This window comes from Kordia aestuariivivens, assembly GCF_014397005.1.
Classification (GTDB): Bacteria; Bacteroidota; Bacteroidia; order Flavobacteriales; family Flavobacteriaceae; genus Kordia; species Kordia aestuariivivens.
Map to the genome: position 1 here is coordinate 173,014 of NZ_JACGWS010000007.1, position 57,506 is coordinate 230,519.

Sequence of the window (57,506 nt, forward strand, 5' to 3'; positions counted from 1 at the left end):
TTTGAATAATTATTATATCGTAACTGATTCGTTTATACTGCATATAATTTTATTGTAATTACGCACACAACGTGAGAAAATATTTTTTTTAACATTTTAATATCTTGAAAATCAGTATTTTTAATAGATAACCAAAAAACTTTTTACTCATGAAAAAACAAAATTTTCAAAAAAAACTAGTATTTAGAACAACTACAATTTCGAATGTAACTAACCTCAACAGAATCCGTGGAGGCGTTGGTGGTGTTGCTGTTCGATTTACAGACAATCCATGTATTATTTCGGATGTTGAAACTTGTAAAACAGTTACCCAAGAACCAATTAAGCTTACTGAAGCTCTTTATTGTACACATACTATTGGAAATGGTCAAGATGGAAATGGAAATCCGTGTACGTATTAAGCTGTTTTTCTAGCAAAATCATCGCTTTGAGTAATGATCTTGAAATTGCCTTGAAAAGGCTTTAACTAGCTTATTATCAGGGCAATTTTACTTTTTTACAAGGCTATAATATGTAGCAAATTCTTCCTTTAATTATCGAATTACGGTTTGTAAGTCTTTTGTAAACGACTGAAATGTAGTTCATTTACACTTTAACAATTAAAATCATTTATTATGAAAAAGCAAAATTTAGACAGTAAATTGTCACTTAAGACTTCAAAGGTTTCAAAATTAGGAAACGCATCAGAAATTATTGGTGGTGCAACAACTTTTTGCCCATCTGCTAATTTATGTGAAATTACGGCATATCACCGTTGTGGACATACAATCGGAAATGGACAAAACCCAGATGGAACTCCGTGTACGTATTAATTTGTTAAAGTGAAATAGTACTTCGGCAAACTTAGTAGAATTATCGGGAACAATTTCTTATGACTAGAATTGTTCTCGATATTTTTTTGTTTTTAATTAAAGGATTGAGAATTATTATGTCATAGCATCTCTATAGCTTCGCTAGGTATTTTCAATTAAAATATATTTTGATTTCAATAATGCTCGATGTGACAAAAGAAAATTAAAAGTAGGTCTCGATACAAATTTGCTTCACAAATTCACTCGACCTGACGATACTAAAATCTAGTATTACTTTACTTGATGCGTAGGTTTTAGTAAATCATTGATGGTTTTTACAGGATTGAAAGTTACCAATGGAACTTCTATAAAAATAGTATTCCAAAATGCCATCGCTCCATTCCATAAGCCCGGTAATTCTAAAGCTTTTATTTTTTTGCCACTTTTTGATTTGGACGTAATGAAGTACGATTTTCGGTCTACAAATTGTGAAAGATCGTATTTGTTTCCTTGATAATCTTTTACGCCGCAAACTATATCTACAGGATTAAAGTGTGTTGCTAGTTTTTGAATGCTTTGATGATATTCGTTACGTCTGTCAATCTGCGCCGATTCTACGATTTGTAACGAAACCGAACCGTTTTCGTGTTTTACCCAAAATGGACCGCCGCCAGGTTCACCTTCATTTTTTACCATTCCGCATACGCGAATTGGTCTGTTTAGTTTTTCAATGAGGTATTCTATTTGATATTTTTGCGAATATTTTTCAAATTCTTCACTGATTTGTATGTTGAGTTCTTGATATAGAAAGCTTAAAATTGTGGTTAATTCGTCATTAGAAACACCTTGATGCAACATTTCCATAAACTTGAACGCCTTTTGTTGCAACTCAATAAGTTTTCCTGCAAGAATTTTTTTGTAACGTGAAATTTCTTCTGCGTATGTGTTTACAACAACATTGTCTATGTTTTTGATGAAGATTAAATCTGCATCAATTGCATTTAGATTTTTTATCAAAGCGCCGTGTCCGCCAGGTCTAAATTCTAGATCTCCATCTGTTCCTATGATTGGTCTATTTTTTAAATCGACTGCAATAGTATCTGTTTGTTCCGATTGATAGGAATATGAGATTTCAAATGTACATCCAGTTTTTTGCTCAATGTGCGGTAAGATTTCTGCTTCAGTGGCTTTAAATTTATCGTAATGTTGTTTGGAAATGGTAAAGTGCAATTTTGCTTTTCCTGTCTGACATGCATAGCTTGCAGCTTCAAATAAATGCTCTTGAAAAGGTGTTGCTAAGTGGCTTTTGTATTTGTGAAAAGGCAATAATCCTTTCGGATAGTTTCCATAGTTTAATCCTTCTTCAGCAAGTAGTGCATGTACAAAATCACGATTGAATTCATCTGGCTTTTTAATTCGGTCAAGCTCTGTTTTGTCCATCTTTTTTAATACATCATCGTAAAAAGGGAATTTTTCCAATCCGATAAAGAATAGTCGAATTTCAGGTTCTTTTTCTTTGTTGATGTATGAGTTGATCGATTCTTTTTTAGGATTGTAGGTTTCTAAAAATTTGTATAGAAATTTAAACATTCGTGTCGCTGCACCTGAAGCTGGCGTAAATTTTACAACTTCTAATTTGCGATGTTCTTCTCTATATATTTGTTCGTAGGTTTCTTCCGTTTCGGAAGTGAGTTTTAAGATTCCGTGAGCAACACTTGCATGTGCAGTGATATCTGTAAATGGAATTTTTTTCTCAAACTTCGCAAGTTGCTCTTTCACTTGAGGCAATGTAATTCCTTTTAATTCTATTTGTGCTATCTGTTTTTCTGAAAAGTTCAATGTATTGCTCGTAGTTTATCTATCTCCGTAATTGCTTTTTGAAGTCGTACTTCTGCACTTCCTTTGAGCAATATATGAGGTTGGTTATAGGTTTTTAAGGTCTGCTGAAATTCTTGAAATGCTTCTGCTCGTTTGTGAGGGATATCACGAATTCCGTCTGCTTTCCAAGGTGTATCAATATAAGTTAAAAAATAGAGATTTGCTGTATTTTTTGTTGCATATTTTTGAAGTGTTTCACTTTTGAATTCAGGATAATATAAACGTGCATACGTGATGGTTTCCAGAATGTCTGTATCACAAATTAATAGCTCGCTTCCCGAAGCTTTACATTCCAAACGCAATTGTCCTTTTGCAATAGGCAGTACATCTTCTGAAGTTAGTTTTTCTCCTTTTTGCTGTTTTGCTTCCGCATAGATTCGCGCAAATTCGGGTACAATCGTAGTCTTGTAATGTGCTGCTAATTGGGTTGCCAATGTCGTTTTCCCTGTAGATTCAGGTCCAAATACAACTATTTTCAAGCAGTTTCCACTTCGTTTTTTAAGGTTTTCTTCCATGCGATGTATCCAAAGATGGCTAAAATTAAGAAAATTGTGAATTGTATTGCGGTAAATCCGAGTCCTTTTACAAAATACAATGGAACTGAGATGATGTTTCCAAAAATCCAAAATAGCCAGTTTTCTATTTTTTTCTTTGCCATTAACCACATTCCTGAAAAGAAAATTCCCGTAGTAATCGTATCTAAATAAGGTGTAATTCTCTTGATTTCAGCAATGGAACCAAAGTTTGAAAATACAAAATCGATGGTTTCATTAACATCTAAGTGAATATCTATAATGTCGTATTGCACATATACTACATACGTAAAAGCTGCCGTAAATAAGAAGATTGCAATGGCTTTTAGCTTGTCTAAAAAGTTGGTTGTTGATATTTTTAGTTTTGTATCATTATTTACGCGTGTCCACAAATACCAACCATATATACTCATGATAGAATAATACATATTGATAATCATGTCGCCATACAATATAAATTTGTAACAGAGATATATGTATATAATGGTACTGATGATTCCTGTTGGAAATACCCAAATTTTTTCTTTTTTGGCAAACCAAACACTTGCAATTCCGAATGCTGCTGCGGAAAATTCTAAGATAATATCTAACCAGATCGCATCTTTATACGGTTCTAGGAAAAAATCAAAAAGTTGGCTCATAGTTACTTCGCTTGTTTGTTGATTTGTTGTTTGTTGTTTGGTCGCTTCGCTTTTTTGTTGGTTTGTTCTTTGTTTGTAACGAACTTATTATTTTTTTAGTTCTTCTAGAAAGGCTTCATTTTCTTCAAAAGCAGTTCCGATTACGACCAAATCTGCGCCAGCACTGAATGCTGCATTTAGTTGTGTTTTTGATCTGATTCCGCCACCGACAATTAATGGAATTTGCAATTGTGAAGCAACTTTTTGTATGATTTCTGGCTTGACCATTTTTTTTGCGCCACTTCCCGCTTCTAGATAGATGAGTTTTTTTCCAGAGAACTGTCCCGCCAAAGCGGTATGCAAGATTGCGGTTTCATCTTCTTGCGAAATAGGTTGCGTTTCACTCACGCGCTGTACAGCAGTTTCCACGCCGCCATCTATTAGAATATATCCTGTTGGAATGATTTCTAAACTAGAGTTGACCAATTTTGAAACCGACTGTATTTGTTGTTCGATTAAGTATTTTGGATTTCGTCCAGAGAGTAATGACAAAAATAAGATTCCGTCTGCAGTTTCTGTGATTTGCTCGTGACTTCCAGGGAAAATTAATACAGGTAAATTTGTATGTTGTTTGATCGTTTTCACAACCGTTTCTAGCTGATTTCCTTCGTCTGTACTTCCGCCAACAAATACATGCGTGATGATAGATTCGTGTACTTTCTGAAAGAATTCAGGAATGCGAGACGTGTCAATCTTATCAGGATCAATCAAAACCGCCAATAGTTTTTTGCTGTCTTTTTTAGCTTGAATGATATCTTCGTACATCGTTTTCAATAGTATCATTAGCGATTTTCTTCTAAAGCGTATACACACGTAAATCCTTCAAATTCTAAAAAATCTAGTGAATATGTTGCCGTTTCTTCTCCAAAATACACAGTTCCTTTTGTTTTAGATGTTTCCAAAGAAAAATCGTTAATGTCAATGTGTTTTAGAAAGCTTAATCCTTTTTCTGAGTATACTTTGTAAATGGATTCTTTTCCGCCCCAAACAATCGTTACTTTTCGAACTAATGCTTCATGATTTGCAATCGTTTTGTATTCTTCTAATGGTGTGAATTTGTGCGCGATGCGTAAAATTTTATCGCGTTGCATTTCAATATCAATTCCCACAGGAATAGAATCGCTCACAATGATTGCCGAAAAGTTGAAAGAATGTGTAATGGAAATGTGTTTTCCGTCTTGTAAATGCGGTTTTCCTTTGTCATCATAATACAAATCAAAATCTGTGTATCCGAACTCCGCTAGTAAATGGCGAACACTTAGAAATCCACGCTGATGAATTTCAGAACGCATTCCGTCAAGTCGCTGTTGGCAATGATTTGTTAATTTTACATTACGATTTAATTCTTCAAAAGACTCTTCTATCTTCCAAATCAGCACTTTAGTATGTTTATTAACTGTTATAGTTTTGTAAAGAGCCATTATATTAAAAAGTTATTTAGTACCTTTGCACTCGCAAACTTTCAGCATGCGAATAGCGTTGTAAAGTTACAAAGCGAATTTAAAAATATTTTGGGTCACAACCCATAATTATTCAAATTATAAAAAAAGAAAAAGTATGAGTACAAAATCAGTTCCTTACGTAGCCTATAAAGTTAAAGATATTTCTTTAGCAGCATGGGGAAGAAAAGAGATCGAATTAGCTGAAGCTGAAATGCCAGGACTAATGAGTCTTCGTGAAGAATATAAAGATGAGCAACCGTTAAAAGGCGCAAGAATTGCAGGTTGTTTACACATGACAATTCAGACTGCGGTTTTAATTGAGACTTTGAAAGCTCTTGGTGCAGATGTTACTTGGAGTTCATGTAATATTTTCTCAACACAAGATCAGGCTGCTGCTGCGATTGCTGAAGCTGGAATTCCTGTCTATGCATGGAAAGGAATGAACGAAGAAGAATTTGAATGGTGTATTGAACAAACATTATTTTTCGGAGAAGACAGAAAGCCATTGAACATGATTTTAGATGATGGTGGTGATTTAACAAATATGGTTTTAGATCAGTATCCTGAATTGGTTGATGGAATCAACGGATTGTCTGAAGAAACTACCACTGGAGTACATAGATTGTACGAAAGAGTAAAGAATGGTACATTACCAATGCCAGCTATCAACATTAACGATTCTGTTACTAAGTCTAAGTTTGATAACAAATACGGATGTAGAGAAAGTGCTGTTGATGCGGTAAGAAGAGCTACAGATATTATGCTTGCTGGAAAGCGTGTTGTTGTTTGTGGATATGGAGATGTTGGAAAAGGAACTGCAGCTTCTTTTAAAGGTGCTGGAAGTATTGTAACAGTTACTGAGATTGACCCAATTTGTGCTTTACAAGCTGCAATGGACGGTTTTGAAGTAAAGAAATTTAAGAATGTTGTTGCAAACGCGGATATCGTAATTACAACTACAGGAAATAAAGATATCGTTGTTGGAGAGCATTTCGAAGCAATGAAAGATAAAACAATCGTTTGTAATATTGGACACTTCGATAATGAAATCGATGTTACTTGGTTAAACGAGAAGCATGGAAATACGAAAGTTGAAATCAAACCTCAAGTTGATAAGTACACAATTGACGGAAAAGATATCATCTTGTTAGCTGAAGGTCGTTTAGTAAACTTAGGTTGTGCAACAGGTCACCCAAGTTTTGTAATGAGTAATTCATTTACAAACCAAACATTGGCACAAATCGAGCTTTGGAAAAACATTGACAAGTACGAGAATGACGTATATATGTTACCAAAACATTTAGATGAGAAAGTAGCACGTTTACACTTAGCTAAAATTGGAGTTGAATTGGAAGAACTTTCTACAGATCAGGCTGAGTATATCGGTGTTACTGTTGAAGGACCATTCAAGCCAGAATACTACAGATACTAAGAAATTAGATTTTTCTATATTTTTAAAAACCCTTTATCTAACGATAAAGGGTTTTCTTTTTTGTGTGCTATACTAGAACGGAATCTTTTCTCTAATCCATAAGTACTGTTGCTAGATTTTGTCCGCATTTGAAACTTTTCTCTACAGCAACAGCAAAAATATAAACGCCACTTTTCCAAGTTTCTCTTTTTATAGGTAATACATTGATATGATAAAACCCTGGTAATCTTCCCGGATTTACACTTACAATATTTACAAGCGCTCCTCCTGCTCCTACAATCATAGGATCTACCTTAAAGTTTTTTACGGTAAGTCCAGTTTCTGGAGCACCATTTGATCCTGTTACAGATACAATTATATAGTTAGCTCTTCTATTTCCAGGAGCAGCAATTGAATCTTCAGACATTGCCTCTACAATTAATCTTGATTTTCTGATAAGTTTAGCCATAATTTTTAATTTAAAAACATCTGATAAGATGTACGTTACTAATTATTTTTAATCAAAATTATGTTATAAATCTTACTTAAAATAGAGTGTTTTTCCTTATTCATTTCAGGTAATCGACTGTTTTTTAAATAGTTTGCCCTATTTTAAATTATTTACTAATTATTAAAAAGGAATCATTATAGCTTCAATTCACTTTTTTCTTATATTGGGTAGCAACTTTAGGTTATGGTAGTCTAGTTTAATAAAGACCTTTCTTCTTAAATAATTTAGCTTAATGAACCTTTATAAATTCCTTTCCTTCGTTTTTTTATTCTTTTACCTCGGCGTGATGCATTCGCAAGAGCGCGATTCATTAATTCACAACTCCTACGCAGCATTAAAAAATCAATATAAAAGTTTAGAATACACAAATCCTAAATCAGCTATAATTTACGCGGAAGCGCTACTATTGAAAGCAAAAAAAGAAAGAAATACACTTGAAGAACATGTCGCTTTTCTGTTGAAAGCATCTTCTGAGAATTATTTTGGCAATATGGATGTTTCTTTACAGTATATAGATTCAAGTATTTTGTATGCTACAGCGCAAAAAAACGACTCGCTACTGATTAAAGCATTGAGTCAAAAGGGAAAAACATATTTTACGTATGGAAAGTATACCAATGCAATTACCTATTATCTTCAATTAGATTCTCTGGCAAAAGTCACAAAAAACATTCGCTATCAAATTTATTCTAATCACAGTATTGGATCTATTAAAAACTTAACCGGAAACCATAAAGAAGCAACCGAATTGTTTTTAAAGAATAAAGATATTATCACACCATTACTAGAAGAAAAAAAATATCATACTGTATATCTAAATACATTGATTGGCCTGTGTTCAGCATATACGTATCATGATATAGATGCAGCTTCTAGTTATTTACCTGAGCTTAAAAATTTTAGTATAGCAGCAAATGACACAGATGCGTTGAGTTATTATTTTACCTTGAAAGGAATTGTTGATTATAAAAGAAAAAAGTATGATGATGCTTTGGCAGTTTTAGACCAGGCTGACAGTTTGATTACCTTATTGGGAACGAAACGAAATTTGTTTCCTGTGTATCGCTTTCGCGGGAAAGTATATTTTGACAAGAAACAATATTCCAATGCAATTGTTGCTTTTGAAGCGATAAAATCATTGCAGAGTGAAGTGAAGTTTGATCATTTTGAATTTAAAGAAATTCTCTCGCTTTTAGCCATTAGTTACGAACAGCTTGAAGATAATGAGAAAGCTTTGGAAAATTATCGGTTAGCGCATAACTTATCGTATGTAGATACGCTTCAAGAAAGCATTAGATATACAATTTTAAAGAAGTACGATAAGAAAACATTGGAAGATAAAATCTTGTCGTTGAAAACCAAATCTGATCAGAAAGAGAAACAAAACACTTCCTTAGTATTTGTCTGTATTGGTTTGTTTACGGCGCTTACCATTTTATTTTTCGTGTATAGAAAACAGCAGCAGCATAACAAGAGAAAGTTTGATCAATTAGTACAACAATTAGCGTCAAATAGAACAACTACAGAACCAACGCACAAATTTCAAATTTCAGATGAGAAAGTTTCTAAGATTCTCACCGGTCTTGAAAAGTTTGAAAAAGCGAATTTATTTCTGAATAAAAATACGAGTTTAGCTTCCGTAGCAAAAAAATTGAACACAAACACTTCTTATTTATCAGAAATAGTGAATACACACAAAGGAGTTACATTTAAAAATCATATCACACAATTGCGCATCAGCTATGCATTAAATGAATTAAAGAATGATAAGGTTTTACGTTCGTATAGTATTAAAGCAATTGCGAAAGAATTAGGTTTTAAGAGTGAAGGTGCATTTTCTAGGGCATTTAAAAAACAAACGGGCATATACCCATCATTTTTCATAAAAAACTTAGCCGCTATTTCATAAAACAAAGGTATTTTCCTTTCCTACAAGCCTTTGTATTATCTATATTCGAAGTGAAAATTATTAACATATCTAATATTATGAAAAAACAAAAATTGACATCAAATTCTCCTAAATTAAAAAAAGTACTGATCTCTAATTTGAATACTATTTATGGCGGAACGAAAAATTCAAAGGACGAAACAGATAGTCATACTTACGAAGACACGTGCAATACAATAACCACAAGACCTGACAGCTTAATGAATAATCCAGGAGGTAATTGATTCTCCTTTGGAAATACTACCGCTATTTTATAAAATGAATTTTAAGGTAATTGTCTTTATACGAAATGCATGCTAATTTCAGCTCATTAATTAAACTTAAAAACCTCATCATTATGAAAAAAGCAAGTATTAAACTTAGTTTAAACAAAAAGAAAATTTCTAATTTAGAAGTAACCACAATCACAGGAGGCGTACTCACTAATGTTGGCAACAACGTTACGTGCTTCAAGTGTAAATACACAAAACCTGGAATGGGTTCATGTTATTATCAATGCAATCCTACACTACCCAGTGAATAAGAATTGCTAATTTTTATGTATTAGTTTAACGATTCAGAATTATAAAAAGCCATTATTAAGATAGTCATATTTTGGTTATGGTTTTTTATTTTGGCCTGAATTTACAGCTCCAACCATTTTTAAAATTGATCGTGCGCTAACGCGAAACAATGATTTTTTCTTCTTGTGAAGGATGTCGCTTGAATTGCAATCGGCTATTAAAATAACTGTGAATTTCTTGCACTTCATTTACTGCAACCTTATATTTTCGGTTGATGCGGAAGAAAAGTAAATCGCCACACACTCTTTGTTTTTTTTATAAAAATCACACAGCTATTTCATAAAATGAACGCAGCTATTTTTCACACAAACCTAGGCAATGTCTATATTTAGCCTGAAAACTACAAAACACTTTTTATTATGAAAAAACAAATATTAACTTCAGTCCTCTTGAAATTAAAGAAAACAAATATTGCAAACTTAAATTATATAAAAGGAGGACACGCAAATGTGAATAGCCAATCTAATTGCTGTTCAAACCCTGATGACACCTGCCAAACAATAACCACAAGACCTGACAGCTTGGTAAAGAGAAAAACAACCACTGATTAATTAAAGAAATCTACACCGCTATTTTATAAAACGAACCTAGCTTTAATTGTTTACGCTTCAGATTCATTCTAATTTCATGTTCTTAATTCATTTAAAAACTAACAATTATGAAGAAATCAAAAATCAAACTTGGCTTAAACAAAAAAAACATTTCTAGCTTAAAATCTAACTCGATTATAGGTGGAGCTACTGGACAAGCTTGTGAACCAACGCGTGCGCATCATAAAACATGTTTCATGTCGTGTAATGATTCACATTACAATCAATGCCCAAATAGATAGTATGTGATTATTACAATCTCACAATATTAATCAAACCTAAAAACTATCCAATTATGAAAAAAAAGAATCTTAAATCGTTAAAGATTAGCAAAGTTTTAATTTCTAATTTTACTCCAAATTCCTTGAAAGGTGGCGCCGAAAGTAGATATTATAGCTGTCAACCTTATACTTGTTATGGCAATACTTGCCCTATTAACTGTCCAATAGGTGATCCAAAATAAACTCGTCTTCTTTTAAATGAAGCAAAAGCGAATTTCTGTTCAGCCACGGTTGAATTAGAAGAGCTTTTTACAAATACTATATAATCAAAATCTCGCGCAGCAATGTTCGGGATTTTTTTGTTTTTTGAATGTTCGTTTTTTAATTCATCCCTGAGTAACGAAAAATAATTTCAATACTAATTACCTACACATATTTAACGTGCATAAATTAAGGGATTTGCTGGAATGGGTAACAAAAAAAGGCGTTTTGAACTTGATCATATATAACCCATAAAACTTAATATTATGAAAAAAAAGAATGGGAATGGATTAACATTTAAAAAAAATGTTATTTCTAACTTGGAAACTAGCACGGTCATAGGTGGTGTAACTGGGAGAACATGCAACTTAACAAATAAGTACTATAACACCTGTTACGATACAAATTGTGAAGCAACTTGGTGGGATTGCACTTCGGACAATACTGTTCGTGTATGTGATCATTAAGAACACTTAGTAGTTTTAATTTTATAAAATCCTGAGCAGTAATGTTCGGGGGTTTTTTATTTTTTTTGTCCAAAAGTCCATTTTTCATGGTTTGAGACTGTAAGATTATACTTTATACGCATCGCATTCGTTATAAGAAAAATCATTTTCTTATATTGATGCATTAGGGTAACAAAAACTGGTAATAGCGTCTTGTTTATATATACTTTTCTAATCTCCCATTTTATGAATTTTCGTCATTGCATTGTATTTCTTAGTTGTTTATTTTATTTCGGAACTGTTTTTTCTCAAGAGAAAGATTCGTTATTGACATCTTCTTATCAAGATTTAAAACAGAACTATTTCAAGTTTCAACGTTCAGCTCCAAAAATTGCAAAGTTGTATTCTGATGCTTTAGTTACAAAAGCTATTCAAGAAAATAATACTTTAGAGAAGCATAGCGCGTATATAAAACAAGCGTATATAGAAGGTTATTTTGGCGATTTATCAAAAGCAATTTCACTTTTAAACGAAAGCATTGCATACGCCATTGCTGAAGAAAATGAAAAGATGCTTTTGAGTGCTATTAGCCGAAAAGGAACAATTTATTACGACTTTGGAAAGTACAACGACGCTATTACATATTACTTAAAAATAGATTCTTTAGCGCGCATTAGAAAAAATATAGACTATCAAGTGTATTCCAATCAAAATATTGGCGCTGTTAAAACTGCTTTGGGAGACCATGAAGAAGCTGCAAAATTATTCTTAAAGAATGAAGCAATTTTATTTCCATTAATTGATCAAAAAAAATATTCCTTTAAATATCTAAATACGCTTATCGGACTTTGTTCTGCATATACTTATTTTGATGAACAAGCTGCAGAAAAATATGCCACAAAAATAAAAGAGCATAGTGAAGCTACTAATGATCAAGATGCGTTGAGTTATTATTATGTACTAAAAGGAATCCTATTATATCAACAAAAAGAATATTCAAAAGGATTAGAAGCATTGCAAAAAGCTGAAAAACTCATCGTTTCCTTGGGGAAAAAAAATAGTCTATTTACGGTATATCAATTTCAAGGAAAAATACATTTTGACACTGAGAAATATGATAAAGCCATTGCCGTTTTTGAAAAAATAAAAACATTAAAAGATGAAATTAGACTCGATCATTTTGAGTACAAAGAAGTCATTCACAAACTCGCATTAAGCTATAGTAAAATAGCAAACGAGAAAAAGGCTATTGAAAATTTTAAGCTTTCCATGCAATTAAATAATGCGAACGACACTATAAGACGTACGGTAAACACTAAGATTAAAGATTTATATGACAATAAAACCATCCAAGAAAAAATTGAAGCACTACAAAAGCAAGCGAATGAAAAAGAATGGCAACGTACATCATTAATATATGTGAGTTTTGGTTTGCTACTTATCATTATTATCTTAATTATTCTTTATAGAAAGTACAAGATAAATAACAAGCAAAAGTTTGATATTATTCTTAAAAAACTACAACAAGTAGAAACTGAAAAAGCTACAAAATCAATCGTAAAAACAACGGAAGAAAAACAGCTTCCAGATGAAAAAGTCCTGAAAATTTTAACTGCTTTACAAAAATTTGAGGACAAAAAATTATTCTTACATAACAATACGAGTTTGGTTAATGTTGCAAAAAAATTGAACACCAACACTTCCTATTTATCCAAAATTATTAATACGCATAAAGGGCAAACATTTATAAATTACATTACACAACTCCGAATTGATTATGTATTGCACCAATTGAAAAATGATAAACTATTACGTTCGTATAGTATCAAAGCAATTGCAGAAGAATTAGGCTTTAAAAGTGAAGGTGTATTCTCAAGAGCATTTAAAAAACAAACTGGAATTTACCCTTCCTTTTTTATCAAAAACCTAACCTCTGATTCATAAATCTTAGGTGCCTTTTTTAGTGTCAACTCTATGCGTTTCCTATCTTCAACTCATTATTAACTTTAAAATTGAATTGTATGAAAAACAAAAAATCAATATCATTAAACTTAAGAAAAGCACGTATTGCCAACTTGAGTATGCTAAAAGCTGGAGCTCCTCCAGTTACGCAGAAAGACTGTGAATCTACTCCTAAAGACTGTCCAACTACCATAACGCCCAGAACAGATAGTTTAGATAATTCAAGCGGATAAAATAGTAAAAATGTAAACCCTGAGATTCATAAACTGAAGGTTGTCTTCTTTGTTTTGCAGGAAAAATCAAAATAATTTCATGCTATTATTAATCACAAAAATTATAGTAATGAAAAAATCAAATGTAAAATTAAGTTTAAACAAAAAACGCATTTCATTTCTGGAAACAACAGAAATTAGTGGAGGAATCACTGGAAAAGTATGTCTTTATACGAACAGACACTATCCAACGTGCTATGGAGTAAATTGCGTTACAGAAAATGATTGTACATCAGCGGTGATCGATTGTAGTTAATCACTGAATTTTGATACTAAATTATTACAAAAACGCCTCATTCAAATAAAAATGAGGCGTTTTAATATATTAGATAAAGTACAAACCATTCAAATTTCAGAAATTTACGCCAAGTAGTATTTAAAATTATAGCTACTATTTTAGTCGAATAGTATGTTTAAAAATTCCATTCTTCATGATTTGAGACTCCTAAATTATACTTTATGCATGTCACATTCGTTATAAGAAAAACCATTTTCTTATATTGATATATCAGAAGTAGAAGCGTCTTGTTTATAGTACGTAACCCTTTTTAACTTAATCGTCACATGAATTTTCGTAACTGCATTGTATTTCTTAGTTGTTTGTTTTATTTCGGAACCATTTTTTCTCAAGATAAAGATTCGCTACAGAAATTATCTTACACTGAATTGAAAACACAGTACTTTTCCACAAAAAGCAACAATCCTGAATTAGCTATAAAATACGCTTCTGCAAGCCTGCAAAAAGCGATTCAAGAAAAGAATGAAAAAGAAGAAAATATTGCGCGTTTACTGCTAGGCGATGCCGAAAATAATTTTGGAAACTATGAGGTTGCTTTGCAAGAAATTAACCAAACAATTGCCTATTCTAAAAAAGCAAAAAATAAAAATACACTTATATACGGCTATAAAGTAAAAGGTAGTATTTATCGCAATTTAGGAAAATACCAAAAAGCACTTGAATACTATTTAAAAGTAGATTCTTTTGCAAAAGCGGAACAAAATTTATTACAGCAAATTAAATCGAACCACGATATAGGTTTAATTAAAGACGAAATGGGTTTGCATGCAGATGCCGCTGATATATTTCTGGATAATTTAGAAAAAATTAAAACGCTTCCTTCTGAAAACAAAACGACCTATCTCAATATATATATTGCACTTGTAGCAACACACATCAACTTAGATGTAAACAAAGCAACTGAATATAATGAAATTTTAAGAAAAACTTCCGAAGCTGAAAATAACAAAACAGGAATCAGTTATTACTATTTGTTTAAAGGTAAAATTGCTTGCGCTGAAAAGAACTATTTGGGCGCGCTTGAATCTTTTGAGAAAGCAGAAAAGTTGCTATCTGAATTGAAAAATGATCGCAATTTATTCATTGTATATCGCTTTCAAGGAAAGTGTTTTTATGAATTACAATACTATCAAAAAGCAATACAAGTATTAGAAAAAGCTAAAACGCTTGAAGTTCAATATCAATTCAACCACTTAGAGCGTTTTGAAATAGTTTTACTATTAGCCCAAAGTTATGAAGCCATAAAAGCAGATCATACTGCGCGTGAAAATTATAAAATGGCGCAGACAATCATGCAAGAAAACAATGTAGTATTGAATGCCGTGACAACAAGGCTTGAAACAAAATTTGATCTAGATTATTTAAAAAGAAAAATTATTGAGCTCGAAGAACTATCAAAAAAGAGACAATTTTACAATCAAATATTAATCTACTTAGGAATCCTATTAACAATCATTTTAGTACTATTTCTATTTAGGTATCGTAGGCTTAAAACAAAAAACAAAGAAAAATTCAATAAGCTCCTGAATTATATTGAAGAACTTGAAGCGAATAGTCAGCAAAAAAAATCAACTACAAAACAGCAAACTGAGAGAAAAATATCTGACGAAAAAGCAGCCAGTATATTAAAAGCTTTAAAGAAATTTGAAACAAAACACGGATATCTTGACTCGAAAACTAGTTTGACATCTGTTGCAAAAAAGTTAAATACCAATACATCGTATTTATCAAAAATAATCAACACCTATAAAGAGCAATCTTTCAAGAGTTACATTACGACTCTCAGAATTAATTATGCGTTACAGAAATTGAAAAACGACAAGATTTTTTGTTCATACAGCATCAAAGCAATTGCTTTAGAATTGGGCTTTAAGAGTGAAGGATCATTCTCAAGAGCTTTCAAAGAACACACCGGAATTTACCCTTCATATTTTATTAAAAACATAACCCTTGGTTTATAAACTGAAGGTTCAAATTTTATGATATTCAATCATTATTAAATATGTTGCAATCTAACATTAAAATTATAATATGAAAAAAAGATCGATTACCTTAGGTCTAAAAAAAGTACGTGTTGCAGATTTATCCAATATTTTCGGAAGCGGAGACGTTACAAACATTGAAAGTCAATGTGCAAATATGCCCTGCGCTAACCATAATACGGAAGCAAACACATGTGATCCTGACAAGTCTTGCGACGGTTGTAGTACCTCACAATCAGATTCATTATCGGAAGGCGGAACTCTCATTAGTTGTTAAGCACCTTCAGTTTATAAACCGACGATGGGAACATTTGTACAGAGAAAAATTCCACTCTAATTTCATGTCATTATTAATTTTAAAAATCATAACATGAAAAAATCAAATGTAAAATTGAACTTAAACAAAAGAAGTGTTTCTAACTTAAAAACAGATGCGCTTAAAGGTGGAGTTACTGGTACTACTTGTGAATTTACAAATAAGTACTACAGAACATGTTACGCAACTTGCGATACTTTTGCAATAGACTGTATTGGATCTGTTTTTATTTGTCCACCAACAGTGGTAACATGTTAAAAAACAATTAGTAACTCAATTACTATTATGTAGAGCGAAGCATTTTTTATGAAAGTGCTTCGCTTTTAAAATCCTGTCACCAACAAACCACGTGCGCCGCGCATCCCACATTTTTGATAGGTATGATAAGCTTTTGCGGCACGTTCTCTAATTTCCGCATCCGATTCGTTTAAAATCCAGCCATCAATTGCCCATTTTAAGGTGTATGCTTCTGGCGACATTAATCCTGTAGACCAAACCAACGGATTTGCGCCTGTTCTCTTTAAATACGATTTAAAATAATCTTTACTAATGCAGGCCAATATAATTGCGTCACGTTTCTTTTTATCTTTTGGAGAAAGTTTGATATCTAAACTAAACTCCATCAAACCATCATGACCAATATATGCGACTAAATCAGAAGCGCCACCAAAACTCAACTTTTGATCGTTCACGGTAATTTCTGTTGGATTTGCGCCGCTGCTAGCTTGTAAAAAATCGATGGTGGTTTGTTCAATATACTTTCCATCGTACGCATCAGCGAGCAAATATGTATTCGTTGTTTTATGTTTGAAGACAATACGTTCTAAAATTTTCGGATTGTTTGAAGGAATCGTTTTAATAAATGTCCAATCTTTACTTCGCTTAAAATAGGTTTTCATACCATACAACGCGCCCCAATATAAATTTGTTCGCGCATTTTGACCGTTCCCTAATGTTTTCGGCACAGGAACAATTCCTTGATTCACGTTATCACACAACGCGACGAATACGTGAATTTTTTTCTGACTAAAAACGGAAAAGCTGATACTTATAAACAACACAAATAGAAGATATCTCATAGTTCACAATAGAATGAATAGTTATAACGCAATAAAAGAGTTTGGTAGTATCGAACGTTAAAGTTTTAAACGAAATTTAAAAAAACAGTATCTTGTTGTTCTAATTAATCACATCATGAAATGAGCATAGTTAAAAATTTCAATACTAACTGATATTATTAATATGCGAATTCCATCTGACCAATTAACAAAATAAAAACAACAGATGAAACGTACCTCAATAGCCATTATGTGTAGTATTTTGCTCTTTGCTTCCTGTAAAGAGGCTACACCCGAAAAAAAATCAGACACATCTATGACCGACAATCCATTATTGACGGAATGGGATACACCTTTTGGAGTACCGCCATTCGATAAAATAAAAAGCACTGATTACTTACCCGCTTTTAAAGTTGCACTTGAAGAAAATCAAAAAGAAATCAAGGAAATTACCGAAAATACAGCGGCAGCAACATTCCAAAACACTATTGAAGCTTTGGAGTTTAGTGGAAAAAATCTAAACAGATTGCAACGTGTATTTTATGCTGTAAATGGTGCAAACACCGACAGTATTCTAAAAATAGCGGCAAAAGAAATCACGCCGGCTATTGCAACGCACAATGACAATATCAACTTAAATCCAGCATTATTCAAACGTATCAAAGCTGTATACGATCAAAAAGACAAACTAAATCTTTCTCCTGAAGAACTACGTTTATTAGAAGAAACACACAAACGTTTTGTCCGTTCAGGAATCAATTTACAAGGAAAAGCACAAGATCGCTTGCGCGAAATCAATACGCGATTGGCAAAACTAGGTGGCGATTTTGGTGAAAACCTACTCGATGAAACCAATGCATTTGAATATCACACAAAAGACAAAAAAGACTTAGGAAACCTTCCTGAAAGTTTAGTGGCTCTGGCTGCTGCCGAAGCAAAAAATAGAGGTCACAAAGATGGTTGGTCATTTACATTACAACGCCCAAGCATCAATCCGTTTTTGCAATCGTCTCCAAACCGAGAAGCGCGTAAAATATTATTTGACGGTTATGCAATGCGCGCCAATAATGACAATGAAAGCGATAACAAAGCTATTTTAAGTGAAATGGCAGCATTGCGTTTAGAAAAAGCAAAGCTCTTAGGATACGATTCGCATGCAGCATATATTCTTTCAAATAATATGGCAGAAACGCCAGAAGCTGTATTTGGCTTTATGGAAAAATTATGGCCTTCTGCATTAGCAATGGCTAAATCAGAACGTGATGCATTGGCTAAAAAGATGAAAAGTGAAGGTGTAACGGGAACTTTTGCTGGAAGCGATTGGAGACATTACGTTGAAAAAGTTAGAAAAGAACGTTACAACTTCGATGAAGAACAAACACGTCCATATTTTGAATTCACTGCCGTAAGAGACGGTGTTTTTGTATTAGCTGGAGAATTATTCGGGTTAACATTTAAAGAACTAACAAACGTTCCAAAGTGGCATGAAGATCAACAAGTATTTGAAGTATTAGAAAAAGACGGAACGCACTTAGGAATTATTTACATGGATTTCTTTGCGCGCGAAAGCAAACGTGGTGGCGCTTGGATGAATGCCTTGCGTAGTCAAATGAACGTAAACGGAATGGTAACTCCAATTGTAACGAATAATTTTAATTATCCTGCTCCTTCCGGAGATTCGCCATCGCTATTATCCTTTACAGAAGCAGAAACTTTATTTCACGAGTTTGGACATGCACTACACGGATTATTCTCTAATGTAAAATACGAATCGTTATCGGGAACGAATGTACCAAGGGACTTTGTAGAATTTCCTTCACAAGTAATGGAAAACTGGATGAGTGAACCACAAGTATTGCGTTTGTTCGCGAAGCATTACAAAACTGGTGAAGTAATTCCAGATAGTATGATTAAAAAAATGAAAGATGCAAATTCTTTCAATGGCGGATTTGCTACGGTAGAATATATGGCGGCAGCGTATTTAGATATGGCTTGGCATGCAAAAACAGAAAACATTCCAACGGACGCAAATGCTTTTGAAAAAGAAGCAATGGAAAAATTAGGCTTAATTGACGAAATTATTCCTCGTTATAGAAACACCTATTTTGGACATATCTTCTCAGGTGCTACAGGATATTCTTCTGGATATTATAGTTACTTATGGTCAGAAGTATTGGATGCAGATGCTTTTCAAGCGTTCAAAGACACAGGCAACATATTTGATCCAGAAACTGCAAAACGATACCGCAAAATGTTGAGTATGGGCGGTTCGCAACCAGGCATGGAATTGTACAAAGGATTCCGTGGTTCGGAACCTGAAATTGGTCCATTATTAAAGAAAAAAGGGTTTGTTGAATAACAAATTCGTTCCACAAAAAAAGCCTGAACAATTAAATGTTCAGGCTTTTTTTATACTATTAAATCTTAAATTATGCTTCGAAAGGTTCGATTGAAATATAAGATCTGTTGTTAGCTTTCTTTGTGAATTTCACAAGACCGTCTACTTTTGCATGTAATGTATGGTCTTTCCCCATATATACATTTTCTCCTGGATTGTGAGTAGTACCTCTTTGTCTAACGATGATATTACCAGCAATAGCTGCTTGTCCACCAAAAATCTTAACACCTAAGCGTTTTGATTCTGATTCTCTACCGTTTTTCGAACTACCAACTCCTTTTTTGTGAGCCATATTAGTAAGGTTTTATTTTGTTATACTTAAGTAATAATGCAATTACGCTTTACCACCATCTAATTCATCTTGCCATTTCTTTAATTCATCCCACTTACCATCAGCAGCTAATTGTGCTTGTGCTGGCCAAGTATCAGTAACGTGCTTTCCACGTACACCTGAAATGATTTCAGAAATTTTTGCTGGTTCTGCTTTTGCTAATTCTGCAAAAGTTGAAATTCCTGCTTCAACTAAAGTTGATGCGATTTTAGGACCAATACCTTCAATCTTTTTTAAGTCATCTCCTTTAGAAGCTGTTACTTCTTTTTTAGCTGCAGGTTTTGCAACTTCTTTTTTAGCTTCTTCTTTCTTTGGAGCTGCTTTTTTAGTTCCAGAAGCTAGAATGTTTTCAACAACAATTTCTGTTAAAGACTGACGGTGACCATTTTTAACACGGTAACCTTTACGTCTTTTCTTCTTGAAAACAATTACTTTATCACCTTTAAGGTGCTTTAAAACTTTGGCTTCTACTGAAGCTCCAGTTATAGCTGGGGCGCCTACAGTAACTTGTCCGTTGTCGTCTAATAAAAGAACATTGTCGAAAGTAACTTTCTCTCCTTCTTCTACTGCCAAACGATGAACAAATACTTTTTGGTCTTTCGCAACTTTAAATTGCTGCCCTGCCATCTCTACAATTGCATACATAGCGTATTCGTTTAATTAATTAATTTATCCAAAATGGACGCAAATATACATCTAATTAATTAATCTACAAATACTTCTATTACAGTTTATTGGGAATATTCCAACTTGGCTTAAATTTCTGCATAAACAATAGACTCAAAATCACTGTTGAAGCGAATCCTTCAATCAATATAATGAACAGTAAAAGCCCTGGTTCTGTGGCAACACTGCCCAAACTCATCGCCATTATTTTTTCAGCAAACGCTGTATCTATATGAAAGATATAAATCCCCATAAAAAGGGTGAAAATTAATGTTGCAACAAATCCTGAAATAATTCCGGCTTTAAATCCATCAAAATAATTGAAATGCACACCTCTTTGTGCTTTCACATCTTTAATCACTTTATAAATCCCAAAAGCGACAATAACTCCATTTAGTATCCGCAACCAAGGGTTTTCATGCATGCCTAACAAACGTACTGTCAAAAAATAGACTATTAATCCTAAGGCAATGAAACTTCCGTATTTTACTGTTTTCTTTTCCATGATAAATATTTCCGTTTACTATTAGTAACCAACTGACCTCCTTCAATATACGGAAAACAACCGAGGTATTAAAATAATATTAAAATTCCCGTATCGCTTGTGAGATGTAACAATTTTATAGAACTTGCGTCCTATCTAAATAACTAAAGTTAAAAAAAAGTCTAACGCAATGAAAAAAAGATTATTTTCAATAGCTTCTTTACTGCTTTTCGGATTCGTTTCCCAAGCCCAAGAAGTTAAGTTTGAAGAATATAACTTAGACAACGGTCTGCATGTAATTCTTCACCAAGACAACACTGCCCCAGTAGTTACTACTGCTGTTATGTATCATGTAGGTGCTAAAGATGAAAACCCTGAACGTACTGGGTTTGCGCATTTTTTTGAGCACCTTTTGTTTGAAGGAACAAAAAATATTGAACGCGGACAATGGTTCAAAATTGTATCTTCAAATGGTGGTAGCAATAATGCAAATACCACAGACGACAGAACATATTATTACGAAGTTTTCCCTTCAAACAATTTACAATTAGGATTGTGGTTGGAATCAGAACGTATGTTACATCCAGTAATCAACCAAGATGGTGTTGATACACAAAACGAAGTTGTAAAAGAAGAAAAAAGACAACGTGTAGACAATCAACCTTATGGACATATTCTTGAAGAAATCAAGAAAAACATGTTTAAAAAACATCCATATAAAGGAACAACCATTGGAAAGATGGAACACTTAGATGCTGCAACACTCGATGAGTTTATGGCATTCAATAAAAAATTCTACGTTCCTAATAATGCAACCTTAGTAGTTGCTGGAGATTTTGATACTGCGAAAACAAAGAAAATGATCAACGATTATTTCGCAGCTATTCCAAGAGGCGCAGCTATCGAAAGAAATTTCCCGAAAGAAGATCCGATCACAAAAGAATTTCGTGCAAAAGCATACGATCAAAATATTCAAATTCCTATGGTCATCGCTTCATATAGAACTCCTTCTTTTAAAACAAGAGACGCAAGAGTTTTAGATATGATTTCTTCGTACTTAAGTAGTGGAAAAAGTTCTAAACTATACAAACGTTTGGTTGACGAAAAGAAAATGGCATTAGCTGCACAAGCAGTAAACATTAGTCAAGAAGACTACGGAACGTATGCTGTATTAGCGCTTCCATTAGGTGAAGTTACATTGGATGATTTAATTGCTGAAATGGACGACGAAATCAAGAAAGTTCAAACTGAGTTGATTTCTGAGAAAGATTACCAAAAACTTCAAAATAAATTTGAGAACAACTTTGTAAATTCAAACTCTAGCGTGCAAGGAATTGCAAACTCTTTAGCTAGATACAATGTTTTGTACGGAGATACAAACTTGATCAATACTGAAATTGATATTTACAGATCTATTACAAGAGAAGAAATTAGAGAAGTTGCGAATAAGTACTTAAATCAAAACCAACGTTTGATTTTAGAATATTTACCAGCTGAAAAAACACAAGAAAAAAAATAAAAAGATCATGAAATGAGTCCTTTACTTTTAGGTAAATTAGACTTAAAATTTTTTGACGAATTCCATTTGACCTATTAAAAACATTAAAAAATAACAAATGAAAACAAGAATATTTTCACTCCTTGTATTGTTTTTAGCTTCGCTAACAATGCAAGCCCAAATAGATAGATCAGTGCAGCCAAAACCTGGACCAGCACCAAAGATCAATATTGGAAAACCACAAACGTTTACACTGAAAAACGGACTTACAGTAATGGTTGTTGAAAACAACAAATTACCGCGTGTATCTGCAACATTAACAATTGACAATCCACTTGTTGTAGAAGGAAGAAAAGCAGGTCTTACAAGTTTAGTAAGCTCTTTATTAGGAAGTGGTTCTACTTCAATTTCTAAAGATGATTTTAATGAAGAAGTTGATTATTTAGGAGCTTCGTTAAATTTTGGTTCGCAAAGTGCTTTTGCTGGATCACTTTCAAAGTACTTTCCAAGAATTATGGAATTAATGGCTGATGCCGCTTTGAATCCTAACTTTACAGAAGAAGATTTAGAAGCTGAAAGAGCTAAGATTTTAGAAAATTTAAAATCTGAAAAGAAAAATGTTGGAGCTATCGCAGGAAGAGTTCAATCTGTATTAGCGTATGGAGCAAATCATCCTTACGGAGAATTCATTACTGAAGAAAGCATCAAAAATGTTACACTTGCTGATTTAAAAGCTTTTCACGCTAAATACTTCAAACCAAACAATGCATATTTAATTATTGTTGGAGATGTAAAAGCAAAAGACGCTAAGAAATTAATAAAGAAGCTTTTCAACAAATGGGAGAAAGGAACTATTGTTGCTGATACATACGGTACGGCAAAGAATGCCACTTCAACAGAAGTAAACTTCATTGATATGGAAAATGCTGTACAATCTGAATTAAGCGTTCAGAACACAGTAACACTTACCATGAAAGATGAAGATTATTTCCCTGTTTTAATCGCTAACAACATCTTAGGTGGTGGTGGAGAAGCACGTTTATTCAACAACTTACGTGAAGACAAGAAATTTACGTACGGTTCATATTCAAGAATTGGAAACAACAAAAAAACAATTTCTACATTCAAAGCTACGGCAAGTGTACGTAATGCAGTAACAGATAGTGCTGTTGTTGAAATCTTAAAAGAAATTAAAAAGATTTCTACGGAATTAGTTTCTGATGAAGAATTAAAAAATGTAAAAGCTAAATACGTTGGAAACTTTGTTATGGGAATTGAAAGACCTGCTACGGTTGCAAGTTATGCTTTGCGTATCAAGACTCAAGATTTACCAAAAGATTTCTACGAAACATACTTAGAAAAGATTGAAGCAGTAACTAAAGAAGATGTATTGAGAGCTGCTAAAAAATATTTCTTAAAAGATAACTTACGTATTGTAGTTACAGGAAAAGGAAGTGAAGTAATTGATGCTTTGGAAAACTTAACATTTGACGGGAAAAAGATTCCTGTAAAATACTTTGACCAATCTGGAGAGCCAACAAAAAAGCCTGAATTCAAGAAGCCAATTCCTGCTGGAGTTACTGCTGAAACAGTAATTGCTGATTATATCAAAGCTATTGGCGGAAAAGATAAATTAATGAACGTCACTACAATTGTTCAAGAAATGGGCGCAACTTTCCAAGGAATGGATATGTCTATGAAAATGAAGCAAAAAGCTCCTAACTTATTATCTGTTGATGTAAGTATCGCAGGTATGGGAAGTGTGAACAAGCAAGTATTTGATGGTGAAAAAGGATATATGGCTGCACAAGGTCAAAAAAGAGATATGCCAGCTGATAAGATTGCTGAAATGAAAGCTAAAAAATCACTTTTTGAAGAACTTACTTTTGGAGAAAATAGTAAGATGGTTTTAAAAGGTATCGAATCAGTAGATGGTAACGATGCTTATGCGATTGTTATTGAAAAAGCAAACGGAGACAAATCAACTAATTTCTACGATGTTAAATCGGGATTAAAAGTGAAAGAAAGTTCAACTGTAAAAGGACCGGGAGGACAAGAAGTTGCTCAAGATCGTTTCTTTGGTGATTATAAAGAGGTTGACGGTATAAAAATACCACACTTAATGATTATCCCTGCGGCAGGACAAAAAATTGAAATGGTTGCAGTTTCTACAAAAATAAATGCACCTTTAACAAAAGCTGATTTCGAGTAAATCACTATTGAAAATAAATCAAAAAGCTCTAAGAAAATCTTAGAGCTTTTTTTATGCTTTATAATTTACGCTGTTCCTTTTTTACTTCGTTTATTCACCAAATACACACCTACCAAAATTATAATTCCGCCTACTATTTGGTAAAAACTCAATCGTTCTCCAAAAAACAATCCCCAAAAAATTGCCACAACTGGCATAGTATACGTTACGGAAGAAGCAAAAATTGGACTTGAAATCTGCACCAATCTGCTGTAAATAACTTTAGCAATCGCAGTTCCAAATAATGACAAAACGATTACATAACCCACAGCTATTTGCATCGCTACATCGTGCATTATATAACTAAAAAAACCTGTATATATTAGTATAATCAATGCAGGAATTACAATGATGACAAAGTTTCCTGTCACGATTGCAAGCGCATTCAAATCATTCAAATACTTTTTGATGATATTCACGTTCAAACCATAGCCAATGGTTGCGAGTAAAACGAAAATACTAAACCAATAGTTCTGACTCGGATTAAAATCTGCGCCAGCAATAACCAACACTAAGGTCCCGATTAAACCAATAAAAACGCCCAAAACTTGTCGTTTGGTAACAACTATACCAAAAAATAACATCCCAAAAACAATTGTATTTAAAGGCACCATTGAATTTAACATACCAGCTACAGAACTGTCCAATTGTTCTTGCGCAATGGCAAATAAAAACACAGGAAATAAAGATCCGGCCATTGCTGTCCAAAAAATCCATTTCCATTGTGAACGTTTGATTAACTTTATTTTTTTCAAGCCTATCGGGAATAAAAACAAGGCAGTAATCACAATACGCAATGCGCCTAACTGAATGGAATTTAATCCTTCCATTGCGAGATCAATCAGAATAAACGAACTTCCCCAAATCAATGATAATATAATGAGATACACCCACTTTAGTTTTGCATTGTCCATTAGTACGGTTCAAAATTATCACGCAAAAGTCCGACAAATATTTCTAATATTCTGATCCTAATTGTGTAATTTTGTAATATTCTAATAGGTGAAATCTATATAGGTTTCTCAAATTAATTTGATAAATACAATCCTTATGAAAAAAATATTTTTAGTGTGCGCAATGGCAATCGCCATTATAAGCTGTAAAAACAATACAACACCAGAAACTGTAACTGTTGATACACAAGCAGAAACTGTAAAAAAAGAAGCGAATACAAAAGATGTAGCTGCCAACTATAACAAAGCTGAATTTAAAATTGATGGTATGACTTGTGCTATTGGTTGCGCAAAACGTATTGAAAGCAAATTAGCGTCTATGGAAGGTGTAAAATCTGCAAAGGTAGATTTTGACCAGAAATTAGCAATGGTTGAATACAACGAAGCAAAAGTTGATTTTGATGCCTTAACAAGTACTGTGGCGAAAGTTCCTGGCGATTATAAAATTTCAGACATGAAAAATGTAGATGCTTTTGCAAAAGCATGTAAGGCAGATTGCAAAATGGACTGTTGCGCTAAGAAAGGTGAAACTAAAAAAGCATGTAAAGCTGATTGTAAAATGGCGTGCTGTGCGAAGAAAGATGCTAAGAAAACCGCTTGCGCAGAAGATTGCAAGAAAGAATGTTGCACTAAGAAAGTGTAATTTCTATTCTTAATAAGAATTATAGAAACTCATTATTTTGTCAGTTGTGATCAGAAGAAATCCTGATCATAACTGACATTTTTTTATTTAATAAAATTAGTAACAGTAAATCCCAGGAGGACAAATTGAATGAGATGGACAGAAACATGAATGGTTTGGATCTAAACCACCCTTTGTTTCCAAAGAATTAAAATTTGTAATCGTTTTTTTAGTAAAAGCAAGGCTTTTGATTCGTGATTTTTTCATGATACTATAATTTTTGGTTAATAATCAGGAAGTTATGTAAACAAATTATCAACCCGCTACGGGAACACCGTAGTTAACATTTATAAGACAGAAATGAAACAACCAACAATTCGACTAAGCTCAGTGTTCTGTATACTATAAAGTTTTGATCATATAAAAATCTAAAAGAAAAGCGAAGCGATCTAGCAATCTACTCTTTCCACTTCAAAGTTTCTATCAACATGCGAATGTCTTTTTTAATGTACACAACCGCAGGATAAATAGAATCGTAATTTGGTATTGCATTAAAGTACAATGAACCTGTTAAGAAATGTTTGGTGCTATCTGTGACGTAAAATTGTGCTTGAGAAGCAGCGTTTCCTTCTACTTCATAGACCATTCCATATACACCTTGTTCCTTATTATCATAAATAGTTGGCTCAATAGCATCAGCTTTTACGGCATGTTCGTACGTAAGTTTTTGAACATCTTCTAACAATTGATTTAAGTTTCCTTCAATAGGAATGTATGATAAATGTAAGGTTCCGTTGAGCGCAGGATACTCTAAATTCATCCAGCAATTTTTCTTGGGAACAATGGAAGCAAGTTGGTTTTTTTCAAACGTATACGGACAATCGAATTGTACTTTGGCATAATTTGCCTCAGGATATTCTAAGCGCAAAAATCCGTTTGGTTTTGGCAACACTTCTCCTCCACATGAAATTAAGAGGATGCTCAGAAGCAAAACAATACTTGTATATTTTATAATCTTCATTATTTGAGTGTTACTTTTACTTGTTTCAATCGCTTATTGTCAATCACTTCCACAGTAAACGTATAGTTGCCAAAGTTTATTTTATCCTTTACTTTCGGGAAACCTCTAAATATCTCCAACACAAACCCTGCAATCGTTTCCGATTCTCCTTTGTGCGATTCAAACTCGGAAGCATCTGCAATTCCTATAATTTTATAAAAATCTTTTAAATTCGTTTTTCCTTCAAAGACATAATTTTTATCATCAATCTTAGAATAATGTACATCTTCATCATCAAATTCGTCGCTAATATCGCCTACAATTTCTTCAATAACATCTTCCAACGATACCAAACCAGAAGTTCCTCCGTATTCATCAACCACAATAGCTAAGTGAATTTTCTTATCTTGAAATTCGCGCAGTAAATCGTCTAGTTTTTTATTCTCGGGAACGAAATAAGGTTTTCGAAGTAAATTTACCCATCCATAATCAACAGTGTCAATATGCGGAATTAAATCTTTTACATATAAAATTCCCGAAATATCGTCCAAACTTTCTTTGTATACTGGAATTCGAGAATATCCTTTTTTGACAATTTCTTGAATTACTGTGTTGTAACTCATATCTTCTTTCAACGCAAAAACGTCCATACGCGGTTGCATCACTTGTTTAGTATCTGTGTTTCCAAAAGAGACAATTCCCTGTAAAATTTTCTGTTCTTCTAACGTTGTTTCATTTTCAGATGTTAACTCTAATGCTTGCGATAGTTGATCAACAGAAAGATACGAACGTTGTTTTCCAAGTTTTTTCTGAATCAATCCAGATACAAAACTCATTGGCAAACTAATTGGTGTAAAAATTTTATGCAAAATATTCAGGGGATATGCCATCATCGCCGAAAATTTGTGTTTGTTTCTGCTTGCGTATACTTTTGGTAAAATTTCGCCAAAAAGTAAAATTAAAAAAGTAACAACTCCAATTTCTATCACTAATCGAATCCAAGCAGTTGTAATTCCTGAGAAAAACAAATCGCCCAGCGAAGCAAATAATAAAACCGTTGTGATATTTATAAAATTATTCGCCACTAAAATCGTTGCCAATAATTTTTTAGGATTCAGTAACAATTTAGCGACCAATCGCAATCGTGTAGAATCAGATGCGGAAGCTTCGTTTACTTCGGTTTGTGATAAAGAAAATAGCGCTACTTCTGCTCCGGAAATTAAAGCAGAGCAAAATAATAAGATACCAAAAAAAACAATCTTAAAAATATCAAGTCCGTCAAAGGCGGTTGTAAAGATTAGTATACTGGGTTCTGGATCCAAAATTTCAATCGTTAATTAAACTTATTTTAAAATGGTAGATCATCGTCTTCTCCCGCAGGCGAAGCTTGTGGCGCTTGTTGTTGTTGTTGTGAAGGCCCTGGCTGCGCAGCTTGATGATTTGGCGTTGCGTTTGTATTTGTGTTAGTATTGCTAGCTGGCGTTCCTGTGTTCGATTGTGATTCTTTCTTGGTTGATAAAAACGTAAAATCAGTTACTTGCACTTCCGTAGAATAGCGTGTATTTCCATCTTCACCTTGCCATTGTCTGTTTTTCAAACGTCCTTCTACATATACTTTATCGCCCTTACTCAAATATTTTTCGCAGATTTCGGCTGCTTTATTACGGACAACAATATTATGCCAATCTGTATTTACAACGCGTTCGCCTGTTTGCTTATTTGTATATGAATCGTTTGTTGCAATTGGAAAACGTCCAATACAACCGCCACCTTCAAAGTAATGCATTTTTACTTCATCGCCCAAGTGCCCTATCAACATTACTTTATTTAGTGTTCCGCTCATGTTCTTAAATTTCTGTGTGATAAAATTATAGACTCCGTTCTTCAACGGGGTTAGTTCAACTTACAATTTTGAGTGCGCCTTATTTTAGGCTTCTCAAAATTTGGTTTCACTAATCAAATGTACTAAAAAACCATTAAAAATCGAAAGCTTCAATGAAGTTTCCAATTAGAATTGGTACTGGATATTTTCTAATTTCCTGCAAAGGTATTCCGTTTTTTAAACTATTGGTTGTTTCTACTACCCAAAATGTTGTATGCAAATGCTGATGTGACAATTTATGAATGATTGGCTTTTGGTTAAACTGTGTAATCGAAACGTCTTTAAGCGCAATCATTTCTTCTATTTCTAATTGATGTTGCTCAATATCATCCACAGCTTTATCGGTTTCTACAAGTGGAAACTGATACAATCCTTGCCAAATGCCTTTTCCTTTGCGTTCTTCCAGAAGCGTTTCTTCTTGGTTTGAAACAATCACTATATAATTGAACCAGCGATTTTTAACTTTTGTCTTTTTCAACTTCACTGGCAACGTTGTAACGTGCTGATTTTTCAATCCTAAGCAACTTGAAGCTAAGGGGCAAATAATGCAATACGGACTTTGTGGCTTGCATTGTACAGCGCCAAACTCCATAATTGCCTGATTAAAATTCGCAGGATCATCATGATCAATGACTTCAAATGCTAATTTTTTAAACATTTTTATGCCTTCTGTGCTATTAATAGGTAAGTCAACATCAAAATAACGCGCCAAAACTCGGTATACATTTCCATCAACTACGGGCGCAATTTCGTCAAAACAGATCGAAGCGATGGCACTTGCTGTGTAATCTCCGACGCCTTTTAGCTTTAAAAGAGCCGAATAACTGCTTGGAAACTCTCCATTGTAGTTATTTACAATATCTTTTGCGGTGTAATGTAAGTTGCGTGCTCGCGAATAATAACCGAGTCCTTGCCAAAGTTTTAACACCTGTGATTCTTCGGCTTTTGCCAAATCGTACACAGTTGGAAATACTTCTGTAAACTTCTCATAATAAGGCAGTCCCTGCGCTACGCGGGTTTGTTGCAGCATAATTTCGGAGAGCCAAATACGGTATGGATCTTTGGTTTTTCGCCATGGTAAATCGCGCTTATTTTGGAAATACCATTGTATAATTTCTTTGGAAAAGTTCATCAAATAAAAATAATACGCAAAAATATATCTTTATATGGTTAAATTTTAATCAATTAGAATATAAATATTATCTAATTAATTATATATTTGCAACCCTTAATTTTTATAAAAAATAAATAAAATATATTAAAATGACGAAAGCGGACATCGTAGCAAAAATTTCAGAGAAATTAGGAATGGAAAAAGGTGATGTACAGGCAACTGTAGAAACTTTTATGGAAGAAGTTAAGAATTCTTTAGAGAGTGGAGACAATGTTTACCTTAGAGGTTTTGGTAGTTTTATCATTAAAACAAGAGCCGAAAAAACAGGTAGAAACATTTCTAAGAACACTACAATCAAAATTCCAGCACACAACATTCCAGCATTTAAGCCTGCAAAAGTTTTTGTTGAAGGAGTAAAGAGCAACGTTGAAGTAAAGTAATTAAAAGAATAATTTATTAATTTAAAAAACATAGAGCATTATGCCAAGTGGTAAAAAAAGAAAAAGACACAAGGTGGCTACGCACAAGCGTAAGAAGAGAAGAAGAGCTAATCGTCACAAGAAGAAGTAGTTTATATAAACTACTTCATTGTTTTATTTTTATATAAAACAAAAAAACGTTCTTTGAAAAAAAATTGCATACCAAAGTAAGCACTACTGTCTTGTGCTTACAATTGTGTATGTATATTTTATTGGGTAGAAACAATACCTGTGAGAAAATTGTTTAATCCATCTGTACATTTATGTATGGATAAAAATGAAATCAGAGTGAATAAAGAATTAATCATTAGATCCAATTCCTCTGAAGTTGATTTTGCCTTGCTAAAGGATGGAAAACTTATAGAGTTACATAAGGAAGAAGATAGTAACGATTTTGCAGTTGGAGACGTATTTCTTGCCAAAATAAGAAAACCCGTTTCCGGACTAAATGCAGCTTTTGTAAATGTTGGCTACGAAAAAGATGCCTTTTTACATTACCACGATTTAGGACCGCAACTTCCTTCCTTACTAAAATTTATAAAACGTGTAAGCACAGGTAAATTAAAAGATTATACATTAAAAAACTTTCCTTTTGAACCAAATATTGATAAAAATGGTAGCATCATGGATGCTATTAAAGCCAATCAATCATTACTTGTTCAAATTGTAAAGGAGCCAATTTCGACCAAAGGTCCTAGAATTAGTTCTGAACTTTCTATTGCCGGACGATATATTGTACTTGTTCCCTTTTCGGAGCGTGTATCTATATCTCAAAAAATTGAAAGTAAGGAAGAAAAAGACCGATTAAAACGTTTGGTACTTAGTATCAAACCGAAAGGTTTTGGCGTTATTGTACGTACAGTAGCTGAAGGCAAAAAAGTAGCTGAATTGGACCAAGACTTGCAGAACTTGTTGACAAAATGGTCAACAATGTGCAAAAAATTGTATAAAGCAGAACATCCGTCGAAAGTATTAAGTGAAATGAATAAAGCATCCTCAATTTTGAGAGACATCTTTAACGAATCATTCACAGGAATTCATATAGACGATGAAGATCTTTATTACGAAATTAAAGAATACGTGCACAATATTGCACCTAAAAAAGAGTCTATCGTCAAATTGTACCAGTCAAAAGTTCCACTCTTTGAAAAACATGGAGTAGAACGACAAATTAAAACCTCTTTTGGAAAAACAGTTTCCATGAGTAAAGGCGCTTATTTAATTATAGAACACACTGAAGCATTACATGTTATTGATGTAAACAGTGGTAACCGTTCTAATAAAGCCCGCACACAAGAGGACACCGCATTAGAAGTCAACATGATTGCCGCAAAAGAAATTGCAAGGCAACTACGATTGCGCGATATGGGAGGAATTATCGTCATCGATTTTATAGATATGACTAATGCAGAACACCGCAGAACTTTGTTTGATCATTTGAAGACAGAAATGAAAGACGACAGAGCGAAACACAAAATATTACCTCCTAGCAAATTTGGTTTGGTACAAATTACGCGACAAAGAGTACGACCAGAAGTAAATATTAAAACGAGAGAAGTAAACCCAAATGGAGGAAGTCTAGAAGTAGAAGCTCCTATTGGTCTCATTGATAAAATTACAACTGATCTAGAAAAAATTATAGCCAAAAAAGAAGGCTTAAATGGAGTTACGCTTAATATACATCCGTTTATTGCAGCGTATCTCAAACAAGGATTTCCATCCATCCGTTTCAAATGGTTCTTAGAACACAAGAAATGGGTAAAAATATTACCAAGAGACGCTTACACGTACTTAGAGTATCGTTTTAAAGATAAAAACGATGAAGTTTTATAAACTAATGAAAAGCGACCAGTGATGGTCGCTTTTTTTGTTTGTGGTTTTTTTCTTATATTTAAGAAAATTGTTTGAAAATTCATAATGTATGAGTAAAATTCCCGTTTTTGTTTCTTGTCCAACTATTCTCAATAAAAGACAGAAAGCATATAGAAAAATAATTATCGATATTATTGATGATTTGAACATGGAACCTAGAGCATTAGGAAGAAGTGATTACCCTAAAGATTTCCCACTAAAAGAAATAGCAATTTTATGTAAGAGATGTAGTGGTGGTATTATTCTTGGTTTTGAACAAACTAAAGTGATTATAGGAGAAATTAAAAGAGGTACAAAAGAAGAAAAAACGATTAAAGAAAAATCACTCCCAACTCCTTGGAATAACATAGAAGCTGGAATTTTATTTGGTCTAAAATTACCTTTGTTAATCTTTAAAGAAAAAGAAATATCTGGAGGTGTTTTTGATTATGGAATATCTGATGCGTTTATACATGATTTTCCACAAAAAATCACAGAAGCAAAAAAGAATGAAATAAAGCAAGTCGTTCAAAAATGGTTTGCTGAAGTTAGCGTATTACATAATATTTTTTAAAACAATTATTTCCAACGCTAGTCGTGCCATCAAACAAACTAAAAATATTCGTGAATTCGTAGCATGAATTAGAAATTAATTGTATTAACAGTGCTGGATTTTACCCAAACCTTAATGTGCATAGTTTGGTAAAACGTTGCATATTTATTTTTCGAATTTAATTTTATGTTGTAAAACAACACTATGAAAAATAACAACCTATTATTACTCCATGGAGCTTTGGGAAGCAAAGCACAACTAAAACCACTACAAGAATTGCTATCTAAAGATTTTAATGTTCATACCTTAAATTTTGAAGGACATGGCGGCCGTTTTTCTACTAACGACTTTTGCATGGAGCGATTTGCGGAGAATGTTGCAGAGAAGCTTCAAACTTTAGCAATCTCAAAAACACATATTTTTGGATATAGTATGGGCGGTTATGTCGCTTTGCAATTAGCAAAAAAATATCCTGAATTAGTAGATCGTATCGTAACACTTGGAACTAAATTTAATTGGTCATTAGAAGCTGCTCAGCAAGAAGTTAAGATGCTTAATTCTTCCAAAATTGAAGAAAAAGTTCCTGCTTTTGCCAAGTATCTTCAAGAATTGCACCAGCCAAATGACTGGAAAGAAGTTCTTCAAAAAACGGCTGATATGATGTTAGCATTGGCGAATGGAAAAAAACTCATCAATGATGATTTACACCAAATTCAACACAAAATTTTAATTGGAATTGGCGCATTAGACACTATGGTAACAATTGCTGAATCTGAAAATGCGGCTTCACAATTGCCAAACGCAACGTTGAGAATTATAGAAGATGTAAAACATCCGATTGAAAAGGTAGATACGAATGTGTTAGCAACTGTTATTCGCAATTTTATTGCTTAATTTCAAAAAATTAATTACAATCACTTACATCAAACATTCCATCTACAATAATAAACTTACGTTCATTGTATTTGATCTTTGTGTTCTCTTTAGAAATTTTCAAATTACGGAATCCGCATACCGTTTTTAAACGTGTATTATTACTCAATTGTAAAAAGCCAACACTTTTTAAGTTTTTAAATGCATCAATACTTACTGCATACGAGTTGCTTTCTATTACGAACCTATTTTGAACAGTTTCTAATGCATCAAATCCATTTATTTTGATAAGCGCATCATTTTCTTCGATTGTTAAGTTTTTTTCGATTTTTTTAATGTTTGAAAATCCACTTAAGTCATGCAAGCTCTCATTATCATATATAGAAACATGCTCTTTCACTTCTGTAATATTGTAAAACGTATCAATTGCCTCCAATTTACCATTTAACCATATATTTATGCTTCCTCCAATATGCGTAACATTATCTAATCCTTTTATACTTACGAGCGATGCATTATCCATAATATTAATCGTTTCACCTATATGTATAAGGTTTTTTAAAGCGTCTAAATTCTCCAATTTAGGATTGGAATGAAATGATAAATGACGTCCAACTTTCGTTAAGTTTTGCAATCCATTTAATGAAGTTAGTTCTGGGTTTTGAACAATTCCATCTGGTGTGTGATCACCAATAACTAACTTTCCTTCAATTTCAACAAGCGTAGCTAAAGGAGATAAGTCGGAAGCGCCGCTAATAATAAGATTTCCTTCAAATTTAGAAAGTCCTTTTTTCCCAAAAGCTTCTAATTCTTTTTGTGTTGTTATTTCAATTGTATTCGATTTTTTTGACTGACTTTGTGCTTCTGTAAATTGAAAATTTATAAATAGTAAAGCTATAAAAAGTAGCTTTTTATAAGGTTGCTGCATCCTGTTTTGATTTAAGAAAAACAATTATACGACTAATTGATAAGTTTACCAATTACTTATATACATTGAATTTATCTAAATCAACTTTTACCAACTTTTTAGATTTCAATAAAAACTACTTTCATAAATAACAGTTATCTTTAGCGCTTTACTCATAAAAAATAGTACCCTATTCCATGCTTTTTCTAGTCCAATCTAATATTTATTCTGATCCTGATCACGACCGTATTTTTGAAGCGTTAAACGATCTCAATATTCCGTATGAAGCTATTGAACTCAATTCAGAAACGGAAGCAATCACAGTACAATCAAGTCGTACGGACGTTTTTGTATATGGTTCGGTGAAGCTAGCACGACTCGCGAAAACTAATACACATTGGAGTCCAGGTTCGTTTTACGGTGGAAATCATCAATATAAAATCTACGCGGAATATTATAAAGAGAATTTACTCAATTATGATGTGGAAATTTTCAAGTTTAAAGATACTATTACATGGAAACCAAGCGAACAGAAATTCATTAAACCGTATAAAGATGCCAAAATTTTCACCGGAAAAGTGTTTACAGAACTCAAATGGACTGATTTTGTACAACATTCACTAGAAAATCCAAGAACACCTTTATTGAATTCCGAATCATTGATTCAAGCGTCTATTCCGAAGGAAATTTACAAAGAAGCACGTTTATGGATTGTTGGCGGACAGATTGTAGCCTCCGTGTATTATAAGTTTAATGGTGATGTTGTTTTTGAAGCTGAAGTTGCTGAGGAAGGAATTGTGTTTGCTAAGAAAATGATTCAAATTTATGAAGTCGCAGAAGCATTTGTCATGGATATTTGCTTGACGAATTATGGCTGGAAAATTGTAGAAATTAATTGCGTTAATAGTGCAGGGTTTTACCCAAACCTCAACGTACAGAGTTTGGTAAAAGCATTGAATATTTATTTTTCAAACTAAAAACATTCGTGTATTATTAATTTTAATCTCTTACTTTGAGCACATCGCACAAACTTAGTCAGCCAATTGTCAATTCTATGAAAACACTTCTTAGAGGCAATATTCATTTCACAGAAAAAAGAGAAAAATGGACACTAGAAATTGATGCAAAGTGGAATAAGAAAATCAATACAATTACGATTAAAGCTAGAAAGTCCAATTTAGTTACTGATTTTTCTCCTTGTAAGTTATATAAATCGAACTTCTTTACAATCCTATCTTATGTATGGTTATTGAGGTCAGAATCCTATGGTTTTTCTGGTAAAAAAAGTGAGTTTTCAGAAATACTATTAGAAAGTGCTGCTACAATTCCGTTAATGGAAACCAAAAATCCTATTATAAAACTGGAAGGAAAGCATTTAATTTTCTCTGGCGGAATCCGAAAGAAAGATAGTAAAAGTCTATCAAATGTTCTTACTTTGGTAGATATGCTACTAAGTGAAATTGACGAAGCAGAACACAATCATTGAAAGATTATACTATTGAAAAAAGAGTTGTTATAGAAGCAAAAGGTTGTTTTGCTTCTATAAAGAGTTTATAAGTATTTTTATCGTGCTATTTTCTTCGTGAGTTTTCCTTTTTCTGTATCAATCACAACAATATAAACGCCTGAAGCTTGTTCGCGTAACGAAATCTTCTGATTCATATCAGTAATAGAAGCAATTTTCTTTCCTAAGATAGAATACACGGTTACATTATTAATTTGCGTTCGTGTACGTTGTTTGATTTCAAGTTCGTTGTTCGTATTTAAGTAAACTGCAAGATCATTTTCGTTTAAAACTTCATCTACACTTAACATAGAATTATTAACGAATTCTAATTGAAATCTGTTTGAAAAAACACCATCAGTGGTTGTAAATGTATAATCAGATTGCTTTAAATCGTGTGTGATATTTAATTCGAAATCTTTCAGGTATATGTTTGTATCCGTTGTGTTTAAAACGCCTTCTAAAGCATCTATACTAATGGTTATATCGCCCAAAATGTATGAATCATATCCTAATGGAATAATATCGTTTCCTGTAAAAGCTGGACGTCCTTGAATTCCGAATTCATCCGAAGCTTCTATTGAGTAAAAGCTGATATAGTTTGATCCTTTTAATCGCACACCATCGTACAATCTGTCTTTTTGCAACGTTGCATCCTCAAAGAAACCGATGAGTAGTTGACTAAAAACTCCATCAGGATTTGTCATATTTACCCAAATTCTATCTCGTTCTACCGTAGATGTTGTTGTGTTTTCGGCAGTATTCGGTCTGAAAAAATCATCATTACTATACGCATTACTTCGCATGCTATTGTTAAACGTAACGGTTCCTGCTGTGATGGCTTCCAAGAAAAATCCTTGTCCGGAAGCTATAAATCCCGTTGGTACGGTACTTCCACTCACGGATGCTGTTCCTATTCCACCAGAAACATTGTACATCGCGTAATCGTCTGTACTATAATTAAACGCAAATGGTCCTGGATTTGCAATGGAAACATCGTCGACATGTGTCCAGAAATACAAAGTTCCAGTGATGTTTGTATTGAATGTAATAAAATCGTCAGCACTAATTGCTGATGGGTATGGATTTCCAATAAGATTCCAGTCGTCGTCTGCATCAGTAGCATCCGCACTTAAATCAACAGCAGTTGTAATAACTCCATTATTGACAGCGCCACTAAACATGATAGATTCTGTTCTTGGAAATGTTCCTGTTGTTGGTCCCATTGCTGCATAACCAACTCCAAGAGCCATTGGAGTTGACGCCATTACTTGGCTCCAAACGTCGCCATTATCATCAAATTCATCATTGTCTAAATCTTCATAATTAGCCGCAATATAACTGTAAGCGTTGCCAATAGGCCAACCACTTAATGCTGTTCCAATTGTAGTACTTACAACTGGAGAAGACCAATAGGTAAAATCGTATTGCTCAAAAGATGTTGTTGTTTTTGCTACGTTTATGATTCCTGTTCCGTTCAGCGTAACGTTTCCAGCATCTTCAACCATAATTAATGAACCTTCATGATTGATGTTCATAATTCCGGTAGTATTTACTGTTAAATCGTTTTCAATATCTACATACGTAGCACTTGGAATTGTCAATGTAACGCCGCTATCAATTGTTAATGAACAAACGATAAGATCGCCATGCGTAGAAGCATTGTAATCTCCCGATAGAGAAACCTCACGAGATCGATCAGGTGTTCCATTACTCCAAATAGTACCATTCCAAGTAGTAATACCATCTTCGTGTTCGCCTAAGTATGGGTTTGTTCCAACTACAGGATTTTCTACTTCTGCATCTGTAAATTCAACCCATTCATTGGGATCCCAAGTGGTTGCTGGACCTGAAGTCGTACATGAGTTACGCACAAAGCATCTTCTATCGCCCCAGAGTGTTCCGTCTCCAATAACATCTACTCTATTTGCCCACGTACTACTATCATTTGTTGTACTTATAATAACTATATCATCACCACTAAATAAGCTTGCGCTAGAAGCAAACTCAAAAGTAGGGTTTCCATCATATCCTATTTCGCCTGGTGAAGCATACGCAGGTAATACAGCTGTATCATGTTTGTATCGTCTGACTTCATCAATAGCCATGTCTGTTGAAATCAATACATTGTTATTGAAAGATGGTGAACCTGCATTGGATGGATCTGCGGAAGGTGGAGCATCTGCATCTGCATTGTTTAATACTACAATGTAATATGTATTTGCAGGAATGATAGCGCCACTTATATTTTTTACTTCAATCCATTTATTAGTGGAAGAACCTTCATAATATTGTGTAATCATAATGTCTGTTGATAGTGCCGCATTTATGGTTAAGATTCCTGAATTATAGGTTACAGCATCCCAAAAATTTCCCATGTTATCAGCTAAGATTCCACCATACGTAAAATCACTACTATTAATTCTAAAACGTGATGCGTAGTAATATGTCCCAGCTATTAATGGCGAGCCAATTTCGGCTGTATATTGATCATTGTTTCCAACATCAGTATCATACGTTGCTGCTACCCATGTCCAACCAGTACCAACACTCGGATCATTATCCGTAGTATTGTACCCAATCCAAGCTTCTACATTAGCACCTTGCCCTGCTGCATCTGTAATTCCTGGTTCATATACTTGCGCATACACATTAAATGTATCGCCTACTGTTGTGGTTGCTATTTTCGGAAAATCTACATTACAAAAGTCTGCCGTATCTGGATTTACTGTTAGTTGTACAGAATCACTACTCCAAACCCCACCAGAACCTCCATAGGTAAAGTTGCAACTATTGAGTCTAAAACGACTTGCATAGTAATAGGTTCCAGTAGCAAGTCCTGAGCCAATTTCTGCACTAAATTCATCATTGTTTCCTGCTTGCACATTAAATGTTGCTGCAACCCATGTCCAACCTGCTCCAACACTTGGATCATTGTTCGTGGTATTGTAACCAATCCATGCTTCTACGCCTGTACCAGCGCCTGCTGCTTCTGTAACTCCTGGTTCATATCCTTGCGCAAATACTGTAAGATTATCGCCTACTGTAATGGTTTGTGAAGTTATAGGAGATTGTACATTTGCAAAATCGACAGCATCTGTACAGCTTGAAACTACAGTTCCGTTGACAACAATATCATTTCCTGTTCCTTCAAATCCTCCAGAACCTCCAGTAGCTTCTGCCCAACCATATATTCTGTAGGTTACGGCTGCTGTATTTCCTGTTTGGTTTATTGAAAATGTAATAATTTGTGTACTAGAATTGTCTAAAACGGCCATTTCTGCATCAATATTAGCAGCATAGCTATCTAATGAGCTTCTTACAGCGATTCCTCTTAAACCCGTATTTGAACGTTGCACATTGAAAACCATCGTTGTAACATTGAACTGAAAACCACTATTTGGTGTAATGGTAAATTCCATATAATCATTTCCAGAAACAGCATTTGATATATTAGTTACTGCCCATGAAGTGGCATTAAATCTGTTTCCATTGTTAGAGGCTGTAAGTCCTCCGCCTCTTGTTATTGTTGAGTTAGATAGGTTTACATCATTAGAATTTGATGTTGCTGAAGCTTCATTTCCTGCTAATCCATTGAAGTCAAAAGTTAGTATTTGACTATTTCCTGCTAAGCACGTAAGAAAAAAGAAGATTATGGGGGTAATTTTTTTCATACTAATGTATTTTTTAAACCTACAAACATAATGAATAGTTAGTCAATAACAAGCATATAAAACTTGTTTCTATCAACAAATAGTTATTCTTTTGTAGAATATTTATGGAAAAGAAATCGTATTCCGTTAAAGAGGCAAAATTAAAGATACAAAATTTTTGTGTCTATCAAGATCGCTGTCATAAGGAAGTTATTGAAAAGTTACGGCAAATGAATATGATTCCTGAAGCAATTGATGTAATTGTTTCCGAATTGATTCAAGATAATTTTTTGAATGAAGAACGTTTTGCACAAAGTTTTGCAAGAGGCAAGTTTCGAATTAAAAAATGGGGACGCGTACGAATTGTGAGAGAATTGAGACTTCGAAATATTTCAAAGTTTGTTGTTGATAGCGCACTGAAAGAGATTGACGCATCTGAATACCTCAACACTTTGGATGAACTTGCAAGAAAACGCAATGCAGCTGTAAAAGAGACCAATTCGTTTAAACGAAAGAAAAAAATTGCAGATTATTTATTGTACAGAGGTTGGGAAACACATTTAGTGTACGAGAAGATAAATGAGTTGGTGAAGTGATTGATTTGAGTTTAGAAGTTTAGAAAAATAATTCGTCATTTTCAATAGTACTTCATTTTTTAAGTAAAATTAAATTCCGTTCTTTTGATGTGTTCTTTTGATGGCTTGCTCATTTTTCCAATCAATCCATTTTTGACCTTTGAATCTTCGCATTAGATTGTCGTATTGCCTCATGAATAAAAAGTTATATAATGCCTTCCCTACATTTATTGGGTTTCTGGTTATAGATCGCAAACTCATGGAGAAACCTGGTGTTAGGTATTTCATGTAGTGCCAATATCCTTCTGGCATGTATAGTATATTTCCATGTTCCAACTCTGTAATGTATCCTTGTGTGTGTTTTAGCGCTGGCCATTTTTCAAAGTCGGGGTTTGAAAAATCAATGTCTTCACGAACGATTAATGAGTGTGGAATTTTGTAGAGAAAGTCGCTTTGTTTTTGATCAAATAGAATGCATTGTTTTTTTCCTTCAAAGTGAAAGTGAAGAATGTTTGAGAAATCAATGTCATAGTGCATAAACGTATGCGAATTGGTTCCGCCAAAAAAGAGCATTGGTACTGATTTGAGTAGTTTTAAACCAAGGTTTGGCAGCGAATAATCGTTTTGTAATGATGGTACTTCTTTAAAGATATTCCACAGAAAGATGCGATATTTTGTCGGTTCACTTTTGAGTAAATCTATATATTCCGACATTTTCATTTTTGCATGTGGCTCATTGAAATCTTCTTTGTAATCTACAGGCCTATCGTCATATAAAGGTACTTCTTTGTCGCCTGCAACTTCTTTCATGTAGTCCAAACTCCATTTACCATACGCTGGCCAATCTTCAATAAAATTCTCTATAACCACTGGTTTTTGTGGCTTGTAGTAGTTTTTTATGAAGTCTTTTTTGGTAATTGTTTTGACTCTTGGAATTTCTTGCAGATTCAATTTCAATATTCTAACGTTTATCTAGCTAAGTTAATAAATTGTTGCGTAATTAGAAATTTTGAGCAAAAAAAAAGAGCTTAAAAACAAGCCCTTTTTTATTATTATTTTGGCACTTATTTATTGCTTTTTTCTAATACTGCTGCTTTCATTTTTTCTTTCGCCTCTTCATTCCTTTCTATGGTATGATCTGGTCGTGACCATTTTGGTTTTTCACCTAAAGCTTGGTATTCCGAGTTTTCTGCTTCTACAGTTTGTGGTTGCGTCTTTTTTGTAAACGGTTTTTGAGTATTTAATCCTAACATTTCAAACATTTTCATGTCTTCATTCACGTCTGGATTTGGTGTTGTTAGCAGTTTGTCTCCAGCAAATATTGAGTTTGCGCCAGCAAAGAAACACATTGCTTGTCCTTCTCTACTCATGTTTGTTCTTCCAGCGGATAAACGTACTTGCGTTTCTGGCATTACAATTCGGGTAGTAGCTACCATTCGAATCATTTCCCAGATTTCTACAGGCTTTTCATCTTCTAATGGCGTTCCATCAACAGCAACTAATGCATTGATTGGCACAGATTCTGGTTGTGGATTTAGTGTAGCTAAAGCGACTAACATTCCTGCTCTATCTCCTACCGATTCTCCCATTCCAATAATTCCTCCACTACAAACCGTTACGTTTGTTTTTCTAACATTGTCAATGGTTTCTAAACGATCTTCGTATCCACGTGTAGAAATGACTTCTTTGTAATATTCTTCCGAAGAGTCTAAGTTGTGATTGTATGCGTATAAACCTGCTTCGGCTAAACGTTGTGCTTGATTTTCTGTCACCATTCCTAGTGTACAGCAAACTTCCATATCTAGTTTGTTGATTGTACGTACCATTTCTAATACTTGATCAAATTCTGGTCCGTCTTTTACATTTCTCCAAGCTGCGCCCATACATACACGAGAGCTTCCTGATGATTTTGCACGTAATGCTTGTGCTTTTACTTGTGAAACTGACATTAAATCGTTTCCTTCAATATCTGTATGGTAGCGTGCTGCTTGTGGGCAATAGCCACAGTCTTCAGGACATCCACCTGTTTTTATAGAGAGTAATGTAGACACTTGCACTGTGTTTGGATCGTGATGCAATCTGTGTACAGTAGCTGCTTCGTATAACAATTCCATGAGTGGTTTGTTGTAAATCGCAATGATTTCTTCTTTAGTCCAATTGTGTCGAATGTTGTTCATAAAAAGATGTATTTGAGACAAAAATAGTTATATCCATTTAGATTCTCCTTCTGTAGCGTCTAAAATATCAATTTTTAATTTTCCTGCAATTTGCTTGACAACTATGAATGCATCTTCTTTATCTATAGTTGCGGATGCTTTGATGTGATGATTTCCGTTGAAAAAAGATGAAGGATTGTGATATCATTTTTTATAGTAGCTGTCGTACGCAATGTTTTTACTACTATTGATTCTGTTGTACTAAATACAGAAATATATTTAATAGCTGGTAATCCTTTCCATTTTACAATTCGGAGTCCAAAAATCTCTATTCTTTTTATTTTTAAATAGTTTGTTTTCGAGGATTTAGTTCAGTAAAATAAAGCCCTTTCAGGTTTTAAAACCTGAAAGGGCTGAAATTATAAAATTAATGAAATGATCAGAACTTCTTCCAACCATAACTGACCGAAGTACGTTTTAGAACGGAGAGCATGAAACTGCTCTGCTACAACTAGGTCTAAAAGTTCCTCTACCGCCTTTTACGTGATCTAATTCACTGAATTTAAAAACAGAAATTGCTTTTTTATTAAGACTCAACGATTTAAGATTCTTTTTTTTCATGGTATTGATTGTTTAAATATAACCTACTCTATTAAAGGTTTTCGGCTTTCCCTTAGAATATAAACATGTTAGTAATGCTTAGAACATATGACAATCGCCTCTTCCAGGCCAAGTTAAACAGTACCAACCAGTGATTCCTCCTTTTACTTTTTTGTACTCTATTTTAGAAATGGATTGTTTTTTTAATTCTAGAGTTTTTAATTTTAATGATTTTTTCATGGTGTTGATTGTTTAAATTAGATCCTACTCTATTGAAGGTTTTCGGCTTTCCCTTATGAATATAAACATGTTAGTAATGCTTAGATTTGAATACTAATGTCAATCATTTTTGGATTATAAAAAACATTCACATCGCGAGATTAAAGAAAATAGGGTATAAAAAAAGTCTTGTGAAAAACACAAGACCTGAAATTATATGAAGTACATTAATTGTTACTTAGGATCAGACGGACAATGTAGTCGAAATGTATTGACATCGAAATCAGTAGGAATGCTTGAACCTCCTTTAATATTCTGCATAACTTCTAGGTTGATCTTTGCTATGAGTGTTTTTTTAAGATTAATTTTTGTTGCTGTTTTTTTCATAATTGGGAAAGATTTTAGTTTGATTATTTTACACTAAATATATATGCTCCTTGAGAATTAAAGAAAAAGTAACGCCCTATTTTAAAGAAAATCGGGTGTTACTTTTTAATTTTTATAAAACTTCCATTTTGTTTAATTCTTTTATATAATATGATGGATTTAACCCAGTTTTGTTTTTAAAGTGTTTCACAAAAGAATCATCGCTTTTGTATCCGAGTTCTGTTGCGATTGCTTTTACTGAAAATGATCTGAACTTTTTATCGTTCTTCAACCTGTTTAAAACATATTCAATCCTCAAATCATTGATGTAATCATTAAACGTTTTTCCTTTATAATTATTAATTATTTGAGATAGGTACGTAACATTTGTTTTTACTTTTTTAGCAATAGATGACAAGCTACAATTAGAATTTAAAAAATATTCTTGGTCTTCTAGTTTTTTTAATCGTTCAATTATTTCTTTAACAGTAGTATCATCAATAGCGATATATTTTATTTCATTTTTAGATTTTTTAAAGGCTGTTGTTTTTTCATTTTCTTCTAAAATTGATTTTTTTTGAATCAGCGCTTTGAAAGTTGCCTTGTTCGCTTTTTGTTTTTTTATGTATAAGAATAAGATCAAGAAGAAAGCAAAACTGGCAATTATAATTCCCCATAGCATGTAACTCATTCGTTGTTTATCTTCTTTTCCTTGATTTTGCAATGCTACAATTTGCAGTAAAAATGTTTCACTATCTTGTTCATGAAAGGCGTTTATAGCTTTGTCTTTCGTAAGCCTTGAACTGTCTTTTAGTTTTATTACTGTATTTAGTGCTATGTTAGATTCTTTATAGTTTCCCTTTTTCGAGTAACATTTAGCTAATAAACTATAGGTATCTATGACATTATCTTTTTCTAAATCTTCATCTTTTAGTAAAGCAATAGAATTTAATAAATACTCAATTGCATTGTCATACTTTTCAAGATCGTAATAACAAAGCGCTAAAGAATAGTTCGTGTTTACTTTAGGAAAAAAAGAGTTTGCTACATGGTTTTCTTTTAGGATTGTTTCTGCCTTGTGCAAATACAAAAATGCTTGCTCCCACTTTTTTTTATGCCGAAAAAACTTTCCTTTTTTAATGTATAAATCTAAAAGACCAGCTTGATAATTTAGTTTTTCAGCTAATGCAATTCCTTTTTCTAGATGAGGCAACATAGAATCATAATCACCTTGCGCCATAAAAGCATCACAAATCGTTGTTAGTACTTTAACATGATTCTCTTTGTTTTTAAAAGATGCTTTATCAACTAAACTTAAAGCATATACAGAAAAGTCAACTGCTTTATCTTCTTTATTTATGAATGGTAGAAACGCAATTAAACCAGAATACGCAATCAATTCCTGATCTACATCTTTATTCTTTTTAGCAATTGTTAATGCGTTATAATACGCTTCTATTGCCTTTTCATTTTTCCAACTATAGAGGTATGATTTGCCTAATTTTATATAAGATCTGAATAATAGGCTATCATGTTGCATCTCTTTGGCAATCTCAATAGCTGCTATAAAATAGGAGATACTTCTTCTGTAATTTTCCTTTTTTTGTAGTTCACTGCCAATGTCTATCTGTTGCTGTAATGTTATTGTTTTATCATCTTGAAGGTTCTCTGAATTTATTGGTTTTTGTTGTGAATATGAAAAAGGGGCTATTAAAAGGAAAAAAATTCCTAATAAAACCATCCGCATCACTAACCGTTTTTTATATATCATACACTAGAAAAAGATAATTGAACTTTCCTCATTATGTAAATATACTAATTAACAACAGAGGATTGTAATACAAAAAATCCACCTTCGCGCGGATTTTTTATTATTCTTAAAAGTGTTTATTTTTCCTTTTAAATATTCTGGCAAGTCTATTCCTGAGATGAATTTTTGTTATAAATCACAAGATTTCTTCTTTAGTCCAATTGCGTCGAATGTTGTTTATAAAAAGATGTATTTACAAATACAGTTATATCCATTTAGATTCGGCTTCTGTTGCATCTAAAATATCAATCTTTAATATTCCAGCAATCTGTTTTGCTATTTTAAACGCATCTTCTTTGTCGGCTGTTGAATATGCTTTGATGCGATGATTTCCGTTGTAGAATAAATTTAATACTATAATATCATTTTTTACAATTGCTTCCGCAGATAGGACACGTACTGCAACTGCTTCTGTTGTACTAAACACAGAAACGTATTCTATTTCAGGTAAATCGTCCCATGATCCAAAACGAAATCCAAAGACTTCTGTAAAAGTTCTGTACTTCCTAATTTCTAAGTCAATTTCAGATCCATCTTTATTAAAAAAGAAGATAGACATTCCACAAAAAATCATTCCAAATAGACTTCCAGTTACAATCCAAGCTATTCCCATAAAGAAGAAGGCGATTCCAAAAATAGATCGCATGAAATGTACTTTCCGTTTGAATACAATTTTATTATTATTCATTCTAATAGTTTAAATTTAAGCTAGGTATTTTATTTTGTATCATCTCAACATGAAAGCGTAGAATAAAAAAATCCGCTCAGTGGCGGATTTTCTTAAGTTATAAAGATTTACTTTTCTTCCGTATCGTTTGATTCTGTATTTTCCAGTGCTGATATTTCTTTTACAATATCTTTTCCTTTTAAATATTCTGGCAAGTCCATTCCTGCCATGTTAAACATTTCTTGTAAAGGTGGAACTGCTTTGTACATTCCTGAGATGAAATTCGACGTAGATGTTTTCCCATCTTTTCCTCCGCCACCATTTTCCCAAACAGTAACTTTATCAATCTTGATATTTTTGATTGCTTCGGCTTGTGTTTTCACTAATTCTGGTAATTTGTCAGCAATTAATAATAATACTGCATCTTTTGGACTGTTTCCAGCTGCTTGTACAATTTGATCTAAACCTTGTGCTTGCTTCGTTAAGACTTCATATAAACCTTGCGCTTCTGCTTGTGCTTTGAATAAAATTGCATCTGCTTCTCCTTTTGCTCTTCTACGGATACGTTCTGCTTCTGCTTCAGCGTCAATTTCAACTTTCTTTTTGTCAATTTCTGCAGGAACAATAATATCTGCCATTTGAGAAGAACGTTCTCTTTCTGCTCTCGCTTTTTCTGCTTCACGTTCTGCTGCGTACGATTCTTCTAATGCTTTCGCAGATTGTACTTTCTCTGATGCAATTGCCACACGTTCTGCTTCTGCTTCACGCTGTCTTCTTAAAGAGTCTGAGTTTGCAACTGCAATTTTTGCGGTGTTTTCACCTTCTACTGCTTGTGCATTTGCTGCTGCAACTTGTGTTCTTTCATCTTGTACTGCATTTGCTTCACCAATAGAACCATCTCTGTTTTTCTCTGCAACTGATTTACGAGCTGCGTTAATTGCATGTGCAGCTGCTTCTTTACCAAGTGCTTCAATATATCCTGATTCGTCAACGATATCCGTAATGTTTACGTTGATTAGTTTTAAACCTACTTTCTTTAATTCGGTTTCAACACTTTGAGAAATATTTGTTAAGAATTTATCACGATCATTATTAATTTCTTCAATATCCATCGATGCCACTACTAAACGTAACTGACCAAAGATAATTTCCTGTGCTAATTCTTGAATTTCGTTTTGACCTAATCCTAACAAACGTTCGGCTGCATTTTGCATAATGCCAGGTTCTGTAGAGATACCAATGGTAAATCGAGAAGGTACGTTTACACGAATATTTTGCTTACTTAAGGCATTGACTAAGTTCACTTCTATTGAAATAGGTGTTAAATCTAAGAATTCATAATCTTGAATTACTGGAATGATGAATGCTGCACCACCATGAATACATTTGGCCGATTCTCCTCCACCAACTTTTCCATAGACTACTAGGATTCTATCCGAAGGACAACGTTTGTATCTACGAATAAATACTGTGATTAATATAAAGATAAATAGAACTGAGAAAATGATTCCGATTACCGGTGCAAAATCACTCACTGAATTTTGCAATAATAAGTGTGTCATATAATTTATTGATTTAATGGTTGTACGATTAATATTCCAGTTCCTGTAATGTCTTTAACTTTGACTACAGTTCCTGTTTTTAAAGTTTCTTCACTGTCTGCCAATGCATCCAATTCGCGTAATGCACCTTGAATATTGACATGTACTTTCCCTATTTTAGAACGATTAGCGCCTATAGTTAGATAGACTTCTCCAACATTCCCAATAGCGTTTTCAAGTTTTAAGGTTCCACTACTAACTAATTTGTTGATGTAATAGAGTAATGCGCCCATAATGAACATCATAATGAGTCCTGCAATAGTAGAAACCAATATGGTTACTCCTTTTCCAAATCCTGCATCTAAGCATGAAATTCCTGCCCAACTAAAAATGGTAAAGAATGCAACTAGATTTTTAAAAGAAAAGAATTGAAATCCAATTCCTGTATCGCCTTCTATTTCGGCGTCTACATCACCATCAACTCCATCGGCATCACCAATTAAAAATGTAGTGATAAGTACGAATACAAAAATTGTAGATGAAATTCCGGCAATAATCCAATAGAATTTTTCAAAATATGTCAATGCTGAAAACCATTCTTCCATAGCGTACGATTTTAATTGTTAGTTTTTATTTTTTTGAAATTTTAGTCTTTTGTAAGCAATACTGAAACCGCGTTTCCTCCAAACCCAACCGCGTTCACTAAAATCTTGTTTAGTTGTTTCGGTTGATTCTCATCGTTAAGATAAGGAATTGAAATGAATTGTTGGTGTTGTATCATTAGTATTGCTAATTCTATACTTAACATTCCTGAAGCTCCAAATGTGTGACCAATCTTCCACTTATTCGTAGTAAGGTTTGGCATTTCGTTACAAAATATTTTTTTTATTGCTTGGTATTCTGCCAAATCACCTTTTATTGTTCCGGGTGCATGTAGTACAATAACATCGACTTCTTTTGGCGAATGTTTCCCTAATGCCATGCGCATCGATTTTTCAAAACAGATCCCTTCTGCTGAGATTGATGTATTGTGTTTTAGAATTTCAGTAGCATATCCGATTCCTCTGATTTTTGCCAAAGCGTTTGCCTTTTCGCCTTTTTCTATACAAATTGAAGCAGCACCTTCACCTAAAATCATGGTGTTTCGGTTTTTTTCCAAGTCTAATGACAAACATGGATATGCTGTTTCCTTTTTTGCGTAAATGTGTAATGCTTGCATTTGCGCAATTGTAAATGGTGTTAACGGTGCTTCACTTCCGCCTACTATAAATGTTGAAGCCATTCCAGCGGCAATCCAAGCAATTCCATTCATTAATGCATGCAAAGCTGTGGAACAGGTAATGGAATGTGATATTTGCGGACCATTTGTTTGCAAATCGTGTGCAACCCATGACGAAATATTTCCCAACGTTGTTGTTGGCGAACTTAAAGTTTGTGCATGCTGATTTTCTAAGAAATCTTTGTGATATTTTTCAAATAGTGTAGTGGCACCTCTTGACGAACCTATATTAATTCCAAAATCATTTTCATCGTTCCAACCTGCATTTTTTAGTGCAATTCGCGAAGCTAAGATGGCATATAAAACACTATTATCTAGATTTTTATATTTTGAATTTGAATTTTTTAGTGTTTGAATTTCTCCGTATGCCGATTCTGAAAGTGGCGCTGTCAATGCACTATTATTTTCAATTTTTTCTGTTAGAAAACAATGTGATTTTTTTGTGTAGTTTTTCCAAATCTCTGCTTGTGTACTTCCTAATGGAGATACAGAACCCAAGCCCGTTATAGAAATACAATCCTGCATCATAATCATACTAAATTAAGAGTGCTAATATCGTAAGAAATGTGATGATTTGCTAACATTTGCGAGGCTGTTTACATGTAAGTTTAGGATCGTTTATGATACTTGCTAAAAGTTACTCGCCAAGTTTTATATTTTTTCTAGTATTTTTAAATCCTAGTTTAAAAAATTGCTGATGGTTATTCGAATACAAATGCTTGCCTTATTGTTTTTGTTGATTCCTTTTTTTGTTTTAGCAGAGAGTAAAGATTCTATTGCTGCTTTTAAAGAAAAAACACTTTTACAGCAACATACTTATCTTCAAGAACGATTATATACCACAAAAGAGATTCAAGATTTTATTGCAGTTTTTTCAGATCAAGCAATTGCTAAAAAGGACACCGTTTTTATCGCAAAATCTTATTATTTTAACTATCGCCTCTATAGAAAATCTAAAGTGTATTCAAAAGCACATGCTGCAATTGACAACGCTATTTCATTAGCAAAAACGAGTCAGAATGATTCCTTGTTAGGTTCTTTTTTTCATGCAAAAGGCGCTACTTTTTATATACAATCAAACTATACTGATGCATTGAATTATTATTTGAAAGCGTATGACATCATGCGAAACAACAGTACTATTGATAGTAAATTAACATTAGAATTTGATATTGCAACCATCAAATTGAAAGCGAATAAAACATCCGAAGCTTTGCAAGGTTTTAAAAAAATTATCCATGCGTATGATTCGCTGCTAACATTAAAACCTGATTCGCAATTTTTAAAGATTCGATTTATAAAAATGTTGAATAATACTGCAAAATCATACACTGATGAAGGCATGTATGAAGAAGCTATTGCTTTGTATTCAAAAAGCTTTTCACTCAATGAAACTACAGATTATATTTCAGGAAGATGTATCGCTATTGGCGGAAAAGGAAATGTATATACCGCGCAGAAAAAATATGATCGTGCTATTCCAATTATTGATGAAGCACTTGCGATTTCTACCTCAAACAACGATTTAAAACTTATTACGCCTTTTTTATTATTGGATAAAGGTAAATGCTATTTTGGGTTGAAACGTTATGAAGAAGCATTGCAATCATTGACTGAAGCAGCTCGAATTATTGAGAAAGAAAAGCTGAGTTTTATGGGTCTGGACGAAACGTACCAATTTTTAGCGAAAACATACGTGCAATTAGGGAATCATGAAAAAGCAACTGCTATATACGATCAGTATATTGAGCGAAATAATTTTAGTACAACCAAACGATTTGAGCTGTATCAAACCATTTTTGAAGATTATGATCTAAAGAATGTAGAACACCGTGCAGACAAAGCAGAAGAAACATCTAACTTGTTTAAAAGTTATTTTACGCAAACTATTGTAATTGCTGTATTACTTGCATTTAGTGCGATTGTATTTTTTGTATACTACCGAAATAGACAAAAGCAGAAATTAGCAAAGTTTCACAAATTGATTTCAGCATTAAAAGCAAAAGAAGCGACAACAAACGAATCACAATCTACTGGTTATGACTATGCATTATCTGATGAAAAAGCTTCCAAAATATTAGATGATTTGGCAATGTTTGAAACCAAATTATCTTTCCTTGATAAGAAATACAATCTGACAACCTTAGCCAAAAAGTGCAATACCAACTCTAGTTATTTGTCACAAGTGATTAATACACATAAAGGAAAAACGTTTTCAGAATATATGGCGGATTTAAGAATTAGTTATGTACTAAATGCTTTGAAAAACGACAAAAAATTACGTTCGTACACTATTCAATCTATTGCGGAAGAAATAGGCTTTAAGCAGTCTGAATCATTTTCAAAAGCGTTTAAAAAACGAACTGGTTTCAATCCATCTTTTTACATTAAAAATCTTGAAAATCTTTAAGTTATGGTTTCCAATTGTAATCTATTTTTATAAAAATCGATTATAAATATTGGGATTCTAAGGAATAAATAACTTCCTTCACACTATTAATTAACTCTAAAACTTGTATAATGAAAAGTAAACTTTACAAAAAATTATCTCTTAAAAAAATTACAATTTCTACACACCATATTTATGGAGGTGGTGGAGATGAACCAAGCAAATCTAGTGCTTTTCACGAACCAACAGAAGGACCAGTCCTAGTACCGATAGAAGAAGAAGATCCTGCAATGATTAGTGATAATCATTATAGCTGTATTTAATATAAGTAAAATTCTCCGAGGGTTTCCCTCGGAGTTTTTATAACGTACGTTTCCAAATCTTAAGCTATTAAAGCTGATTTACAAGGAAGCACTTCAAAGTTCGCTAAACTATAGACAAATACACCAACTCGCTGTATCTGCTCTAGAAGGAGCTGGACATAAACATAGTCCTCCAAAAAATGTTTTAGTTTCTCTGTCGAAACCTCCTATAACTTCAACTTTTTGTAAATTAGAAACAGACTTTTTGTTTAGTGACAAGTTTTTTAAATTTTGTTTTTTCATAATGGTAAAAATTTTAAATTAGTTATAACCCAAAACTACACCCAACTTTCGCTTTACACAAACACACTTTTTCCATTTTTATAAAAATCGACCTTGTTTTTATAAAAACCGTGTAGCTATAACTGTAACATTTTCTGTATTTTAGACACTTGTTTACTGTACTTTTTAAAAAACTAACTTATGAATCAACTAGAAGCACATTCACGTCAACAACCTCGTAAAAATTGGTGGCAACGCAATTGGAAATGGTTTGTACCCACAGGATGCCTTACGCTTATTGCGCTGTTTGTCGTTTTTATTATTGCCATTTTCTTTACTGTGACTTCTATGATGAAAGAATCTACACCGTACATTGAATCGTATCAAACGGCAGCAACAAATTCGTATGTAATTGATCGTTTAGGCGAACCTATTGAACAAAAAGGAACACTTCAAGGAAATATTTCTATTACAAATAATGATGGAGAAGCTAATCTTACGATTCCAATCAGAGGTCCAAAAGGGAAAGGAACTATTCATGTAATTGGTTATAAATACAACGGAAAATGGTCGTACGATAAAATGGCTATTTTTATTGATGCATCGAATGAAACTATTGATTTGTTGGAGGAATGATTTTTTTAAAGCTCCTCAATAGTTTCCCAAATTGCCGTGTATATTTTTTGCAATTGTACGTCTGTAGTAATGTATGGCGCTAAGATATAAATCGTATTTCCAAGCGGACGCAAACAAACGCCTTTATTCATAAAAGAATTGAATAGCTTGTCGCGCAAGTTTCCGTAACGCTCCATTTCAATGTTTAGATCTAATGCATAAATTTGCCCTTGCTGACGCGTATTACCTACTTTTGGATGTTTTTTTATGTCTTCATCAAATACTTTGTGTGAAGCTTCAATTCGTTTTAAATTTGCTTGTATTTCATCTGATTGCAACAATTCAATTCCTGCAATTGCTGCACTACACGCTATTGGATTTCCAGAATAGGTATGTCCGTGAAAGAAGCCTTTTTTCATATCATCCGCATAGAAAGCATCGTATATTTTTTGACTGCAACTCGTAATTGCCATCGCAACCATTCCCGCAGATAATGCTTTGGACAGACAGATAATATCTGGCTTTGTTTCTATATATTCCGAAGCAAAGTTTTTACCCGTTTTTCCAAAACCTGTCATTACTTCGTCCGCAATAGTGACAACATTATGTTCGTTTGCAATTTTTAAAATTTCATTGATATGTTCTGCTTTGTGCATTTGCATGGCTGCTGCACCTTGTACCAAAGGTTCATAGATAAATGCTGCAACTTCGTGTTCGGTAATGAGTTGTGTAAATAATGCTTTTACTTCGTCTAAATTTTCAGCATTCGGCACCGGAATTCTTGATACATCAATAAAAAATTCTTCAAAAGGTCCATTGTAAACTGATAATCCTGAAACCGACATCGCGCCAAATGTATCTCCGTGAAAACCATTTTCTAGTGCAATAATTTTTGTTCTTTTTTCATCGTGATTGAAATGATATTGCAACGCCATTTTTATCGCAACATCAACCGCAGTGGAACCATTGTCCGAGAAAAATAGTTTTTCTTGATTGTCAGGTAATATTTCAATGAGTTTTTCAGAAAGTTCTATAGCTGGCTTATGCGTGAATCCTGTGAAAACCACATGATCTAAGGTTTCCATTTGCGCACATACTTTATCGATGATATATGCGTTGCAATGTCCGTAAACACAGGTATACCATGACGAAATTCCGTCAATGTATTCGTTGTCGTTTTCATCATATAAAACAGCTCCTTTTGCTTTTGTAATCGCAATATGATTTGGATGCGATTTGTGTTGCGTAAGCGGATGCCAAAGGTGTTTTTTATCTCTTCCTTGTAAACTCATGATAGCTTTTCTTTGAATAGTTCCGCGTATTCGCGAATTACATTTTGATCAAAATACGGTTCTTCATCAATTCGTCCAAGTACGGGCACATTCGTCATTTTTTTGATGATACTTTCGGTGGTTGGATGTTCTTCTCCGCTGAATAGAATAGAAACATGAAACCCTTTTTCCTTCAATAAATTTACCGTTAATAATGTATGATTGATGCTTCCCAAGTAATGACGCGAAACTACCACAACATGATATTCAGGTTTGATGATATCTAAAATTGTATGTTCATTATTTAGCGGGACTAATATTCCGCCGGCGCCTTCTATGACAAGATGATTTTTAGTTTTTGGTGCTGTTATCTCTTTTAAATCAATTGTCAAATTATCAATTTCAGCCGCTGCATGGGGACTCATCGGCGTATTGAGTGCGTAACTATTTTTGTGAATCTTCGTTTTTTTGTTTGAAATGTATCGCTCAATTTTATGACTATCCGAATTTTCTAAATCGCCAGCTTGTATAGGTTTCCAGTAATCAGCTTGCAAGGCTTCCACCAAGATTGCTGAGGCAACTGTTTTTCCAACTTCCGTAGAAATTCCTGTGACAAATATTTTTTTCTGCATTCTTCGGTTTACTTTTTAAAGATTTCGCCACAGTTTGAACAGATATATCGATTCGGTTCAAAGAATGGAAATAAGAGATATAGGATGCTTTTTTTAGACGGTGCAATTAAGATGCGCTCTCCTTCACATTTTGGACACGAAATTGGGTTTCCTCGTGGATCTGTTTCGTATTCACGCAATTCATTGTATAAAGCAATTGCCTGTTCTTTATCGTTGACGTGTACTTGTAATTTTACACCGCCAATTGCATGACTCACCATTGGATCAACGTCTACGGTGTATTCATCTTTTAGGAACACTTCAATTCCTTGCGACATAAATTTCCCTTTCATCACTTGTGCTTCCGCAGTATACTCAAAAGCTGCAATTGTAAAAAATTCGTTTTTCATTTTGATCTGTTTTAAACGACGAACATCGTCACTATTTTTAGTATTTCGTTGATTTCTTCTTGTGAATTGTACGCGTGTAAACAAATTCGCAACCGTTCTTTTCCTTCTGGAACCGTTGGTGATAGAATTGGTTTTACATCAAATCCTTTTTCTTGAAGCAGTTTCGCTGCTTTTTTTACTTCCGTATTTCCTGAAATGATAGAGCAATGAATTGCTGATTCACTTTTTATGAATGGTGTTTTTTTAGCTTTTTGATTGAAGTACGCAATATTTTCTTTTAAACTTTGTATTGCATCTGTTTCTAAGAGTTCTCCGTATGCCATTTTGATGGTGGCAATTGCATGCGGTGATAATCCTGTGGTATAAATAAAACTGCGCGCAAAGTTAATGAGGTACGTTCTTAAGTCTTCGCTTCCTAGAATTACAGCACCATGACAACCCAATGCTTTTCCAAACGTGTAGATTCTGGCAAATACTTCATTTTCTAGGTTTAATTCTTGTAATAAACCTGCTCCTTTGTCACCAAAAACACCAATTGCGTGCGCTTCATCTACAATTAAATAGACATTCGCATCGTTGCAAAATTGTATCAATGCTGGCAAATTAGGCGAATCTCCATCCATGGAAAATACAGATTCGGTCACAACATATATTTCTTGTGAATTGCTTCCCGACTGCTTTATTTTGTTCACTTTTTTTGCTAAATCGTCTAAATTATTATGATTGAATTTGTACGCTTTTGCATTGCTCATTCCAATTCCATCACGAATGGAAGCATGAATATATTCGTCATAAAATAGTACATCGCCACGTTGCGGAACCGAAGAGAAAAACCCGATGTTTGCGTCATATCCAGAATTGAATAGTAACGCTGCTTCGCTATTGTGAAACGCACAGATTTCAGCTTCTACTTCTTGATATAATTCGTGATTTCCCGATAATAATCGTGAACCTGTTGCACCGTTTAGTTCTAAATTTCTATCCGTAAGTAATTGATGTGTTTTGTTAAATATTGTAGTAGATTTTGCGAAGCCCAAATAATCATTCGAAGAAAAATCAACCCTTTTTGTTGCTATGGGAAGCGTTCGCAATACATTGTTTTGTATGCGATCTTGAATTTTTGCTTGAATTTTTTTGGGTATTTTCATAAATCAATCCATTTTGAATGGTTGCGACTTTTGCATTACAAAAATACTGATTATTCTACGGAAAGTGTGAAAGAAATTATTGAGATATGCGACTATTTTATGGCAATTTTTTCACCTAAGAATTTAGGTTGTTTTCCAACGACAAGATCTATACACATTGCCACGCGCGCAAGCATTTCTCGCACTTTTACTTTGAATCCGTTTCGTCCACCAACATTTTTTGCATTGAAACCAACTGCATTCATTCCTTTAGCATTTGCAATAGCAATGGCGCGTTCGTTGTGAAATTGCTGTGAAATGATGGTAATATTTTCTTGTTGAAATATTTCTTTGCTGCGTACTACGGAATCCAATGTGCGAAAACCTGCATAGTCTAAAATGATTTTATTTTCAGGAATTCCAGCTGCCATTAAATCTTCTTTAAACGTTGTAGGTTCGTCATAACTTTTGCTTCCATTGTCGCCACTGACAAGTATATATTGTATTTTTCCTGCTTTGTAAAGTTGTACTGCTGCGTTGATTCTGTATCTGTAAAATAGATTGACCCTACCATTTTGAAGATATTTTCCAGTTCCAAGCAGTAATCCAACTTTGTTTGACGGAATTTCAGCGGTTTTGTTGAATGTTTTCCCTTTTGCATTTAGTTCTACATATCCGTTACACGCTATGATTCCTAAGATGATAATTACAAATATCCATCCAATACGTTTCAACCATTTTTTCATGCTTGTATAGATATTATTGTTTGAAAATTATGCATTAGTTTATTGAAGATTTAATTTTGATTGTGAAGTTTTAGAAATTCTAGAATTTTAGTGATCGTTTCTCGCTGTTGTGCTTCTCTTGAAATTCCTGCTTTGTTATCGCCTAATTGATGTCCGTAGTAACCAAATTGAGAATGATTTCCACCTTTAATTTCATGATATGTTGTATGATTGGGAAGTTTTGATTTGTTAGCAATGATTTTATCTTTTGAAGCAATTCCGTCAGATTCACCATAAATTTTCAAGATATTTAATTTTCTATCAGACAGATCAAAATCTCTTGGATGTGTTGTTCCGAGTAAAATTAAGTGATCAATTG

At 33.4% G+C, this 57,506-nt stretch carries 62 protein-coding genes (1 of these 62 running past the window's edge); 28 read left to right on the top strand and 34 right to left on the bottom strand.

Going from position 1 to position 57,506, the window contains the following annotated elements; translation table 11 throughout:
- Window positions 1-149: 149 nt before the first annotated feature.
- Entirely contained in the window at window positions 150-401 is a 252-nt protein-coding gene (locus H2O64_RS12840; RefSeq protein ID WP_187562605.1) for a hypothetical protein, read from the top strand.
- A 213-nt stretch (window positions 402-614) separates the two neighbouring features.
- Window positions 615-812: a hypothetical protein gene (locus tag H2O64_RS12845; protein WP_187562606.1), complete on the top strand. Its 198-nt coding sequence runs from the start codon at window positions 615-617 to the stop codon at window positions 810-812.
- A 270-nt stretch (window positions 813-1,082) separates the two neighbouring features.
- Here the strand turns inward: H2O64_RS12845 and H2O64_RS12850 are convergent, their stop codons facing one another.
- The 5 genes from H2O64_RS12850 to H2O64_RS12870 all read right to left on the bottom strand — a co-directional run bounded on the left by H2O64_RS12850 (window position 1,083) and on the right by H2O64_RS12870 (window position 5,303).
- Window positions 1,083-2,630, bottom strand: coding sequence for a DUF4301 family protein (locus H2O64_RS12850; protein WP_187562607.1), 1,548 nt, complete (start codon window positions 2,628-2,630; stop codon window positions 1,083-1,085).
- Window positions 2,627-3,148, bottom strand: a complete 522-nt coding sequence (locus H2O64_RS12855) for an ATP-binding protein (RefSeq protein ID WP_317173828.1) — start codon at window positions 3,146-3,148, stop codon at window positions 2,627-2,629. The genes H2O64_RS12850 and H2O64_RS12855 overlap by 4 nt, the downstream gene beginning before the upstream one ends.
- The gene (pnuC, locus tag H2O64_RS12860) at window positions 3,145-3,843 is read right to left on the bottom strand and encodes a nicotinamide riboside transporter PnuC (protein ID WP_187562609.1); all 699 of its coding nucleotides are present in this window, start codon (window positions 3,841-3,843) and stop codon (window positions 3,145-3,147) included. Before pnuC ends, H2O64_RS12855 begins: the two co-directional genes overlap by 4 nt.
- Window positions 3,844-3,930: 87 nt before the next feature.
- The gene (locus H2O64_RS12865; protein ID WP_187562610.1) at window positions 3,931-4,665 is read right to left on the bottom strand and encodes a geranylgeranylglyceryl/heptaprenylglyceryl phosphate synthase; all 735 of its coding nucleotides are present in this window, start codon (window positions 4,663-4,665) and stop codon (window positions 3,931-3,933) included.
- Window positions 4,665-5,303: a 4'-phosphopantetheinyl transferase family protein gene (locus tag H2O64_RS12870; RefSeq protein WP_187562611.1), complete on the bottom strand. Its 639-nt coding sequence runs from the start codon at window positions 5,301-5,303 to the stop codon at window positions 4,665-4,667. Before H2O64_RS12870 ends, H2O64_RS12865 begins: the two co-directional genes overlap by 1 nt.
- A gap of 136 nt (window positions 5,304-5,439) precedes the next feature.
- Between H2O64_RS12870 and ahcY the strand changes: the two genes are divergently transcribed.
- A complete protein-coding gene (gene ahcY, locus H2O64_RS12875) occupies window positions 5,440-6,756 on the top strand; it encodes an adenosylhomocysteinase (RefSeq protein ID WP_187562612.1) in 1,317 nt (438 codons plus the stop codon).
- Window positions 6,757-6,847: 91 nt separating this feature from the next.
- On the opposite strand, the gene H2O64_RS12880 is transcribed toward ahcY, so the two are convergent.
- The gene (locus H2O64_RS12880; RefSeq protein WP_187562613.1) at window positions 6,848-7,204 is read right to left on the bottom strand and encodes a hypothetical protein; all 357 of its coding nucleotides are present in this window, start codon (window positions 7,202-7,204) and stop codon (window positions 6,848-6,850) included.
- Window positions 7,205-7,478: 274 nt separating this feature from the next.
- Here H2O64_RS12880 and H2O64_RS12885 point away from each other — a divergent pair, with 274 nt between their 5' ends.
- Together H2O64_RS12885 and H2O64_RS12890 are read left to right on the top strand one after the other, a co-directional pair.
- Window positions 7,479-9,155 (top strand): helix-turn-helix domain-containing protein, encoded by a 1,677-nt coding sequence (locus H2O64_RS12885; protein WP_187562614.1) that lies wholly within the window; start codon window positions 7,479-7,481, stop codon window positions 9,153-9,155.
- A 376-nt stretch (window positions 9,156-9,531) separates the two neighbouring features.
- Window positions 9,532-9,717 (top strand): hypothetical protein, encoded by a 186-nt coding sequence (locus H2O64_RS12890; protein WP_187562615.1) that lies wholly within the window; start codon window positions 9,532-9,534, stop codon window positions 9,715-9,717.
- 136 nt (window positions 9,718-9,853) lie between these two features.
- On the opposite strand, the gene H2O64_RS24375 is transcribed toward H2O64_RS12890, so the two are convergent.
- Window positions 9,854-10,000: a LytTR family transcriptional regulator DNA-binding domain-containing protein gene (locus tag H2O64_RS24375; protein WP_187562616.1), complete on the bottom strand. Its 147-nt coding sequence runs from the start codon at window positions 9,998-10,000 to the stop codon at window positions 9,854-9,856.
- A gap of 116 nt (window positions 10,001-10,116) precedes the next feature.
- Between H2O64_RS24375 and H2O64_RS12900 the strand changes: the two genes are divergently transcribed.
- The 9 genes from H2O64_RS12900 to H2O64_RS12940 all read left to right on the top strand — a co-directional run bounded on the left by H2O64_RS12900 (window position 10,117) and on the right by H2O64_RS12940 (window position 16,363).
- Window positions 10,117-10,308: a hypothetical protein gene (locus H2O64_RS12900; RefSeq protein WP_187562617.1), complete on the top strand. Its 192-nt coding sequence runs from the start codon at window positions 10,117-10,119 to the stop codon at window positions 10,306-10,308.
- 107 nt (window positions 10,309-10,415) lie between these two features.
- The gene (locus tag H2O64_RS12905; protein ID WP_187562618.1) at window positions 10,416-10,589 is read left to right on the top strand and encodes a hypothetical protein; all 174 of its coding nucleotides are present in this window, start codon (window positions 10,416-10,418) and stop codon (window positions 10,587-10,589) included.
- Window positions 10,590-11,095: 506 nt separating this feature from the next.
- Window positions 11,096-11,296: a hypothetical protein gene (locus H2O64_RS12910; RefSeq protein ID WP_187562619.1), complete on the top strand. Its 201-nt coding sequence runs from the start codon at window positions 11,096-11,098 to the stop codon at window positions 11,294-11,296.
- Between the two features lie 225 nt (window positions 11,297-11,521).
- Entirely contained in the window at window positions 11,522-13,219 is a 1,698-nt protein-coding gene (locus H2O64_RS12915) for a helix-turn-helix domain-containing protein (RefSeq protein WP_187562620.1), read from the top strand.
- A gap of 77 nt (window positions 13,220-13,296) precedes the next feature.
- Window positions 13,297-13,470 (top strand): hypothetical protein, encoded by a 174-nt coding sequence (locus H2O64_RS12920; protein ID WP_187562621.1) that lies wholly within the window; start codon window positions 13,297-13,299, stop codon window positions 13,468-13,470.
- Between the two features lie 109 nt (window positions 13,471-13,579).
- A complete protein-coding gene (locus tag H2O64_RS12925) occupies window positions 13,580-13,765 on the top strand; it encodes a hypothetical protein (protein WP_187562622.1) in 186 nt (61 codons plus the stop codon).
- A gap of 410 nt (window positions 13,766-14,175) precedes the next feature.
- Complete coding sequence (locus H2O64_RS12930) at window positions 14,176-15,768, top strand: helix-turn-helix transcriptional regulator (protein WP_187562623.1); 1,593 nt, start codon at window positions 14,176-14,178, stop codon at window positions 15,766-15,768.
- A 70-nt stretch (window positions 15,769-15,838) separates the two neighbouring features.
- Complete coding sequence (locus H2O64_RS12935; RefSeq protein WP_187562624.1) at window positions 15,839-16,066, top strand: hypothetical protein; 228 nt, start codon at window positions 15,839-15,841, stop codon at window positions 16,064-16,066.
- 93 nt (window positions 16,067-16,159) lie between these two features.
- Entirely contained in the window at window positions 16,160-16,363 is a 204-nt protein-coding gene (locus H2O64_RS12940; RefSeq protein ID WP_187562625.1) for a hypothetical protein, read from the top strand.
- A 65-nt stretch (window positions 16,364-16,428) separates the two neighbouring features.
- On the opposite strand, the gene H2O64_RS12945 is transcribed toward H2O64_RS12940, so the two are convergent.
- Window positions 16,429-17,184, bottom strand: a complete 756-nt coding sequence (locus H2O64_RS12945) for a hypothetical protein (protein ID WP_187562626.1) — start codon at window positions 17,182-17,184, stop codon at window positions 16,429-16,431.
- 205 nt (window positions 17,185-17,389) lie between these two features.
- Between H2O64_RS12945 and H2O64_RS12950 the strand changes: the two genes are divergently transcribed.
- A complete protein-coding gene (locus H2O64_RS12950; RefSeq protein ID WP_187562627.1) occupies window positions 17,390-19,522 on the top strand; it encodes a M3 family metallopeptidase in 2,133 nt (710 codons plus the stop codon).
- 70 nt (window positions 19,523-19,592) lie between these two features.
- Here the strand turns inward: H2O64_RS12950 and rpmA are convergent, their stop codons facing one another.
- The 3 genes from rpmA to H2O64_RS12965 all read right to left on the bottom strand — a co-directional run bounded on the left by rpmA (window position 19,593) and on the right by H2O64_RS12965 (window position 21,063).
- Window positions 19,593-19,853: a 50S ribosomal protein L27 gene (gene rpmA, locus H2O64_RS12955; protein WP_160129825.1), complete on the bottom strand. Its 261-nt coding sequence runs from the start codon at window positions 19,851-19,853 to the stop codon at window positions 19,593-19,595.
- 42 nt (window positions 19,854-19,895) lie between these two features.
- Complete coding sequence (gene rplU, locus H2O64_RS12960; protein WP_187562628.1) at window positions 19,896-20,537, bottom strand: 50S ribosomal protein L21; 642 nt, start codon at window positions 20,535-20,537, stop codon at window positions 19,896-19,898.
- 79 nt (window positions 20,538-20,616) lie between these two features.
- Window positions 20,617-21,063: a DUF4199 domain-containing protein gene (locus tag H2O64_RS12965; RefSeq protein ID WP_187562629.1), complete on the bottom strand. Its 447-nt coding sequence runs from the start codon at window positions 21,061-21,063 to the stop codon at window positions 20,617-20,619.
- Window positions 21,064-21,232: 169 nt separating this feature from the next.
- Between H2O64_RS12965 and H2O64_RS12970 the strand changes: the two genes are divergently transcribed.
- Window positions 21,233-22,561 carry a M16 family metallopeptidase gene (locus tag H2O64_RS12970; RefSeq protein ID WP_187562630.1) on the top strand — a complete coding sequence of 443 codons (1,329 nt, stop codon included), beginning with the start codon at window positions 21,233-21,235 and terminating at the stop codon, window positions 22,559-22,561.
- A gap of 97 nt (window positions 22,562-22,658) precedes the next feature.
- Window positions 22,659-24,752, top strand: coding sequence for a M16 family metallopeptidase (locus tag H2O64_RS12975; protein ID WP_187562631.1), 2,094 nt, complete (start codon window positions 22,659-22,661; stop codon window positions 24,750-24,752).
- Between the two features lie 65 nt (window positions 24,753-24,817).
- On the opposite strand, the gene H2O64_RS12980 is transcribed toward H2O64_RS12975, so the two are convergent.
- Complete coding sequence (locus H2O64_RS12980) at window positions 24,818-25,705, bottom strand: DMT family transporter (RefSeq protein WP_187562632.1); 888 nt, start codon at window positions 25,703-25,705, stop codon at window positions 24,818-24,820.
- A gap of 136 nt (window positions 25,706-25,841) precedes the next feature.
- Between H2O64_RS12980 and H2O64_RS12985 the strand changes: the two genes are divergently transcribed.
- Window positions 25,842-26,387 (top strand): heavy-metal-associated domain-containing protein, encoded by a 546-nt coding sequence (locus H2O64_RS12985; RefSeq protein WP_187562633.1) that lies wholly within the window; start codon window positions 25,842-25,844, stop codon window positions 26,385-26,387.
- Between the two features lie 436 nt (window positions 26,388-26,823).
- Here H2O64_RS12985 and gldD read toward each other — a convergent pair whose 3' ends face one another.
- The 4 genes from gldD to mutY form a co-directional block, all read right to left on the bottom strand.
- The gene (gene gldD / locus H2O64_RS12990; RefSeq protein WP_187562634.1) at window positions 26,824-27,387 is read right to left on the bottom strand and encodes a gliding motility lipoprotein GldD; all 564 of its coding nucleotides are present in this window, start codon (window positions 27,385-27,387) and stop codon (window positions 26,824-26,826) included.
- The gene (locus H2O64_RS12995) at window positions 27,387-28,688 is read right to left on the bottom strand and encodes a gliding motility-associated protein GldE (protein WP_187562635.1); all 1,302 of its coding nucleotides are present in this window, start codon (window positions 28,686-28,688) and stop codon (window positions 27,387-27,389) included. Before H2O64_RS12995 ends, gldD begins: the two co-directional genes overlap by 1 nt.
- 26 nt (window positions 28,689-28,714) lie before the next feature.
- Window positions 28,715-29,209: a single-stranded DNA-binding protein gene (locus tag H2O64_RS13000; RefSeq protein WP_187562636.1), complete on the bottom strand. Its 495-nt coding sequence runs from the start codon at window positions 29,207-29,209 to the stop codon at window positions 28,715-28,717.
- Between the two features lie 133 nt (window positions 29,210-29,342).
- On the bottom strand, window positions 29,343-30,380 hold the full coding sequence (gene mutY / locus H2O64_RS13005) for an A/G-specific adenine glycosylase (RefSeq protein ID WP_187562637.1): 1,038 nt from the start codon (window positions 30,378-30,380) through the stop codon (window positions 29,343-29,345).
- Between the two features lie 131 nt (window positions 30,381-30,511).
- Between mutY and H2O64_RS13010 the strand changes: the two genes are divergently transcribed.
- From H2O64_RS13010 to H2O64_RS13025, 4 genes are all read left to right on the top strand, one after another.
- Window positions 30,512-30,802 (top strand): HU family DNA-binding protein, encoded by a 291-nt coding sequence (locus tag H2O64_RS13010; protein ID WP_007095511.1) that lies wholly within the window; start codon window positions 30,512-30,514, stop codon window positions 30,800-30,802.
- A 327-nt stretch (window positions 30,803-31,129) separates the two neighbouring features.
- Window positions 31,130-32,674, top strand: coding sequence for an Rne/Rng family ribonuclease (locus H2O64_RS13015; protein ID WP_187562700.1), 1,545 nt, complete (start codon window positions 31,130-31,132; stop codon window positions 32,672-32,674).
- 88 nt (window positions 32,675-32,762) lie between these two features.
- Complete coding sequence (locus H2O64_RS13020; RefSeq protein ID WP_187562638.1) at window positions 32,763-33,266, top strand: hypothetical protein; 504 nt, start codon at window positions 32,763-32,765, stop codon at window positions 33,264-33,266.
- 183 nt (window positions 33,267-33,449) lie between these two features.
- Window positions 33,450-34,139: an alpha/beta fold hydrolase gene (locus tag H2O64_RS13025; RefSeq protein WP_187562639.1), complete on the top strand. Its 690-nt coding sequence runs from the start codon at window positions 33,450-33,452 to the stop codon at window positions 34,137-34,139.
- Window positions 34,140-34,149: 10 nt separating this feature from the next.
- Here H2O64_RS13025 and H2O64_RS13030 read toward each other — a convergent pair whose 3' ends face one another.
- Window positions 34,150-35,046: a hypothetical protein gene (locus H2O64_RS13030; protein ID WP_187562640.1), complete on the bottom strand. Its 897-nt coding sequence runs from the start codon at window positions 35,044-35,046 to the stop codon at window positions 34,150-34,152.
- Window positions 35,047-35,222: 176 nt separating this feature from the next.
- On the opposite strand from H2O64_RS13030, the gene H2O64_RS13035 reads away from it, so the two are divergent.
- Window positions 35,223-36,002, top strand: coding sequence for an ATP-grasp domain-containing protein (locus tag H2O64_RS13035; protein ID WP_187562641.1), 780 nt, complete (start codon window positions 35,223-35,225; stop codon window positions 36,000-36,002).
- A gap of 77 nt (window positions 36,003-36,079) precedes the next feature.
- Entirely contained in the window at window positions 36,080-36,511 is a 432-nt protein-coding gene (locus tag H2O64_RS13040; RefSeq protein ID WP_187562642.1) for a hypothetical protein, read from the top strand.
- A gap of 77 nt (window positions 36,512-36,588) precedes the next feature.
- Here the strand turns inward: H2O64_RS13040 and H2O64_RS13045 are convergent, their stop codons facing one another.
- The gene (locus tag H2O64_RS13045; protein ID WP_187562643.1) at window positions 36,589-40,203 is read right to left on the bottom strand and encodes a T9SS type A sorting domain-containing protein; all 3,615 of its coding nucleotides are present in this window, start codon (window positions 40,201-40,203) and stop codon (window positions 36,589-36,591) included.
- A 209-nt stretch (window positions 40,204-40,412) separates the two neighbouring features.
- Here H2O64_RS13045 and H2O64_RS13050 point away from each other — a divergent pair, with 209 nt between their 5' ends.
- Window positions 40,413-40,778, top strand: coding sequence for a regulatory protein RecX (locus H2O64_RS13050; protein ID WP_317173829.1), 366 nt, complete (start codon window positions 40,413-40,415; stop codon window positions 40,776-40,778).
- A gap of 69 nt (window positions 40,779-40,847) precedes the next feature.
- Here H2O64_RS13050 and H2O64_RS13055 read toward each other — a convergent pair whose 3' ends face one another.
- From H2O64_RS13055 to H2O64_RS13095, 9 genes are all read right to left on the bottom strand, one after another.
- Entirely contained in the window at window positions 40,848-41,714 is an 867-nt protein-coding gene (locus tag H2O64_RS13055; RefSeq protein WP_187562645.1) for a cupin-like domain-containing protein, read from the bottom strand.
- Window positions 41,715-41,821: 107 nt separating this feature from the next.
- Window positions 41,822-42,934 (bottom strand): biotin synthase BioB, encoded by a 1,113-nt coding sequence (gene bioB / locus H2O64_RS13060; RefSeq protein WP_187562646.1) that lies wholly within the window; start codon window positions 42,932-42,934, stop codon window positions 41,822-41,824.
- 456 nt (window positions 42,935-43,390) lie between these two features.
- On the bottom strand, window positions 43,391-43,534 hold the full coding sequence (locus tag H2O64_RS13065; RefSeq protein WP_187562647.1) for a class I lanthipeptide: 144 nt from the start codon (window positions 43,532-43,534) through the stop codon (window positions 43,391-43,393).
- Between the two features lie 78 nt (window positions 43,535-43,612).
- Entirely contained in the window at window positions 43,613-43,753 is a 141-nt protein-coding gene (locus H2O64_RS13070; RefSeq protein WP_187562648.1) for a hypothetical protein, read from the bottom strand.
- Window positions 43,754-44,231: 478 nt separating this feature from the next.
- Window positions 44,232-45,845, bottom strand: coding sequence for a tetratricopeptide repeat protein (locus tag H2O64_RS13075; RefSeq protein WP_187562649.1), 1,614 nt, complete (start codon window positions 45,843-45,845; stop codon window positions 44,232-44,234).
- Between the two features lie 268 nt (window positions 45,846-46,113).
- Complete coding sequence (locus H2O64_RS13080; RefSeq protein ID WP_187562650.1) at window positions 46,114-46,596, bottom strand: hypothetical protein; 483 nt, start codon at window positions 46,594-46,596, stop codon at window positions 46,114-46,116.
- A gap of 107 nt (window positions 46,597-46,703) precedes the next feature.
- Window positions 46,704-48,137, bottom strand: coding sequence for a flotillin family protein (locus tag H2O64_RS13085; RefSeq protein ID WP_187562651.1), 1,434 nt, complete (start codon window positions 48,135-48,137; stop codon window positions 46,704-46,706).
- Between the two features lie 5 nt (window positions 48,138-48,142).
- Window positions 48,143-48,721, bottom strand: coding sequence for a hypothetical protein (locus tag H2O64_RS13090; protein WP_187562652.1), 579 nt, complete (start codon window positions 48,719-48,721; stop codon window positions 48,143-48,145).
- 41 nt (window positions 48,722-48,762) lie between these two features.
- Window positions 48,763-49,920 (bottom strand): beta-ketoacyl synthase N-terminal-like domain-containing protein, encoded by a 1,158-nt coding sequence (locus tag H2O64_RS13095; protein ID WP_187562701.1) that lies wholly within the window; start codon window positions 49,918-49,920, stop codon window positions 48,763-48,765.
- Window positions 49,921-50,092: 172 nt separating this feature from the next.
- Here H2O64_RS13095 and H2O64_RS13100 point away from each other — a divergent pair, with 172 nt between their 5' ends.
- Both H2O64_RS13100 and H2O64_RS13105 read left to right on the top strand, forming a co-directional pair.
- Complete coding sequence (locus H2O64_RS13100; protein WP_187562653.1) at window positions 50,093-51,805, top strand: tetratricopeptide repeat protein; 1,713 nt, start codon at window positions 50,093-50,095, stop codon at window positions 51,803-51,805.
- A 110-nt stretch (window positions 51,806-51,915) separates the two neighbouring features.
- The gene (locus tag H2O64_RS13105) at window positions 51,916-52,107 is read left to right on the top strand and encodes a hypothetical protein (protein ID WP_187562654.1); all 192 of its coding nucleotides are present in this window, start codon (window positions 51,916-51,918) and stop codon (window positions 52,105-52,107) included.
- A gap of 108 nt (window positions 52,108-52,215) precedes the next feature.
- Here the strand turns inward: H2O64_RS13105 and H2O64_RS13110 are convergent, their stop codons facing one another.
- Window positions 52,216-52,389 carry a hypothetical protein gene (locus H2O64_RS13110; RefSeq protein WP_187562655.1) on the bottom strand — a complete coding sequence of 58 codons (174 nt, stop codon included), beginning with the start codon at window positions 52,387-52,389 and terminating at the stop codon, window positions 52,216-52,218.
- Window positions 52,390-52,569: 180 nt separating this feature from the next.
- On the opposite strand from H2O64_RS13110, the gene H2O64_RS13115 reads away from it, so the two are divergent.
- Complete coding sequence (locus tag H2O64_RS13115) at window positions 52,570-53,004, top strand: cytochrome c oxidase assembly factor Coa1 family protein (RefSeq protein ID WP_187562656.1); 435 nt, start codon at window positions 52,570-52,572, stop codon at window positions 53,002-53,004.
- Between the two features lie 5 nt (window positions 53,005-53,009).
- On the opposite strand, the gene bioA is transcribed toward H2O64_RS13115, so the two are convergent.
- From bioA to H2O64_RS13145, 6 genes are all read right to left on the bottom strand, one after another.
- Window positions 53,010-54,275 (bottom strand): adenosylmethionine--8-amino-7-oxononanoate transaminase, encoded by a 1,266-nt coding sequence (gene bioA / locus H2O64_RS13120; RefSeq protein WP_187562657.1) that lies wholly within the window; start codon window positions 54,273-54,275, stop codon window positions 53,010-53,012.
- A complete protein-coding gene (gene bioD / locus H2O64_RS13125) occupies window positions 54,272-54,886 on the bottom strand; it encodes a dethiobiotin synthase (protein WP_187562658.1) in 615 nt (204 codons plus the stop codon). Before bioD ends, bioA begins: the two co-directional genes overlap by 4 nt.
- A gap of 8 nt (window positions 54,887-54,894) precedes the next feature.
- Window positions 54,895-55,275, bottom strand: coding sequence for a DUF2007 domain-containing protein (locus H2O64_RS13130; RefSeq protein ID WP_187562659.1), 381 nt, complete (start codon window positions 55,273-55,275; stop codon window positions 54,895-54,897).
- 11 nt (window positions 55,276-55,286) lie between these two features.
- Window positions 55,287-56,423: an aminotransferase class I/II-fold pyridoxal phosphate-dependent enzyme gene (locus H2O64_RS13135; protein WP_187562660.1), complete on the bottom strand. Its 1,137-nt coding sequence runs from the start codon at window positions 56,421-56,423 to the stop codon at window positions 55,287-55,289.
- Between the two features lie 92 nt (window positions 56,424-56,515).
- On the bottom strand, window positions 56,516-57,148 hold the full coding sequence (locus H2O64_RS13140; RefSeq protein ID WP_187562661.1) for a SanA/YdcF family protein: 633 nt from the start codon (window positions 57,146-57,148) through the stop codon (window positions 56,516-56,518).
- Between the two features lie 50 nt (window positions 57,149-57,198).
- On the bottom strand, window positions 57,199-57,506 hold the final stretch of the coding sequence (locus tag H2O64_RS13145) for an alpha/beta fold hydrolase (RefSeq protein ID WP_187562662.1). It continues 430 nt past the right edge of the window; the window shows 308 of its 738 coding nt (coding positions 431-738); the start codon falls outside the window, past its right edge — the gene reads right to left on this strand; the stop codon is at window positions 57,199-57,201.

Bases quoted from the DNA above. Each gene is read 5' to 3' on its own strand.
- H2O64_RS12985 (WP_187562633.1), top strand. From the start codon at position 25,842: ATGAAAAAAATATTTTTAGTGTGCGCAATGGCAATCGCCATTATAAGC.
- bioA (WP_187562657.1), bottom strand. From the start codon at position 54,275: ATGAGTTTACAAGGAAGAGATAAAAAACACCTTTGGCATCCGCTTACG.
- H2O64_RS12935 (WP_187562624.1), top strand. From the start codon at position 15,839: ATGAAAAAAAGATCGATTACCTTAGGTCTAAAAAAAGTACGTGTTGCA.
- H2O64_RS13080 (WP_187562650.1), bottom strand. From the start codon at position 46,596: ATGAATAATAATAAAATTGTATTCAAACGGAAAGTACATTTCATGCGA.
- H2O64_RS12980 (WP_187562632.1), bottom strand. From the start codon at position 25,705: ATGGACAATGCAAAACTAAAGTGGGTGTATCTCATTATATTATCATTG.
- H2O64_RS13030 (WP_187562640.1), bottom strand. From the start codon at position 35,046: ATGCAGCAACCTTATAAAAAGCTACTTTTTATAGCTTTACTATTTATA.
- H2O64_RS13040 (WP_187562642.1), top strand. From the start codon at position 36,080: ATGAAAACACTTCTTAGAGGCAATATTCATTTCACAGAAAAAAGAGAA.
- H2O64_RS13000 (WP_187562636.1), bottom strand. From the start codon at position 29,209: ATGAGCGGAACACTAAATAAAGTAATGTTGATAGGGCACTTGGGCGAT.
- H2O64_RS12910 (WP_187562619.1), top strand. From the start codon at position 11,096: ATGAAAAAAAAGAATGGGAATGGATTAACATTTAAAAAAAATGTTATT.
- gldD (WP_187562634.1), bottom strand. From the start codon at position 27,387: ATGAAGATTATAAAATATACAAGTATTGTTTTGCTTCTGAGCATCCTC.
- H2O64_RS12880 (WP_187562613.1), bottom strand. From the start codon at position 7,204: ATGGCTAAACTTATCAGAAAATCAAGATTAATTGTAGAGGCAATGTCT.
- H2O64_RS13115 (WP_187562656.1), top strand. From the start codon at position 52,570: ATGAATCAACTAGAAGCACATTCACGTCAACAACCTCGTAAAAATTGG.
- H2O64_RS13105 (WP_187562654.1), top strand. From the start codon at position 51,916: ATGAAAAGTAAACTTTACAAAAAATTATCTCTTAAAAAAATTACAATT.
- H2O64_RS12925 (WP_187562622.1), top strand. From the start codon at position 13,580: ATGAAAAAATCAAATGTAAAATTAAGTTTAAACAAAAAACGCATTTCA.
- H2O64_RS12865 (WP_187562610.1), bottom strand. From the start codon at position 4,665: ATGATACTATTGAAAACGATGTACGAAGATATCATTCAAGCTAAAAAA.
- H2O64_RS12920 (WP_187562621.1), top strand. From the start codon at position 13,297: ATGAAAAACAAAAAATCAATATCATTAAACTTAAGAAAAGCACGTATT.
- H2O64_RS13110 (WP_187562655.1), bottom strand. From the start codon at position 52,389: ATGAAAAAACAAAATTTAAAAAACTTGTCACTAAACAAAAAGTCTGTT.
- H2O64_RS12945 (WP_187562626.1), bottom strand. From the start codon at position 17,184: ATGAGATATCTTCTATTTGTGTTGTTTATAAGTATCAGCTTTTCCGTT.
- H2O64_RS13095 (WP_187562701.1), bottom strand. From the start codon at position 49,920: ATGCAGGATTGTATTTCTATAACGGGCTTGGGTTCTGTATCTCCATTA.
- H2O64_RS13135 (WP_187562660.1), bottom strand. From the start codon at position 56,423: ATGAAAATACCCAAAAAAATTCAAGCAAAAATTCAAGATCGCATACAA.
- ahcY (WP_187562612.1), top strand. From the start codon at position 5,440: ATGAGTACAAAATCAGTTCCTTACGTAGCCTATAAAGTTAAAGATATT.
- H2O64_RS12845 (WP_187562606.1), top strand. From the start codon at position 615: ATGAAAAAGCAAAATTTAGACAGTAAATTGTCACTTAAGACTTCAAAG.
- H2O64_RS13090 (WP_187562652.1), bottom strand. From the start codon at position 48,721: ATGGAAGAATGGTTTTCAGCATTGACATATTTTGAAAAATTCTATTGG.
- rpmA (WP_160129825.1), bottom strand. From the start codon at position 19,853: ATGGCTCACAAAAAAGGAGTTGGTAGTTCGAAAAACGGTAGAGAATCA.
- H2O64_RS12890 (WP_187562615.1), top strand. From the start codon at position 9,532: ATGAAAAAAGCAAGTATTAAACTTAGTTTAAACAAAAAGAAAATTTCT.
- mutY (WP_187562637.1), bottom strand. From the start codon at position 30,380: ATGAACTTTTCCAAAGAAATTATACAATGGTATTTCCAAAATAAGCGC.
- H2O64_RS12840 (WP_187562605.1), top strand. From the start codon at position 150: ATGAAAAAACAAAATTTTCAAAAAAAACTAGTATTTAGAACAACTACA.
- H2O64_RS13100 (WP_187562653.1), top strand. From the start codon at position 50,093: ATGGTTATTCGAATACAAATGCTTGCCTTATTGTTTTTGTTGATTCCT.
- bioD (WP_187562658.1), bottom strand. From the start codon at position 54,886: ATGCAGAAAAAAATATTTGTCACAGGAATTTCTACGGAAGTTGGAAAA.
- H2O64_RS13050 (WP_317173829.1), top strand. From the start codon at position 40,413: ATGAATATGATTCCTGAAGCAATTGATGTAATTGTTTCCGAATTGATT.
- bioB (WP_187562646.1), bottom strand. From the start codon at position 42,934: ATGAACAACATTCGACACAATTGGACTAAAGAAGAAATCATTGCGATT.
- H2O64_RS12965 (WP_187562629.1), bottom strand. From the start codon at position 21,063: ATGGAAAAGAAAACAGTAAAATACGGAAGTTTCATTGCCTTAGGATTA.
- H2O64_RS12940 (WP_187562625.1), top strand. From the start codon at position 16,160: ATGAAAAAATCAAATGTAAAATTGAACTTAAACAAAAGAAGTGTTTCT.
- pnuC (WP_187562609.1), bottom strand. From the start codon at position 3,843: ATGAGCCAACTTTTTGATTTTTTCCTAGAACCGTATAAAGATGCGATC.
- H2O64_RS12885 (WP_187562614.1), top strand. From the start codon at position 7,479: ATGAACCTTTATAAATTCCTTTCCTTCGTTTTTTTATTCTTTTACCTC.
- H2O64_RS12975 (WP_187562631.1), top strand. From the start codon at position 22,659: ATGAAAACAAGAATATTTTCACTCCTTGTATTGTTTTTAGCTTCGCTA.
- H2O64_RS13035 (WP_187562641.1), top strand. From the start codon at position 35,223: ATGCTTTTTCTAGTCCAATCTAATATTTATTCTGATCCTGATCACGAC.
- H2O64_RS13045 (WP_187562643.1), bottom strand. From the start codon at position 40,203: ATGAAAAAAATTACCCCCATAATCTTCTTTTTTCTTACGTGCTTAGCA.
- H2O64_RS12905 (WP_187562618.1), top strand. From the start codon at position 10,416: ATGAAGAAATCAAAAATCAAACTTGGCTTAAACAAAAAAAACATTTCT.
- H2O64_RS13010 (WP_007095511.1), top strand. From the start codon at position 30,512: ATGACGAAAGCGGACATCGTAGCAAAAATTTCAGAGAAATTAGGAATG.
- H2O64_RS12900 (WP_187562617.1), top strand. From the start codon at position 10,117: ATGAAAAAACAAATATTAACTTCAGTCCTCTTGAAATTAAAGAAAACA.
- H2O64_RS13130 (WP_187562659.1), bottom strand. From the start codon at position 55,275: ATGAAAAACGAATTTTTTACAATTGCAGCTTTTGAGTATACTGCGGAA.
- rplU (WP_187562628.1), bottom strand. From the start codon at position 20,537: ATGTATGCAATTGTAGAGATGGCAGGGCAGCAATTTAAAGTTGCGAAA.
- H2O64_RS13070 (WP_187562648.1), bottom strand. From the start codon at position 43,753: ATGAAAAAATCATTAAAATTAAAAACTCTAGAATTAAAAAAACAATCC.
- H2O64_RS12870 (WP_187562611.1), bottom strand. From the start codon at position 5,303: ATGGCTCTTTACAAAACTATAACAGTTAATAAACATACTAAAGTGCTG.
- H2O64_RS13065 (WP_187562647.1), bottom strand. From the start codon at position 43,534: ATGAAAAAAAAGAATCTTAAATCGTTGAGTCTTAATAAAAAAGCAATT.
- H2O64_RS13140 (WP_187562661.1), bottom strand. From the start codon at position 57,148: ATGAAAAAATGGTTGAAACGTATTGGATGGATATTTGTAATTATCATC.
- H2O64_RS12950 (WP_187562627.1), top strand. From the start codon at position 17,390: ATGAAACGTACCTCAATAGCCATTATGTGTAGTATTTTGCTCTTTGCT.
- H2O64_RS12915 (WP_187562620.1), top strand. From the start codon at position 11,522: ATGAATTTTCGTCATTGCATTGTATTTCTTAGTTGTTTATTTTATTTC.
- H2O64_RS13075 (WP_187562649.1), bottom strand. From the start codon at position 45,845: ATGCGGATGGTTTTATTAGGAATTTTTTTCCTTTTAATAGCCCCTTTT.
- H2O64_RS13085 (WP_187562651.1), bottom strand. From the start codon at position 48,137: ATGACACACTTATTATTGCAAAATTCAGTGAGTGATTTTGCACCGGTA.
- H2O64_RS12970 (WP_187562630.1), top strand. From the start codon at position 21,233: ATGAAAAAAAGATTATTTTCAATAGCTTCTTTACTGCTTTTCGGATTC.
- H2O64_RS13020 (WP_187562638.1), top strand. From the start codon at position 32,763: ATGAGTAAAATTCCCGTTTTTGTTTCTTGTCCAACTATTCTCAATAAA.
- H2O64_RS13025 (WP_187562639.1), top strand. From the start codon at position 33,450: ATGAAAAATAACAACCTATTATTACTCCATGGAGCTTTGGGAAGCAAA.